This window comes from Dyella sedimenti, from assembly GCF_022760995.1.
In the GTDB taxonomy this organism is placed as follows: Bacteria; Pseudomonadota; Gammaproteobacteria; order Xanthomonadales; family Rhodanobacteraceae; genus Dyella; species Dyella sedimenti.
The window spans coordinates 1,027,458-1,083,335 of record NZ_JAKWJO010000001.1; the positions used below are offsets into that span (position 1 = coordinate 1,027,458).

The window sequence follows — 55,878 nt, forward strand, 5'->3', positions numbered from 1 at the left end:
TGCCATCGCCTTTTTCAGGCGGCCGATCTCGGCGCGCTGGTGGGCGATGAAGCCAGCCTCGTCGTCCAGTTCGATATCGATGAGGCCGCGATGGACCATCCGCCAGACCGGCCTGGACAGCAAGAGCTTCAGCGTAAGGCCCTGGCGCACGACCGCGCTGTGCTGCCCGCTGCGAAAGGCGTCCTGCAGGTGGCCCATCACACGAGTGGTCAGGTCGAACAGGAAGCCCGAACGGTGCCGCTTGCCGTAGAGCCGCTGGGCGAAGCGAAGGTGCTTGTAGCGCGCGCGGATGTACTTGTACTGGAGCCGCTCGTCGGCGCTGAGGCCCTCGTTGCGCAGCAGCTTTTCGACCAGTTGCATCAGCTCCTCGCGCGTCACGCCATCTTCCCAGAACTGCAGGCAGAGGGCGTAGCAGCGTCCGATCCACTCGTCGGGGCATCCCAGCACGATGGGGTCGGGCAGGGCGACGTGGGCGTCGACCACATCGTCGGTATCGACGGCGTCGAACAGTCGCCGGAGAATCTCCTTCGGGAATCGCGGCCAGCGCAGGCCACCCATGCCGTTCATGGCTTCGCTTCCTCGGGCGCGTAGAACGTGAGCGTGTGCCGATGGCGATAGGCGGCAACGGTCGGGATCAGCGAGAACAGCGCCTCGAGGCACTGGCCACCGAAATAGGCCGCCGCCGCGCCCATGATGCCAAAGGCATGGCTGAGCCCGATGAGCAGCCCCACGTACAGCACGGCCGCCAGGGCCTGGGCGACCAGCGCGGCGCGCTGGCGGCTGGCGATGTAGAGCAGCGATTCCAGCGGGAACCCGGCCATGGAGACAACCAGCGCGGCGCACATCACCTGCAGCAGGTCGTAGGCCTCCAGGTACTGCTTTCCGAAGACGGAGCCGATGAGGGGCTTGCCGACAGCGATGACCAGCAGGGCGACCAGTACCCCCAGGCCGCCAGCCAGCAGCGCGGCGCGCAGCCCCAGCTTCCATGGGCGGTCACTGGCCGGATCGAGCCGGCGGATCTCCGGGTAGAAACTCTTCTGCATCAGCGAGGCCGGGGTGCCGGCGGCGTCGAAGAAGGTCAGCGCGACCTTGAACACGCCGGCCGCGGCGGGGCCCAGCACGATGCCCACGAGCACGTTGCTGCCGGCGTTGCGCGCCGACCAGATGGAGTGGGCGAAATTGGTGGTCCAGACGAAATTCCAGGCGCCCTTGATGCGCCGGGCCGCGCTGACCAGCCGCGGCCGCAGCGCGTCGCCGATCGACTGCTGGCGCAGTTCGCGCGCGGCGAACCACCACAGTGCCGCGTCGCCCGCCAGGCTGGAGACGTACCAGGTGGCGATGAAGCCGGGAAAGCCGAGATGGCCGACATAGGCGATCACGCTGCCGATGGCGCGAAGGAACGGGGTGATCGCCTGTTGCACGGCGATCAGGTCGAAGCGATCGATCGCGCGCAGGATGCCGGTGGGCGTCGCGGCGGTCATCGTCGGGATCAGGGTGCAGTAGCCCAGCGCCCACCAGAAATCCGTGGGCGGGATGCCGACCGCATGCCCGAGCAGGGGCAGCAGGATCATGCCGCCGACCAGCGCGATGGCGCCGCTCGCCAGGTCGAGGCCGAAGGAAAAGCCGACGACGTCGCGGAAGCGGTTGAGGTCGTTGTGCGCCAGGGCGGGCGTGCCGAACTGGACCACGAATTGCCAGGTCTGGAACTTGGCGAAGTCGCTCACGCTCTTGGCGTAGGCCTGGACGACGACGAGTACGCCGAACAGGGCCGGATGCATGGCGCGGCCGGCGCAGGCGAGCGCCAGCAAACCGAGCAGCGCGCCGACCACGTTGCTCGAGCCGAGGTAAGAGGCGTTGCGCACGATGGCGCGGAATGCGCCATCGGAAAACCAGTGTTTCATCGTCGAAGAGCGGTGAGAGGCATGGCCATTACACCCTCGCGCCCGGCCAGCTGGCAAACGCCGCGCAAATGGCGTCGACCTGCTCCGGCGTGTGGGCGGCGCTGACGCTGCAGCGGAGCAGCGATTCGTTGCCCGGGGTGGCCGGTGGGACCATCACGTTCACATAGACGCCCTGCTTGAGCAGGTGATGCCAGAAACGCAGCGCTTCCACCTTCTCGCCCGCGAGCACGGCCACGACCGCGTTGGCCGGCGCGCCCAGGCGAAAGCCCAGCGCGGCCAGGCCGGCGTGCAGGCGTGCCGCGTTTTCGCGGATGCGCAGGCGCAGGTCGTCCGCCGCGGCGAGCTTGCGCAATGCCGTGCGGGTGGCGGCGATCGTCGCCGGTGGCAGCGAAGCCGTGAATACGTAGGGGCGGCTGGCGTAGCGCAGCACTTCCATCTCGTCCGAGTCGCCCACGCAGAAACCGCCGGTGTTGCCCAGGCTCTTGCTGAAGGTGCCGACGACGTAGTCGATGTCGCCGAGGACGCCCATCTCTTCGCAGAGGCCGCGGCCCTTCTCGCCGAGCACGCCCATGGAATGGGCTTCGTCCACGAGCAGCGTCGCGCCGAATGCCTTCTTGACCTCGACGAACTCGCGCAGTGGCGCGCGATCGCCGAGCATGCTGTAGACGCCTTCCACGACGATCAGGGCATGGGACGCCTCGGCACCGAGTCGGCCCATGCGCTTGGCCAGGTCGTTCGGGTCGTTGTGGCGGAAGCGAATGGTGTTCGCGCCGCTCAGGTTGCATCCGTCATAGATGCTCGCGTGGCTGTCGGCATCGATCATCACCGTGTCGCCGGGGCCGGCCAGGGCCGAGATCATGCCGAGGTTGGCCTGGTAGCCGGTGGAGAACACGATAGCGTCGCGTTTGCCGTAGAAGCGCGCCAGGTCCAGCTCCAGCTCGCGGTGCGCGGCATAGCTGCCGTTGGCCATGCGCGAGCCAGTGGTGCCCGTGCCCGCGCTTTCCAGCGCGTCCCGCGCCGCGGCGATGCAGTCGGGGTCGAAGGTCAGGCCGAGATAGTTGTTGGTGCCGGCCAGGATGGTCCGGCGGCCCTGGATCAGGCCTTCGGTCGGGGACAGGATCTCGTCGATCTGGATCCCGAAGGGATCGATGCCGAGCGTCGCCAGTTCCTGGCGTACCGCCCGTACCGCCAGGAGCCGGGGGTTCTCTTTCATGCGTCGTTGCCTACGTGTTTCTGGATCAGCGACGCGAGGTCGCCCACGGTCTTGATGTCGGCCAGGGTGTTCAGCGGTACCGAGATCTCGTAATGGTCCTCGACGTCCGTGATGAGATCCATCACCTTGAGCGAATCGAGCGCCAGTTCCCCCGTCAGCCCGGTATTCGCGGTGATGTGCGCCACGCGGCCTTCGGCGTAGGGCTCCACCAGCTTGATCAGTTGTGCAACGACGTCTTGGTGAGTCATAGGGGTATTCCGTTCAATGCGGCAGGGGTTTGCCGAGCGTCTGGGCCAGGCCTTCGCGGAAACCGAAGGCGGGCCGCCAGCCGGTGGCTTGTACGAAGGCCGTGTTGTCGGACACCCAGTCGGCATGCGTGATCTCGCGCACCTTGCCGGGGGTCAGCATCGGCGCATAGCCGAAGAGGCGCGCGCACAGCCGGTTCATGCCGGCCACCGCGCGCAACACGGGCACGGGAATCCGCAGGCGGCGGATGGGCGCGCCATTGCGCAGCACCTGGGCCGCCGTGGCCAGCACGGTATCCCAGTCGTAGCCCCGCGCATGGCCATCATCCAGCTCGTAGATCGCGCCGCTCCGGTCGCTGGCGCCGAGCCACGCGACGACGGCCGACGCCAGGTCGGCGACGTGGATGAGCGAGAAGCGACCGTTGCCCGAGCCCGGAATCGCCGCCACGCCGCGCGCCATGCCCTGGAAGAGCGGGAGCATCTCGCGGTCGCCCGGGCCGTACACGGCGGGTGGGCGTATCGCCGCCCACGTGAGCCGGCCCGCGCGCGCGGCCAGGGCGCGCTCGCCCAGGTGCTTGCTGCGCGAGTAGTCGGACAGCGCCGGCTCGCGCGCGGCCAGGGATGAGATCAACAGGAACCGCCGGCATGCGGGCTCGCGCAGCGCGGCATCGACGGTATGGATCACGCCTTGTTCGTTGACGCGGTCGAAGTCGGCGCGCGTCGCGCCACGAACGCTGCCGGCACAGTGGATGACGGCCTCGGCGCCCTGCATGACCGCGGCGAGCGCGGCCTGGTCGTCGAGATCGCCGGCGATCCACTGTAGGCCCGGCGCGCTCCGCATCACTCGCCCGCGCCGCGGCCGGTACAAGGCCTGGACGCGGTATCCCGCGCGCACGAGGTGCTCGCTGAGCGCGGCGCCGATGAAGCCGGTGGCGCCGGTCAACGCAACGACCGGCCTCCCGGCGTCCAGCCCGTCGCTCATCGCGAACCCGCGACCCGAAGGACCTGCTCCTGGGCCTGGCGTTCCAGGTAGCCCTTGCGCGTGGCCGAGCGGGAAAGCTTGCCCGAGGAGGTGCGCGGCAACGTATGGCGCGGCACCAGCTCGATCAGGCAGTCGACGCCGAGTTCCTCCAGCAGTTCGCGGCGGATGCGCTGGACCAGCGCGACGCGAACCGCTGTGTCGTCGGTATTGCACTGGACCACGACCACCGCGATTTCCGCGCCCGTGGGGCCGGGCACGCTGAACGCGGAGGCATCCTGCGAGCGCAGCTCGGGCTGCCGCTCGACGATGCGCTCGATTTCCTGCGGCCAGATGTTGCGGCCGTTGACGATGATCATGTCCTTGTGGCGGCCGGTGATCACGACCTCGCCATCGACGAGGTAACCGATATCGCCCGTGTCCAACCAGCCATCGCCGTCGAGGACGTCCGCGGTCAGCTCGGGCTGCTCGTAATAGCCCGACATCACGCTCGGTCCGCGCACGAGGATCTTGCCGATGCGGCGATCTGCCAGCACGTGGCCGGCATCGTCGCGGATCTGCAGTTCGTGTTCCGGGAGCACCGGGCCGCAGCGCACGAACGCCGTGCCCTGGCCCTCGGCCACCGGCGTCGCGCGCAGGTGGTCGGAAAGGTCCGCCGGATCGATCCAGTCGACCAGCATGCCCTTGCCCAGCGGCGAGAAGCTCACCGCCAGCGCCGCCTCGGCCATGCCGTACGACGGCACGAACGCCTTCGCGTCGAACCCGGCCGGCGCGAGCAGCTCGGCGAACTTGTTGGCCACGTCCGGGTGGATGGGCTCCGCGCCGATGCCGGCGATGCGCCAGTGCGAGAGGTCGTACGAAGCGATGTCGCCGGGGCGCACGCGGCGCGCGCACATGTCGTAGCCGAACGGCGGGCTGTAGGCGATGGTCGCCTTCGACTGGCTCATCAGTTCCAGCCAGCGGCGCGGACGCATCGCGAACTCGCGGGTGTCCAGGTAATCGATCGAGCGCTGGCCCCCCATCACGGTCAGCAGGCAACCGACCAGGCCCATGTCGTGATAGAACGGCAGCCACGAGACGAAGCGGTCGTCCTCGCGCAATACCAGGCCGTGGTTGATCGAGCCGCGCAGGTTGGCAAGCAGCGCGCGTTCGGTGATTACCGCCGCCTTCGGCGCGCCGGTGCTGCCCGAGGTGAACTGGAGGTAGGCGACCTCGTCAGGGCCGATCGGCTCCAACGGCGCGGATTGCGCGGGCAGCCCGTCGAACGCCGATGGCTCGCCCCACATCAGCACGCGCAGTCCGCGCACCGCTTCCTCGAGGAAGCCCTGGAACGATTCCGAGGCCACGGCCACGGCGGCATCGCATGCCTGCAGCATGCCGTGCAGCTTTTTCACGAACGCGTCATGCCCGCCCAGGTTAACTGCCGAGGGTATCGCCACGGGCACCAGGCCCATGTACTGGCATGCGAAGAAGAAGCGCAGGAAGTCGGGGCTGGTCTCCGCGACGATGGCAACGCGAGCGCCACGCGGCAGCTCCAGCGATGCCAGGCGCTGCGCGAGGTCGATGGCCTGCGTTCGCAAGGTTGCATAGGGCAGGGCGGTGACGAGCTTGCCGCCGGCGTAGAAATTTGCCCCGGTCGCACCCGTCGCCGCGTAGTCGAGCACTTCCGCCAAGGTGGCGAAGTCCGCGCGGCGCAAAGGTACGGTATTGATGGTGGGCGTGGGTGATCCAGTCCGAGAAATGCTTCCGTCTGCGCTCATTATTCTTACCGCTGTTTGACGCGAAGTTCGCGTCAGTGGGGGCAGCACCGTAGTGTTGCAAGGCCATTACTGAACCTAATGGTACCTTAATTAGCGGCTTTGTTAAGAATCTACTTAGATTTTCGTAAGCCTTCGCGCCTGAATTTGTAAATTTTCAGTTAAGCAAGCACGGGCTAGCAGTTACTTGCGGGCATGATCCTGGTTCCACTTCGCCATGTTCCTGAGGGGCTGCCTGACGTAAGGGCTGATTTGGATTAGTTTCAGAATCAAGCGGTTAAAGGCAGTCCCGAGTCGATCCGAGGGACGCTCGATATCGATGAACAGCACCGCGCGGAGTTCGTCCGTGTCGTTGTGAACTTCATGTTCATAGCTGTCGTCAAAAAGCACCACTTTGCCTTCACGCCAGTGAAGGATCTGGTCGTCGACCCGGATCCAGACGTTTTCCCAGTCCTGCGGCACCCGCAGGCCCAGGTGGGCACGAATCACGGCCTTGGTCGGTCCCTTGTGCGGATCAATGCGATAGCGCGGTTTCAGGATGGAAAACATGGCGCTGCGCATGCCGGGCAGGGTATCCAGCACGGCCGCGGTTTTCGGGCAGACCGCGCAGTTCTCATCCACCCGCTGGCCATAGACATAGAAACCGAAGGTCTTCCAGTTATCGCCCTTGGAAATACGCTTCTGGTCGGGCGAGATCTGATGGAACGCCGGGATGTCCTCCGGATGCTCGAGCAGGTGGTCGAGTTCCTGGCGGATCTCGGGCCAGGCGGCTTCGAGGCGCGGCACCCAATCGAACGTGTCGTTCGGGAGCACCGGCGTGGTGGCCACCATGGAGTGCTTCGCCTGGAAATGGCCGCTCCAGCGCAGGAAATGCTTGCCGGAGCGAATGAGCAAGCGACGCCACAGCGGCGCTTGGGGAGCGTTCGAAAGGGTTGTGTTCACGTCGCCTCGGATACCTGGGCTGGGTTTTCAAGGATGGATGCAAGGGCGGGCACCGCGGCCGCCACGGCGTGCAGCGCCTTCTCCAGTACGTCGGGGTACGGTGCGCGGGTATCCAGGTCGAACACCGGGGCGCCGTTGTAGCGAAGACGCGCCATCACCGCGATCTTGTCGCTCAGCTCCGCGCGGCTGTGGTCGGGCTTGCGCGCATGCGCCGTCGCCAGATCGATGTCGAGCTTGATGACGAGTGCCGGCCGGTAGCGCGCCATGCGCTTGTACAGACGCTGCTCGCGCTCCGCCAGCTTGCGCACCAGCCAATGGTTGCTGCGTTCGAGGCCCAGGCCCGGGCCGTCGTAGCGAAAGCCGTTGACCTCGGCCTGCGGGAAACGGTCGGTAATGACCAGCGTGCCGCTTTCGGCGAGCCGGCAAACCTTAAGCAGATGCGCTTCGCGCCACACCGAGAGGCCATACATGATGAGCGCGCCCCACATGCCGGGCGCCTTGTTGCGCATGTCCTGCGCGTGCGCGGCCTTGGCCGCCAGGCGCTTTTCAAGGCGCGGGCCGATCAACGGCAGTTCCTTGATCTTGGCGCCGCTCTCCCCGGAGACGAGCCCCAGGTAGCGGCGTTCCGTGGGCGTGTGTTTGCCCAGGATCCGCGCGAGGTCATGGGTGAGCGTGGATTTGCCGGTGCCGTCGCAACCCACGACGGCGATCAGGCCGGGGATCGGCGGAAGCGGGGCTTCGTCGTGTGCATCGATGCTCATGCCTTCACCGACTCCAGCGCCTGATGGATGGCGCGCAGCGATGCTTCCAGGACGGAGCCGGCATCGTCACGGCCATCGAGATCCACGATGCGGGCGCCGTTGAAGGTCAACAGCGGAATATTGGCGATCTTGGCGCGCAGCGACGAGAGCTTGTGATCGGGCTTGCGTACATGCGCGGTCGCCTCATCGACGTTGAGCCGTATCACGATCATCGGCACGCCCGAAGCCATCCATGCATAGAGCTTCTGCTCGCGGGCGCGCAACCAGCGGACCCACCATGAACCCCCTTGGGTCTTGGCCAGTTCCGGGCCATCGAACAGGAAGCCGGGGATTTCCGACTGAGGGTAGCGGTCGGTCACCACCAGCGTGCCCGCACGGCACAGCCGCAGCATGCGCCGGTACTTATGGGCCCGCCAACGGGAGAGCAGGTAGATCGCCAGCGCCGTGACACCACCGGGTGCCTGCTTGGGGCGATCGTGCACCTGGTCGGATTTCCGGGTCAGGTATCGCCCGAGGGGCGGCCCTATCAGGGGCAGGTCGCGTACCCAGTCGCCGATGCGTCCGGAGGACTGGCCGAGGTATAGCTGCTGGACGGAGCCCAGGTCGCGAAGCCGGGCGACAAGTGATTCGGCCAAGGTGGATTTGCCCGATCCATCGCAGCCGGTCAAGGCGATAACCGGCAGGAGCGGGAGGCGATTGGGATGTTCGGACACGTAGGAGCCCACCGGGCGCGGAGTTGCAGACAACTATTTATGGTATGCCCGCGCGGTCACATGCGTCTACGAGGCCTTGCCGGGACCGCGCCCGGCATGCGCTGCTATCCTTTTCGGCCGATGCTTCCCCTGGATACGGAAATTGCATGCCCGCCCAACCCAACACCCTGGCTCCCCTGATCGCGATCATCGGCACGGATGGCTCGGGCAAATCGACAGTGTGTGATCACGTCGCCAGTTGGATTACCCGCTACGGCCCCGCGGGCCGCGTGCATCTCGGCAAGCAGTCGGGCAACGTCGCGCGCGCCATGGCGCGTTGGCCGCTCATCGGCCCGCTGCTCGATCGCGCGATCAAGCGCAAGGTCGATGGCGTCAACGACCGCATCGAGGCCGACCTCCAGCCGAAGCTGTTCCCCGCGCTGGTGATGAGCGCGTTCACCCTGCGCCGCAAGCGTCGCTTCAAGCGTATGCTCGCGCTTCGCCGCCAGGGACTCATCGTCGTTACCGATCGCTACCCGCAGGTGGAAATTCCTGGCGCATACGATGGCCCCGGTTTTCCCGAGACCTCGCAGGGATCGCGGCTGGTGGTGCGCTTGGCGCGGTACGAGCACGCGGTGTTCGAGTGGATGGCCAGCCATCGTCCCGATCTGGTACTGCGCTTGAACGTCGATCTCGATACCGCATGCGCGCGCAAGCCCGATCATCGCCGCGAGGCGCTCGCCAGGAAGATCGCGGTGACGCCGCAGCTTCGCTATAGCGGCGCGCCGATCGTCGAGATCGACGCCAACCAGCCGCTTGATGTCGTGATCGCGAATGTCGAGGCGGCTGTCGCCAAGACCATGGCCGAGCGCGGATACACGCCGGTTGGCTCGTAGCGCTGGGGCGTGCGTGGCAACGCGATGTGGCGCTGGTGAAACGTCTCGCTCTCGGAGCCGCGCACGCGTACCAGGCACCGATCCAATCCCCGGAAACGACAAAGCCCGCATCGCTGCGGGCTTCGTCTACAATTGGTGCCCAGGAGAGGACTCGAACCTCCACGGTTTTACCCGCTAGTACCTGAAACTAGTGCGTCTACCAATTCCGCCACCTGGGCAGGTGTCACGCTGTGCTTTGTCGGCTGCGTGAGCCGCGTAGATTAGGCATGTGTCGGCGGATTGTCAACTATTCTTTCACCCCATCTTACGGACCGCGGCATCCGCGGTGCCGATCCGACGAAAAGGCAAGGAAGTGACCAAAACAAAAGAACCACGCAAGCGCCGACAGGACGCCAAGTCCGGGCCTGCCGCGCCGAAACCGGCGAAGGGCGCCGCCCGCGTCAAGCGCTCGGCGCTCGATCCATCGCGCGCCCCGGCGGGGCGGGTGGACGATCCGCATGCCGAGCGCGAGGCGCAACGCTATGAGCGGCCGATTCCGAGCCGAGAGGCGATCCTTGCCTTGCTTGAGCAACGCGGCGAGCTGCTGACCGAGGCGCGCATCGCCGAGGCGATGTCGCTCCATGACGAATACGAACTCAATGCTCTGCGCAAGCGCCTGGGTGCGATGGTGCGCGACGGCCAGTTGCTGCTGGGTCGTCGCGGCGGCTACGCGCCGGCCAGCAAGCTCGACCTGATCCCAGGCATCGTGCTGGCCAACGCCGAGGGCTATGGTTTTCTGCGGCCGGACGACGGCGGCGACGACCTCTACCTTTCCCCGCAGCAGATGCGCACGGTGCTGCACGGCGACCGCGTGCTGGCCAGCGTGGTCGGTATCGACCGGCGCGGCCGCAAGCAGGGCGCCATCGTCGAAGTGCTGCAGCGCCGCTCGCCGCGCCTGGTGGGACGCGTGGTGCTGGAGAATGGCGTGATGCTGGTGGCGCCGGACGACCGACGCCTGCACCAGGACGTGATGATCCTGCCGGGACACGACATGGGCGCGCGTTCCGGCCAGATCGTGGTGGCGGAAATCACCGACCCGCCGACGCCGCACCGTGGCCCTCTGGGCGCGATCCGCGCGGTGCTGGGCGAGCGCCTGCAACCCTCGCTGCTGGTGGAGATGGCGATCGCCAGCTACGACCTGCCGCACGAGTGGCCCGACGCGGTGACGCGCGAGGCCGCGCAGGTCGAGCCCCAGGTGACCGCCGCCGAGCGCGAGGGCCGGGTGGACCTGCGCGCGCTGCCGCTGGTGACCATCGACGGTGCCGACGCCCGCGACTTCGACGACGCCGTCTATGCCGAACCCCGGCGAGGCGGCGGCTACCGCCTGGTGGTGGCCATCGCCGACGTATCGCACTACGTGAAGGTGGGATCCGCGCTGGACAAGGAAGCCTACGAGCGCAGCACCTCCACCTATTTCCCCGGCTTCGTGGTGCCGATGCTGCCGGAGACGCTGTCCAACGGCATCTGCTCGCTCAATCCCAAGGTCGAGCGCCTGTGCATGGTCTGCGACATGACGGTCGACGCGCAGGGCGAGGTGACCCGCTCGAAGTTCTACGACGCGGTGATGCGTTCGCACGCGCGGCTCACCTACGACCGCGTGTGGCAGGCCATCGGCCTGAACGATGCCGACGCGCGGCACGAGCTGGCCGACGTGCTGCCACAGCTGGAGCACCTGCACGGGCTCTACAGGCTGATGGCGGCGCAGCGCAAGCGCCGTGGGGCGATCGACTTCGAGACGCCCGAGGTGAAGTTCCGCCTCGACCAGCGCGGCGAAGTGGAGTCGATGGGCGCCACCGAGCGCAACGACGCACACAAGCTGATCGAGGAATGCATGATCGCGGCCAACGTGCAGGCGGCGCTGTTCCTGGAAAAGAAGAAGATCCCCGCGCTGTTCCGTGCCCACGAGCCGCCGCCGGCCGAGAAATACGAGGACCTGCAGCAGTTCCTGCGCGAGTTCAAGCTGCGCATGCCGTCGGTGGAGGAAGTGAAGCCCGGCGACTTCGCCAAGGTGCTTAAGCAGGTGCAGGACCGGCCCGAGCGCGAGCTGATCCAGTCCGTGCTGCTGCGTTCACAGAGCATGGCTGCCTACCAGCCGGACAACCGCGGCCACTTCGGCCTGGCGCTGGAGGCCTACGCGCATTTCACCTCGCCGATCCGTCGCTACCCGGACCTGCTGGTGCATCGTGCGATCCGCTATGCGATCGCCGGCGGCAAGCCTTCCGCCTATACCTACAGCGCGGCCGAGATGGCGGCGATGGCCGTGCACTGCTCGCAGCGCGAGCGCCGTGCGGAAGAGGCCGAGCGCGACGTGGACGAGCGCTTCAAGTGCGCATGGATGTCCAAGCACGTCGGCAGCGAGTTCGACGGTACCGTCACCGGCGTCACCTCGTTCGGCCTGTTCGTGGAGCTGGACGAGTCGAAGGTCTCGGGCCTGGTGCACATCAGCCAGCTCTCCAACGACTACTACCATTTCGATCCGGTGCGGCACCTGCTCAAGGGCGAGCGCAGCGGCGCCCAGTTCCGCCTGGGCGACCATGTGCGGGTACAGGTGCTGCGCGCCTCGCTGGAGGACCGCAAGATCGATTTCCGCCTGGTGGCGCCGCGCAAGGAGAAGGCCGCCGAGCCGCCGCGCAGCGAACGCCGCTACGATTACGCCGCCTCGGGCGAACGCTATTCGCTGCCCGCGCACAAGGCGACGTCGCGCCCCGCGGCGGGCGATAATGCCGGCCCGGCGCCGTCGCGCAAGGCCGGCGGCGGCATGTTCGCCAAGGCCAAGGCGGCGGCCAAGGGCAAGTTCAAGGCGGCGAAGGCCGCCGTCTCCAAGGCAACCTCCAAGGCTCGCAAGGGCGGCAAGAAGAAAGGCTAGCAATGAGTGAGAGCTGGATCGTCGGGATCAACCCGGTCGAGGGCGCGCTGAGCAACGATGCGTCGCGCGTGCGCGAGGTGCTGGTGGAGCAGGGCCAGCGCAACGCACGCGTGCAGGAGTTGGCCACGCGCGCCAAGGCCCTGAACATCCCGGTGCATCACCGGCCACGCGAGCAACTGGACCGCCTGGCCGGCGAGGCGCGCCACCAGGGCGTGGCGGCACGCTACGAGGCGCCGCCGATGGGCGGCGAGAACGATCTCCCGGGCCTGCTCGAGAAGGCGGGGCAGGAGGCGCTGGTGCTGGTGCTCGACGGCGTCACCGATCCGCACAACCTGGGTGCCTGCCTGCGCAGCGCGGCGGCGGCCAGGGTCACCGCGGTGGTCGTGCCGAAGGACCGCGCGGTGGGTCTCACCCCGGTAGTGCGCCGCGCCTCGGCGGGCGGCGCCGACCGCGTGCCGCTGATCGCCGCCACCAACCTGGCGCGCGCCCTGCGTACGCTGAAGGATGCGGGCGTATGGATCACCGGCCTGGCCGGCGATACGGATACGAGCGTGTACGGCATCGACCTGCGCGGTCCGGTGGCGCTGGTGCTGGGCAGCGAGGGCGAGGGCATGCGCCGCCTCACCCGCGAGACCTGCGATTTCGTGGCCAAGATCCCGATGCCCGGCGCGATGGAGAGCCTCAACGTCTCCGTCGCCACCGGCATCGTCCTGTTCGAGGCCCTGCGGCAAAGGAGCGAAAAGCGATGACCTTCCAATGGCACGACTGGGCCGGCTACATCGGCGTGGCGCTGGTACTGCTGGCGTTCCTGCTGCTGCAGGCCCACAAGCTGCACGGCAACGGGCTGGTTTACCAGCTGATGAACGTGCTGGGCGCGCTGGGCGTGGCGTTGTCGCTGGTGTTCGGCGCGACGCAGATGAACTGGCCGGCTTTCCTGATGCAGCTCGCCTGGATCGTCATCGGCGTGTACGGCATCGCGCATTCGACCCGCGCGCGGCGCGAGGCGCGGGAGCTGGGCGGGAAGATCACGTCCTGAGGGTACGTGCGGCCAGGTGGCCTTGCCCGTGGACATGGGGGTGGGAGCGCACCTCGTGCGCGACTGCGGCGGCATATGGTCGCTGCGTCGTCAGGTTGTCGCGCACGGGGTGCGCTCCCACAGAAAAACCGGCTGCTTTGCTCAGTCCTTGTGGCCGAGCTTGGTTGGCTCCGGGTTGGAGGTGAAGTCGCGCTTGGCGCGTTGGGCGTTCAGCGGCTCGCCATTGACCTGGTACCACACGCTTTCGGCGATGTTGGTGGCGTGGTCGCCGATGCGCTCGATGTTCTTGGCCATGAACAGCAGGTGCGTGCATGGCGTGATGTTGCGCGGGTCTTCCATCATGTAGGTGAGCAGCTGGCGGAAGTAGCCGGTATAGGCCTCGTCCAGCTCGGCGTCGTCCTTCCATACCTGGTAGGCGCGCTCGGGGTCGCGGTCGCGGTAGGCGATCAGCACGTCGCGCATTTCCTGCGCCGCCAGCTCGGCCAGGTAGCCCAGGCCGCTGGTCGGGGCGATCGGCGCCACCATGGAAAGCGGGATCGAGCGCTTGGCCACGTTGGCGGCGTAGTCGCCAACGCGCTCGATGTCGGCGGCGATACGCAGCGCGGCGAACACGTTGCGCAGGTCGCTGGCGATGGGCGCGCGCAGCGCCAGCAGGCGCACCACGTCGTGGCTGATTTCCTGTTCGAGCTGGTCGATGGCGTCGTCGTTGTTGACCACATGCTGGGCAGCGCGCTCGTCGCGACGGTCGATCACGTCGATGGCCGCTTCCAGCTGGCCCACCGCGAGCTCGCCCATGCGGACGATCTCGCCGGTGAGGCGCGTCAGCTCGTCGTCGTAGCTCTTGATGATGTGTTCTTTGCTGCTGCCGGTCATAAGCGTTCTCGGGAATAGAGAATAGGGGATCGGGAACAGGTCTGGCGGCGGGTTTTGCTATTCCCGATTCACCATTCCCTATTCCCTGCTCGATCAGCCAAAGCGACCCGTGATGTAGTCCTCGGTCTGCTTCTTGCTCGGCTTGGTGAAGATCTGTTCGGTGCGGTCGAATTCGATCAGTTCGCCCAGGTACATGAAGGCGGTAAGGTCGGAACAGCGGGCCGCCTGCTGCATGTTGTGGGTGACGATGACGATGGTGTATTCGCTCTTGAGTTCTTCCACCAGTTGCTCGATGCGGCCGGTGGCGATCGGGTCCAGCGCCGAGGTGGGCTCGTCCAGCAGCAGTACTTCGGGCTTGAGGGCGATGCCGCGGGCGATGCACAGGCGCTGCTGCTGGCCGCCGGAGAGGCCGAGCGCGCTCTGCTTGAGCTTGTCCTTCACCTCGTCCCACAGGGCGGCGCTGCGCAGCGCCTGCTCCACGCGGATCTCCATGTCGGCGCGTGACAGCTTCTCGTGGTGGCGGATGCCGTAGGCCACGTTCTCGAAGATGGTCATCGGAAACGGCACCGGCTTCTGGAACACCATGCCCACCTTGCTGCGCAGGCGATTCATCGAGTAGCCGGGATCGAGGATGTTCTCGCCGTCCAGCACGATCTCGCCCTTGGCCTCCAGCTTCGGGTAGATTGCGTAGATGCGGTTGAAGATGCGCAACAGGGTGGACTTGCCGCAGCCGGAAGGGCCGATGATGGCTGTCACCTTCTTTTCCGGGATGTCCATGTTGATGCCTTTCAGCGCATGGTATCCGTTGTAGTAGAAGTGCAGGTCGCGCACCTTCAGCTTGGTCGGCGCGATCGGCGCGGGCGTGGCCGCGGATTGCGGATGGATGCCGGCGGCAGCGGACTCAGTCATGGGACACCTTGTTGCGGGAAAGGACCAGGCGAGAAGCGAGGCTCAGCAGCAGTACGAACATGGTGAGCACGAACGCACCCGCCCAGGCGATGGCATGCAGGCCCTCGCCGGGATCGTTGGCGTACTGGTAGATCACCTGGGGCAGGCTGGACATCTTGTCCATCGGGTTGAAGGTCAGGTAGTTGTTGCCGAACGCGGTGAACAGCAGCGGCGCGGTCTCGCCGCTGATGCGCGCCAGCGCCAGCAGCACGCCGGTGATGATGCCCGAGCGGGCGGCGCGGATCAGGATCTGCAGGGTGAGCTTCCACTGCGGGATGCCCAGCGACAGCGCCGCCTCGCGCAGGGTGGAGGGCACCAGGCGCAGCATTTCGTCGGAGGTGCGCACGATCACCGGCAGCGCGATCAGCGCCAGCGCCACGCCGCCGGCCCAGCCGGAGAAGGTGGTGGAACCGTTGGTGAGCGTGGTCGATGGCAGCACGACGATGGTGTAGACGAACAGGCCCAGCACGATCGACGGCGCCGACAGCAGGATGTCGTTGAGGAAGCGGATCGATTCGCCCAGCTTGGTGCCGCTGGCGTATTCGGCCAGCCAGGTGCCGGCCAGCACGCCGATCGGCGTGGCGATGACGATGCCGATCAGGTCGATGATGAAGCTGCCCACCATGGCGTTGAGCAGGCCGCCGTCCTCGCCATAGGCGGTGATCTTGGTGAACAGCTGCAGGTGCAGCGCACTGATGCCCTGGCGCAGCGTTTCCCACAGGATCCAGGCCAGGAACACCAGGCCGATCACGGTGGCCAGGGTGCTCATCGCCAGCGCGATGGCGTTGACGACGCGGCGGCGCGTATAGAGCAGCGAGTCGGCGGCCATCAGCGACCCTCCTTGTGGGCCATCTGGCGCAGCATCCAGCGGGCGATCAGCAGCACGATGAAGGTCACCACGAACAGCAGGAAGGCCAGGGCCATCAGCGTCGATTTCTGCAGGCCCGCGGCCTCGCTGAACTGGTTGGCGATGGTGGAGGCGATCGAGGCGCCCGGATCCAGGAGGGAGGGCGACAGCTTCATTGCGTTGCCCAGCACGAAGGTCACCGCCATCGTCTCGCCCAGCGCGCGGCCCAGGCCGAGGAAGATGCCGCCTATCACCGCCGATCGGGTGTAGGGCAGCACGATGTCCCAGGACACTTCCCAGGTGCTGGAGCCCAGCGCATAGGCCGACTCCTTCAGGCGCGAGGGAACGGTCTGGAACACCTCGCGCATCACCGAGGAGATGAATGGGACGATCATCACCGCCAGCACGATGCCCGCGGTGAGTATGCTGGCGCCGAACGGATAGTCGCTGCCGAACAGCTTGCCCACGAAGGGCACGTGCGCGGCCACCCACGACAGCTTGCCGTCGTCCGGCTTGTCGCCCAGGTAGCTGGTCAGCCAGGGCTTGATGTGGTCGGCGAAGAAGGGCGCGAAGATGAACAGGCCCCACATGCCGTAGATGATCGAGGGGATGCCGGCCAGCAGTTCGATGGCCGAGGCCACCGGCGTGCGCAGCCAGGCGGGTGCCACCTCGGAGAGGTAGATGGCGATGCCGAAGCTCACCGGCACGGCGATAATCAGCGCGATCAGCGAGGTGGCGATGGTGCCGTAGACGGGCACGAGGGCGCCGTAGGTATCGGTGCCGGGATCCCATTCGGCGCTGAACAGGAAATGCCAGCCGAAGGTGCCGAAGGCGTGGCGGCCGCCCCACAGGGTGGCGCCGGCGGCGCCCAGCAGGCAGGCCAGCACGAGCAGGGCGCAGCCCTTGAGCAGCCAGGAGAACAGGCGGTCCTGCCGTGCGTCGCGCTGCGCGCGTGCTTCCTGTGCCTGGGACGCGGCGGCGACGGCGCCTACATTCGCTTGCATGTGCGGAGGATTCCTCGGCAGTCAGGCGGACCCGGCCGGCGCGAAGGCCGTTCCGGTCCGTGGACGATGCGCCGGATCGCGGCGCCTTTCAACAACAGGCCGCCCGAGGTGAGTCGGGCGGCCGTTGTCGTGCGGTCAAGCGCTCAGGGTAAGTCTTGCCGGTTGCCGTTGCATGACCGGCGAGACGATGGCCTCAGTGCTTGTACTCGGTGCTCCAGTAAGCCTCGATCTTCTTGACCAGGCTGTCCGGCAAGGCGACGTAGTCGAGCGAGGCGGCGTCCTTCTGGCCGTTCTCGAGCGCCCACTTGAAGAACTCGAAGGCCACCTTGGTGTGCTCGGCATTCTTCGGGGACTTGTACATCACCACCCAGGTGGTGGCGGTGATCGGCCACGCCTGCGCGCCAGGGGCGTTGGTCATGATGACGTTGAAGTCCTTGGCGCTGCCCCAGTCGGCGGTGGCGGCGGCGGCGGCGAAGGCCTCGGCGCTCGGCGCGATGACCTGGCCGGCGGCGTTCTTCAGGTCCACCCAGCTGATCTTGTTCTTCACGGCATAGGCGTACTCGACGTAGCCGATCGAGCCGCTGATCTGCTTGACGTACTGCGACACGCCCTCGTTGCCCTTGCCGCCCACGCCGGTCGGCCAGTCGACGGCGGTGCCGAACTTCACCTTGGTCGCCCACTCGTTGCTGACCTTGGAGAGGTAGTTGGTGAAGTTGAACGAGGTGCCCGAGCCGTCCGAGCGGTGCACGACCGTGATCTTCTTGGCCGGCAGGTTCGCGCCGGCGTTGAGCGCGGCGATTTTCGGGTCGTTCCACTGGGTGATCTTGCCCAGGAAGATGTCGGCGAGGGTGGCGCCGTCAAGCTTGATCTGGCCGGCCTCGACGCCCGGGATGTTGACCACCGGCACGATGCCGCCCACCACGACCGGGAACTGGCCCAGGCCGAACTGCGCGAGGTCCTCGGCCTTCACCGGCGCGTCGGTGGCGCCGAAGTCGATGGTGCCTTCCTTGATCTGGGCCACGCCGGCGCCCGAGCCGACGGACTGGTAGTTGAGCTTGTTGCCGGTCTTTTCGGCGTAGCCCGCGGACCACTTCGAGAGCACCGGGTAGACGAAGCTCGAGCCGGCGCCGGTGATATCGGTGGCGTGCGCAGCCACGCCGAACAGCGATGCCGCGGCGAACACGGCGGTGGTGCCGATGCGGGACAGATACTTGGTTGAGGTCAACACGGTGGCTCCTTAAGCGTAGGGTCTCGGGGGATTCCCGCCCGCTGTTATTTCATGCGTGCCGTGTTGCAATGAAATGAGCCCAATGTTTCAGGCATATGACAATTCGCCATGTGCTGTCATAGAGCGCTGATAAAGAAGGGATTAAGCGAGGTGGCCGATCCGTGCCCAGGATGGCCCCGCGCCTTTACAGGGACTCAACGCCGAGCTGTTCGCGTTCGAGCACTTCGAGCCGGCGCCAGCGGTTGACGATGGTGCAGAACAGCTCGGCGGTGCGCTCGGCATCATAGATAGCGGAGTGCGCCTCGCGCGTGTCGAAGGGCAGGCCCGCCGCCTGCACGGCCTTGCTGAGCACCGTCTGGCCATAGGCCAGGCCGCTGAGCGTGGCGGTGTCGAAGCAGCTGAAGGGGTGGAACGGGTTGCGCTTGTGGCCCGTGCGCCGTACGGCGGCATTGAGAAAGCCCAGGTCGAATGCGGCATTGTGGCCGACCAGGATGGCACGCTGGCAATCCATGTCGCGCATCGCATCGCGGATCGGCTTGAACACGTGGTCCAGCGCCAGGCGTTCGTCCAGGGCGCCGCGCAGGGGGTTGTCGGGATCGATACCGGTGATTTCCAGCGCGCGCGGATCGATGTTGGCGCCCGGGAACGGCTGCACGTGGGCCGAGACGGCGGGCAGGGGCTGCAGGTAGCCCTCGGGCGTCATGGTCGGGATGACGGCGGCGATTTCCAGCAGCGCATCGCGCTCGGCGTCGAAACCGCCGGTTTCCACATCCACGATCACCGGCAGGAAGCCGCGGAAACGCTCGGCCATGCGGCCGGCCATGCTGTTGCAGAGGTTATCCATTCGCTAAGCATATCAGCCGTGGGCGGCGGCCCGGGACCGGCGCCGCGCATGTCGCCGATGAGACATGCGCGGCCGGATGTCTCCGTTTTGTCACATAACGTGCATGTAACGGTAAAGGGCGAAGCCCATTCTGCGCATCGATCGTGCTTGGACGGCCAGAGATCAATAGGGGATCAATGGGGGCCGTCCAGGTAGTTCTTACCTACATGCGGAGAAAATCCATGCGTTCCAAGTTGCTCGCGGTAGCCATTGCTGCCGGTTTGGGCGTTACCAGCTTCCACGTGGTCGCCGACCCGGCTCCGGCCCAGTCGACGAAGAGCAGCCAGGCCCAGGCGTCTGCTCAGGCCACCGAGATCGAAGCACTGAAGGCTCAGTTGCAGGCCCTGCAGGCCAAGGTGATCGAACTGGAACAGCGCACGGATGCGCAGTCTGACATCAACGTTTCCACCGGCCAGGCCGTGGAGCAGGTGCAGAAGCAGGTCGCCGCCACCGACGCGCAGGTGAAGAAGTCCTCCGACAAGTTGTCCTACAAGGGCGTGAACATCACCCTGGGCGGCTTCCTGGCGGCCGAATCGATTTATCGCTCGGCCCAGGAAGGCGCGGACATCGCCTCCAACTACAGCGCGATGCCGTACCGGAACGTGCAGACCGCGCACATGAACGAGTTCCGCATGACCGCTCGCCAGAGCCGTCTGTCGGCTCTCGTCCAGGGCGACGTGAACCCGGATACGCATCTGGCCGGCTACATCGAAATGGACTTCCTGGGCGGCGCCCAGACCGCGAACTCGAACGAGAGCAACTCGTTCAACCCGCGCATCCGCAACGTGTACCTGACCTCCGATTGGGACAACTCGGGCCTGCACTTGCTGGCCGGCCAGAACTGGTCGCTGCTGACGCTCAACAGCAAGGGCATCATGCCCCGCAACGAACTGACCCCGCCGCAGATCGATGCCCAATATATCCCGGGCTTCACCTGGGCCCGCCAGGCACAGATCCGCCTGGTCAAGGATTGGGACAAGAAGTACTGGCTGGGTATCTCGCTCGAGAACCCGCAGACCACCTTCTACTCCAGCCCGAACCAGGCCAAGGCGCCGGTCCAGCAGCAGGCCTACAACATCGCGGCCGGCTCGGGCTTCGATTCGGCCAACACGCTGTCGCTCAACCACATCCCCGACGTGGTGGTGAAGTTCGCCGCCGACCCGGGCTACGGCCACTATGAAGTGTTCGGCCTGGGCCGCGCCTTCTACAACCGCTACAACGGTTCCAACCACGACACCTGGGGCGGTGGCTGGGGCTTCGGCGCGATCCTGCCGCTGGTGGACAAGGTCCTCGACTGGCAGATCTCCGGCATGGAAGGCAAGGGCATCGGCCGCTACGGTAGCGCCCAGCTCTCCGACGTGACCTTCAGCCCGAACGGCGGCATCTCTCCGATCAAGGAGAACATGATACTGACCGGCCTGACCTGGCACGCCAACCCGGACCTGGACATCTACCTGTTCGGCGGCCGCGAGGCCGACAGCAAGAAGGACTTCGACTACAACGGCGTGGCCCTGGGTTACGGCAACCCGGCCTACAACAACAGCGGCTGCGACGTGGTCGGCGGCACCTGCGTGGGCAACGCCAAGAACATCTGGCAGGGCACCGCCGGCTTCTGGTGGAAGTTCTACCAGGGCAAGTTCGGCAAGATGCAGTTCGGCGCGCAGTACTCGCACACCGAGAAGGAAGCCTTCGCCGGCCAGGGCTTCGTCAACGGCGTGCTGGTCAACGGCGCGGCTTCGCCGAAGGCCAAGGAAGACATGTTCTTCACCTCCTTCCGCTACTACCCGTTCTAAGCGGTACGGCTATCGCAAGGGAGTTCCACCCAAGGATGGAGAGACGGCGGGCCTGGCCCGCCGTTTCTGTTTTTGCGCCATCGGCGATACCGGTTTGGACGGCTGAACGCCCATCGGCCAGGCTCATCGGCGCGCACGGAGACCTCGTTTCGTCAGAGCAGAGCACCCCTCCCCAACCCTCCCCTGCACGCAGGGGAGGGGCCGGTGTGTGCATGCTTTGGCTCCTCCCTCCTACGTGCAGGGAGGGCCAGTGCGTGCATGTTTTTGGCCTCCCCCTGCTTGCAGGGGGAGGTTGGGAGGGGGTAAATGCGAGGAGCTGGGTGTAGCCAAAGCGCCGCGTCAGCGGGCCTGGGGGCCATCGGCCGCCGCCATGTCGGCGGCAGGCAGCTGGGAGGCATCCCAGCCGCCGCCCAGGGCGCGGATCAGGTCCACGCTGGCCTGCAGGCGGCGGGTGCGCACCTGCTCGGCGCTGCGCTCGGCCTGCAGGGCGGCGGTCTGCGCGCTGACCACGTCGAGGTAGTTCACCGCGCCCTCGCGGTAACGGTTGGTGGCGATGGTCTGCGAATCGCGCGCCGCGCTGGCGGCATCGTCTTCCTGGTGCGCTTCCATACCCAACTGTTGCAGCAGGGTGAGGTTGTCCTCCACCTGCTGGAACGCGCCGAGCACGATGCCGCGGTACTGGCCGGAGGCCGCATCGAGGTTGGCCTGCGCCTCCTGCACCTTGGAGCGTCGCAACCCGCCGTCGAACAGCGGCATCGTCAGGTCCGGTCCCAGCGCCCAGTAGCGGTTGCCGACCGAGAGCAGGTTGCCCATGCCGGTGTCCTGCCAGCCGAGCAGGGCCGACAGGCTCAGTCGCGGGAAGAAGGCCGCGCGCGCCACGCCGATCTGTGCGTTGGCGGCGAACACGCGCCGCTCGGCGGCGGCGATGTCGGGCCGCCGTTCCAGTAGCAGTGACGGTACGCCGAGCGGAATCGCCGGCACGTCGATCGCCTTGGTGTCCGGCGGCAGCGTGAAGCGGGAAGCCGGCACGCCCACCAGGCTGGCGATAGCGTGCTCGGTGAGCGTGCGCTGCGCCTCCACCTCCGATACCTGCGCCTGCGCGTCGGATAGCTGGGTCTTGGCGCGCGACACGTCCAGGCCGGAGGCGATGCCGCCCTCGAAGCGGCGCTCGGTCAGCGCCAGGCCCTGCTGGTAGGCATCCAGCGTGTCCTTGAGGATGCGGTCCTGCACGTCGTAGCCGCGCAGGCGGATATAGAGGTCGGCCAACTGCGCCTCCAGGCTCAACCGCACCGAAGCCAGGTCGCCCGCCGCGGCCGCGGCCTCGGCCTTGCCGGCGGCCACCTCGTTGCGCACGCGGCCCCACAGGTCCAGCTCGTAGCTGGCGCCGAAGCCCGCGGTCTCGGCGCTGTATTCGTTGGGCTGGCCGGAACCGCGCAGCGGCCGGTTGTTCGACTGCCGGTTGCGCGAGTCGGCCAGTTCGACGCCGAGCTGCGGGTAGTAGTCCGAGCGCAGCTGGCCGACGATCGCCCGCGCGGCGTCATAGCGCGCCAGCGCGACGGCCAGCGAGGGATTGGCCGTGTCCAGCTGTTTTTCCAGGCGATCGAGCGCGTCGTCGCCGTACACCGACCACCAGGAGCCGCGCGTGGCGGTATCGGCTGGATGGGCCGGCGACCACATGCCGTCGGCGGTCTGTCCCGCATAGGCCGCGGGCAGCGGACCCACGTCGGGCTTGTGGTAGGCGGGCGCCAGCGAGCAGGCCGGCAGCGCGGCGGCCAGGGCCAGCGGCAGCAAGCGGCGCAGAGGGGAGAGCGGACGGGCCATGGGTCACTCCTTCTTTGGCTGGCCGTCGCCGGCGCTGGCCTTGGCCACCTGCACGCGATCGTCCTGCATCAGCGAATCCGGCGGGTGGTCGATGATGCGGTCGCCGGGCTTGAGTCCCTGGTCGATCAGCAGGCGGTCGCCGAGATCCATCGCGATATGCACGTCGCGCAGCTCGGCCTTGTCGCCCGGACCCAGCACCGCCACCTGCGGTCCCTGCGCGCGGAAGATCAGCACGGTGGCGGGCACCGTCATGGTGTGGCTGTTGGCCGACAGGGGCAGGTGCACCTCGGCATAGGCGCCGGGCAGCAGGTCGCCCTTGGGGTTGCCCACCTCGAACTGGGCCAGCAGCGCGCCGGAGGCCTGGTTGACCGCGCCGGAGCTGCCGATCAGGTGGCCGTTGAACTGCTCGCCGGGATGATCGGGCACGTCCAGCTTCACCGTCATGCCGGGGCGGATCGCATCGGCATAGCCCTGTGGCACTTCCACGTACAGGCGCATGCGGTTGGTGTCGGAGACGGTGAACAGCGGCCGGTCGCCGTCGTTGTTGGCGCTGATCAGGTCGCCGATGTCGGTGTTGCGCGCGGTCACCGTGCCGCTGAACGGCGCGGTGACGTGCTTGAACGCCTCCAGCGCGGCGATGCGGTCCACGTTGGCCTGCGCGGCCAGCACGTTGGCCTGCGCGGCCTCGGCCTCGCCGGCTTTCTCATCCGCCTCCTGCTTGGATACGGAGTTGGAGGCGAGCAGATTGCGCCAGCGCTTGTCGGTCAGCGCGGCCAGCTTGGCGGTGGCCTTGGCGCGCACCAGGTCGGCCTTGGCCTGCTCGAACTGCTGGTCCAGCTCCGGCGTGTCGATCTCCGCCAGCGTGTCGCCAGCGCGGACCTTGGCGCCGATGTCGGTGTTCCAGGTCTTCAGGTAGCCGCCGACGCGGGCGTGGATGGGCGCGCTGATCCAGGCGTCCAGGTGGCCGGGCAGGGTCATCGCCTGCTGGGCCGCGCCGGTGGTGGGCGTCACCAGTTGCACGCTGGGAACGACCTGCGCATCGGTCCACTTCACGACGCGGTGGTAATCGTAGGCGCGTACCGAAAGGCCGGCGATGGTGGCGAGTACGGCTACCGCCAGCCCGATGCGCACCGCGCGGCCCAGCCTGGGCGGCTGCTGCGGCGTGGCGATGGTGGCCTCATGCGACATGGACAGGTTCTCCAGCAAGGGAATCGGAATACGGTTGGGGCTGCTCGCGGCCATGCACGATGCTGAAGATCACCGGCACGAACAGCAGCGTGGCGCAGGTGGCGAACATCAGGCCGCCGATCACGGCGCGGCCCAGCGGCGAGTTCTGTTCCTGGCTGAGCGCCATCGGCAGCATGCCGATGACCATCGCCAGCGCGGTCATGCAGACCGGGCGGAAGCGGGTGAAGCCGGCTTCCAGCGCGGCCTTCATCGCGTCGCCGTGCTCGGCCAGCCGCTCGCGGCAGAAGCTCACCACCAGGATCGAGTTGGCGGTGGCCACGCCCATGCACATGATGGCGCCGGTCAGCGCGGGCACTGACAGCGTGGTGTGCGTGAGGAACAGCATCCACACGATGCCGGCCAGCGCGGCGGGCAGCGCGGTGATGATCACGAACGGGTCCAGCCACGACTGGAAGTTCACCACGATCAGCAGGTAGATCAGCACGATCGCGCCGACCAGGCCGAACAGCAGGCCGCCGAAGGCATCGTTCATGGTGCCGACCTGGCCATGCAGGCTGACCTGCGTGCCGCGCGGGCGCTGGGCGGCGAACTGGTCGAGCACCTTCCGCACGTCGCCGGCCACCGCGCTCAGGTCGCGGTCCTGCACCGAGGCGTAGATGTCGAACGAGGGCATGATGTTGTAGTGCGACACCACCGCGGGACTGGGCACGCGCGCGAAGGTGGCCAGACCGCCGAGCACCTGGTTGGCACCCTTGCCGGCGGGCGTCACCGGCAGGCTGGCGATGTCGGCCATGCTGTCCATCTTGTACTGCGGGGTGGCCGCCACGATCGGGTAGGACACGCCGTTCCTGGGATTGAGCCAGAACGTCGGCGCCACCTGCGAGCTGCCGGCCAGCGAGGCGACCATGCTGTTGGTCACGTCGCGCTCGGTCACGCCCAGCTCGTCGGCGCGCGTGCGGTTGACGTCGACGTTGAGCTGCGGGTAGCTGGTGCTCTGCTGCAGGCGCACGTCGGCGATGCCGGGCACCTCGCGCAGGCGTTTCATGATCTGCGCGGCGTAGGCCTCGTTGGCCTTCAGGTCGCGGCCGGCGACGGTCACGTCCAGCGGCGCGGGCGCGCCGAAGTTGAGGATCTGCGAGCTCATGTCCGCCGGCAGGAAGGCGAACTGCGTGCCCGGGAACTGGCGCGGCAGCAGGGCGCGCAGCTGGCGCACGTAGTCCGCGGTCGGCGCGTGGCCTTCCTTCAGCACTACCTGGATGTCGCCGTCCTGCGGACCGATGGTGCCGCTGGCGTTGTAGACCATGTTCACGCCGGACAGCGGCAGGCCGATGTTGTCGATCACGGTATCCAGCTCGTCCGGCGGGATCGCGCGGCGGATGGCTGCCTCGATGCGATCGAACTCGGCGGCGGTTTCCTCCACGCGGGTGCCCATCGGTGCGCGCACGTGCAGGGCGATCGCGCCGGCATCGACGTCGGGGAAGAAGTCGCGCCCGAGGAAGGGCAGCAGCGCGAACGACACCAGCACGAAGCCGAGAAAGCCCACGATGAAACGGCGACGATGGGTGAGGGCGACTTCCAGCGTGGCGTGGTAGACGTCGCGTATCTGCGAGAAGCGCTGCTCGAAACGCTGCTGGAAGCCCACCATTGCGGCCACCAGCGCGCTGCGCCGGCGCGGCGGATGCTGGTCGCCCTCGTGGTGGTTGAGGTACTCGTCCTCCGGGTGGTCGCCCACGCCGGGTTCGAGGTGGTGCGGCTTGAGCAGGTACATCGCCATGGTCGGCACCAGCGTGCGCGACAGCAGGAACGAGGACGTCATCGCGAAGATCACCGCCAGCGCCATCGGCCGGAACAGGAAGCCGGCGATGCCGTTGAGCATGAACATCGGCACGAACACGATGCAGATGCACAGCAGCGAAACGAAGGCCGGCGTCACGATCTGCCTGGCGCCGTCCATGATGGCGGTCATCACGTCCTTGCCCTGCTCCAGGTGCCAGTTGATGTTCTCGATGGTCACCGTGGCATCGTCCACCAGGATGCCCACCGCCAGCGCCAGGCCGCCCAGCGTCATCACGTTGAGCGTCTGGCCGGTGGCCGAGAGCAGGGCGATGGCCGAGAGGATGGCCAGCGGGATCGACACCGCGATGATCACGGTGGAACGCCAGCTGCCCAGGAACACCAGGATCATCACCGAGGTGAGCAGCGCCGCGATGATGCCCTCGCGCGCCACCGAGGTGATCGCCGACTTGACGAAGGTGGACTGGTCGCTGAGCAGCGAGACCTTCAGCGTATCGGGCACGGATTCCTTCACCAGCGGCATCAGCCGCCTGATGCCCGCGACCACCGCGAGGGTGGAGGCGTCGCCCACCTTCAGCGCGGGCATCAGCACCGCGCGATGGCCGTCCACGCGCACGATGTTGGTTTGCGGCGCGGCGCCATCGCGCACGTGGGCCACGTCGCCGAGCGTGATGGTGGCGCCGCGCACGGTCTTTACCGGCAACTGGTTGAGCGCATCGATCGCGTCGGGGCTGTTGTTGAGCTGGACGTGGTACTCGTAGGTGCCGATCTTGGCCGTGCCCACCGGGATGATCTGATTCTGCGCGGCCAGCGCGTTGCTCACGTCCTGCGCCGACAGGCCGTTGGCGGCCAGCGCGCGCGGGTCGAGGTCCAGCATCACCTGGCGCGCGGCGCCTCCGTAGGGCGTGGGCACCGCCACGCCGGGCACCGAGGTCAGCATCGGGCGCATGATGTTCAGGCCCAGGTCCAGGATCTTCGACTCCGGCAGCTCCTTGCTGGACAGCGCCATCTGCAGGATCGGCACGGTCGAGGCGTTGTAGTTGAGGATCAGCGGCGGGGTGATGCCCGGCGGCATCTGCTTGAGCACCGTCTGCGAGATCGAGGTGACCTGCGCGGTGGCGGTGCGGATGTCCACGCCGGGCTGGAAGAAGATCTTCACGATGCCCATGCCCGGCAGCGACTGCGACTCGATGTGCTCGATGTTGTTGACCGAGGTGCTGAGCTGGCGCTCGTAGTAGTACACCACGCGGCCGGACATCTGGTCGGGCGGCAGGCCGTTGTAGGTCCACGCCACGCTGATCACCGGGATGCCGATGTTCGGGAAGATGTCGGTGGGCGTGCGCAGCGCCGCCAGCGGGCCGGCGATCAGGATGAGCACCGCCAGCACGATGAACGTGAGCGGTCGCGACAGGGCAATGCGGACTAGGCCAAGCATGGGGGATTCCAGCGGTACGTCGGCGCGTGCGGCGCCGCGGCGTGGCGCCGTGGGCGTCATCTCGGTGAAGCAAGCGAGGCGTGGTTCAGCGAGGCGGTCCGGAACCCGGTGTGCGGCGGCAGATCGTCATGGTCGACTCGATGCAGGGCACAGGCCCGATGCCCGCATCTTCGCAAGTCAATCTTGTGGGAACCTTTTGGATGGCTGAAAGAAGGCTGGCTGCCCGCCCCTGGACGCCCTTCAGCGAAGGTAGTGAGGACCGAGGCGCAAGGCGGTCGCGCACAGGGTGCGCTCCTACAGGAGGGCGGCGACGGTTATGCCGGCTCCGCCGCCATCCGGATGCGCACCAGCAGGCCACGCCCCAGCGGCGATTCCAGCAGCTCGATCGAGGCATCGTGCAGCTCGATCGCGCGCTGCACGATGCTCAAGCCCAGGCCGTAGCCGCGCGTGGCGCTTTCCACCTCGCGATGGAAGCGCTGGAACACCGCCTGGCGGCGCGCCTCGGGGATGCCCGGCCCGTTGTCGCAGATGTCGACCACCGCTTGCGCGCCTGCGTGCCGCATGGTCACCTCGACCTGGCCTTCCGGCTCGGTGTAGCGCAGCGCGTTCTCGATCAGATTGCGGAACATCGCGGCGAGCGCCACTTCGTGGCCGAGCACGGCCAGCGGCGCATCGTCGTGGCTGAGACTGACCGCGATGTCCTTCTCGGCGATCAGCGGGGCCAGTTCCTCGATCACTTCGGTAGCGATGCGCGCCAGATCCAATCGCGTGCGCTGCTGCGACGCCGCGCCGGCCTCCAGCCGCGCCATGGCCAGGATCTGCTCGATGCGTCGCGCCAGCCGCGCCATGCTCTGCTGCGCATGGCGCACGGTGAAGGTCACCTCGGCGGGATCGTCGGCGATCATCGCGCTTTCCAGATGGATCATGGTGGCTGCGAGCGGTGTGCGCAGCTCGTGCGCCACGTCGGTGGCGAAACGATGCTCGCGGTCCAGCGCGTCCTCCAGCCGTTCCAACTGCTGGTTGAGTGCCACGATCAGCGGCTTGATCTCGCTGGGGGCGACGTCGGCCGGCATCGGCGTGCGGCTGCCGGGCGTGCGGCGGTCCAGCATCTGGGTCAGCACCGCGACGGGGCGCAGGCCCCGCTTCACCGCCAGGCTCACCAGCAGGGCCAGCAGCGGCAGGCCGATCAGCAGCGGCAGCGTGTGCTCGATCACCAGGCCGCGCGCGATGTCCTCGCGGTTGTCCGAGCGCTCGCCGATGCGGATCACCAGGTTGGCGCGGTTCTGCAGGGTGAAGGTGCGCCATTGCCGCCCTTCCCGCCGGATGTCGCGGAAGCCGCGCTCGTCGCTGGTGGGGGCAGGCAGGTCGGCGAGGTTGGCGGTGGCGGCGATCAGTTCGCCCTGCGGGTCGTAGGCCTGGAAGCCCACCTCCGGTTCGTAGTTGCGCGGATGCACCGAGACCACCACGCCGTGGTGGCGGACCTCGCCGTTCTGCGCGATGTCCGGCAGGTCCGCGTCGCGCATGGGCAGTTCGCCGTGGGCGATCAGCGTGCCCAGGGTGCGACCGGCCTGGGCCAGGCGGCCGTCCAGCAATTCGTTCATCTCGCGCAGCTCGCGGCGGTAGCTGATCCAGCCCAACGGGATCAGCACGACCACCATCACCGCGATGATCAGCCAGGTCAGGCGGGTGCGCAGGCTGGCGGGATGGACGTCCGTCCCCATGGCTCGTCGTGCGCTCATCGTGGCTCGCGGGGAACCATGTAGCCGATACCGCGCACCGTATGGATCACCTCGGGGCTGAGCTTGCGGCGCAGCCAATGCACCTGCACCTCGATGGCGTTGCGTTCCACCGGCATGTCCAGGCCGTATACCGAGTTTTCCAGCGCCTCGCGCCGCACGATGCGGCCGGCGCGTTCCATCAGCACGCGCAGCACGGCGAACTCGCGGCGGGTCAGGCTGACCTTCTCGCCGCGGAACTCCACCTCGGCCGTGGCCAGGTTCAGGCGCAGGCCGCCCACCTCGACCAGGTTGTCGGCCAGGCCCTGGGTACGGCGGGTCAGCGAGCGGATGCGCGCGGCCAGTTCACCCAGGTGGAACGGCTTGACCAGGTAGTCGTCGGCGCCCAGGTCCAGGCCGCGGATGCGCATTTCCAGCGCGTCGCGCGCGGTCATCACCAGCACCGGGGTCTTCACGCCGGTGCGCCGCGCCTCGGCCAGCACTTCCATGCCGTCCTTGCCGGGCAGGCCCAGGTCCAGCAGCACCAGGTCCACCGGGTCGCCGCGCAGGGCCTCGGTGGCTTCCCGCCCGTCGCGCAGCCAGGTCACCGCGTAGGACTGGTGCTCCAGCGCGTGCCTGATCGCCGCGCCCAGTTCGGCATCGTCTTCGACCAGCAGGATATGCATGCCATGGCACCCGTTTCGTTCTCGGGAAGGCCGTGGCCATGCCACCGCCCGGCGCCATGATCCCTGGCCATCCTTTTGTGGATCTTTTGCCGGCGCCGTGCATGCCGGAGGACACCACGTTGGCGCGTGGGGAGAGTGCCGTCAACCGCCCGCGCAAACAAGGACGGCGAGCCGTGGCTCGCTGTCCTGTTTGTTCCCTGTACCGGGCGCCAAGGACTGGCGCCGAAACGCGCCGTATCCGCTCAAGGCACCTTGGCCAGGGCCGCCGAGACGATCGCCTGGCGCAACTGTTCCTGGTTCAGGGCGAGGCTCTTGGACTGGTCGATCGCCACGGCCTTGATCGACTGCGGCTTGAGCATGAGATGGCGTTGCATTTCCCAGGTGTTCGCCTGGCGCTGGGCGAGGGCGAACTCCTCGGGCGTACTGCCGACGAAACCGACGACGGCGTAGCCGTTGAGATTGACCTGGTAGGTTTCGATGGCGGCATGGGCCTGGCCGTGGAGGCAGGCAAGGCCGAGCGCGGCGACGGCGGGAAGGATCAGGCGTTTCATGGTGGTGGCCTCCTGACGGGGAGCATCCGGGGGAGGCTGGACTCTAGCCGTGCGGAGGTCGGCAGGCTTGATGAAGTCGCGCGGAACGCCGAGGGAATCGTGAGGCTTTCGTGCCGTTTGCGCGCCGCCAGGCTTTTAGGCGGGTGTTTTGTGCTTGTAGCGGCAGAGGTCGCGGATGACACACCGGGGACAGTCGGGCTTGCGCGCCTTGCATACGTAGCGGCCATGCAGGATCAGCCAGTGGTGGGCATCCTGCTTGAACTCCGTCGGCACCACCTTCTCCAGCTTGTCCTCCACCGCGCGCACGTCCTTGCCCGGCGCCAGCCCGGTGCGATTGGCCACGCGGAAGATATGCGTGTCCACCGCGATGGTGGGATGGCCGAAGGCGGTGTTGAGCACCACGTTGGCGGTCTTGCGGCCCACGCCGGGCAGGGCTTCCAGTTCCTCGCGCGTGCGCGGCACCTCGCCGTGGTACCGCTCGACCAGGATGCGGCATAGTGCGATCACGTTCTTGGCCTTGGCGTTGTAGAGGCCGATGGTGCTGATGTAGCGCTTGAGCCCTTCCTCGCCCAGGGCGAGGATGGCCTGCGGCGTGTTGGCGACGGGGTAGAGCTTTTTGGTCGCCTTGTTCACGCCCACGTCGGTGGCCTGGGCCGACAGCACTACCGCCACCAGCAGCTCGAACGGCGTGGTGTAGTCGAGTTCCGTGGTCGGATGCGGATCGAGTTCGCGCAGGCGGGTGAACAGCTCGACGACGTCGGCTTTCTTCACGTGGGCTTTCCTTGTTTCGCGCGTGCCCTCGCCAGGGCCGCGAGCACGGGGTTGGTCTGCGTGGCGGCGGCCACCTCGGCCTTGCGCGCCGCCAGTTCGGCCTCGCGCCGGGCCTGCTCGCGCGCCAGCCGCGCCTCGCGGCGCTGGAAATGGGCGCGGGCGGCATCGGCATGGGCCGGGTCGTTCACCTGCGCCAGCGGCATGGGTTCGAGCACGATGCAATCGACCGGGCAGGCCGGCACGCACAGTTCGCAGCCGGTGCAGTCGTCGGCGATCACCGTATGCATCAGCTTGGCCGCGCCCACGATGGCGTCCACCGGGCAGGCCTGGATGCACTTGGTGCAGCCGATGCAGTCGACCTCCACGATGCGTGCCAGCGTGCGCGGCTTTTCCACGCCATGCGCGGGATCGAGCGGCGGCGCCGGCACGTCCAGCAGCGCGGCGAGCCGGGCGATGCCGGCGGCACCGCCCGGCGGGCATTGGTTGATATTCGCCTCACCGCGTGCGATCGCCTCCGCATAAGGCCGGCAGCCGTGGTAGCCGCACTGCTCGCATTGCGTCTGCGGCAGCAGCGCGTCGATGCGGTCGGCCAGCGTCATGGGGCGCGTAGGCTCAGCGGACGGTGGCGCCTGGCTTGGCGCCCTGGTCCGCATCGAGCAGGAACAGGTCGCTGCCGCCGTCGCCGGCGGAGAGGATCATGCCCTCGGAGACACCGAAGCGCATCTTGCGTGGCGCCAGGTTGGCGATGAACACCACGTTGCGACCCACCAGCTTCTCCGGCTCGCCGTAGGCGGCGCGGATGCCGGAGAAGATCTGGCGCGTGCCCAGCGGGCCGGCGTCCAGCTCGAAGCGCAGCAGCTTGTCCGAGCCGTCCACGAACTCGCACGCGGTCACCTTGCCCACGCGCAGGTCGAGCTTGGCGAAATCGTCGATGCCGATCACGGCGGGGGCGTCGGTGGCGGCTGGGGTGGCGCTGGCTTCGCTCATGGGCTTGCTGGCTTCTTTGGTTTTCTTGGGGGCGGGCTTGGTTTCGGCGGGCGCGAGGGAATCCTTGGAGGCTTCCACCATCGCCACCACCTGCTTGGGATCGATGCGGCCGAGCAGCGGCTCGAAGGCGTTGACGGTGTGGCCGTGCAGTTCGGCGAGGGCGTCGTCGAAGCCGTTGATGGGCGCGGCCAGGAACCGCTCGGCTGCCTCTACCGTGGCCGGCAGCATGGGTTTAAGTAGGCCGGCCAGCAGGCGGAAGGCGGCCAGCGCGAACGAGCATATCTGGTGCAATTCGTCGTAGCGTGACTCGTCCTTGGCCATGGACCACGGTGCTTCATCGGCGATCTGGCCGTTGACCAGATCCGCCATCAGCACAAACGTGCGCGTTACCTCAGCGAACTCGCCCGTGTCGTATAGCTTAGGCACGTTGTCGTAGTGCGACAGCAGCACGCGCCACAGTTCCTGCTGCTCCGCGCTGAAGGTGGCGGCCAGGCGGCCGTCGAAATACTTGTGCACGAAGCCGGCGGTGCGGCTGGCGATGTTCACCCACTTGCCGACCAGGTGCGAGTTGACGCGCTCCTCGAAGGCCTTCAGGTCCAGGTCCACGTCCACCGGCGTGTCGCTCAGCATGCTGGCGAAGTAGTAGCGCAGGAATTCCGGGTTGAGCCCCGCATCCAGGTAGGTGCGGGCCTGGATGAAGGTGCCGCGCGACTTGGACATCTTCGCGCCGTTCACCGTCAGGTAGCCGTTGACGTGCAGCGCGGTGGGCGTGCGGAAATCCGCGCCGTGCAGCATCGCCGGCCAGAACAGGCCGTGGAAGTTGATGATGTCCTTGCCGATGAAGTGGTGCAGCTCGGCGCGGCTGTCGGGCGCGAGGAAATCCTCGAACGTCAGGTCCGTGCGCTCGCACAGCGCCTTGAAGCTGGCCAGGTAGCCTACCGGCGCGTCCAGCCACACGTAGAAGAACTTGCCCGGCGCGCCGGGGATGGGAAAGCCGAAGTAGGGCGCGTCGCGCGAGATGTCCCAATCCTTCAGGCCGCCGTCCAGCCACTCGCGCAGCTTGGCCACCACGCCGGCATTGGCCACCGGCCGGCCGCCGGTGAGCTTACCGGCGAACCAGTCGCGCAGCAGCGGCTCGAACTTGCCCAGCTCGAAGAAATAGTGCTCCGAGTCGCGCAGCACCGGCGTGGCGCCGGACATCACCGAATAGGGGTTGATGAGGTCGGTGGGCGCGTAGGTGGCGCCGCAGTGCTCGCAGTTGTCGCCGTACTGGTCGGGCGTGCCGCAGTTGGGGCAGGTGCCCTTGATGTAGCGGTCCGGCAGGAACATCTGCTTGTCCGGGTCGAACAGCTGCTGGATGTCGCGGCGGGCGATGTAGCCGCCGTCGCGCAGGCGCGTGTAGATCAGCGAGGCCAGCGCGCGGTTCTCCTCCGAATGGGTGGAGTGGTAGTGGTCGAAAGCCACGCCGAACGCGGCGAAGTCCGCCTCGTGGCCGACGCGGATGCCCTCGATATAGCGCTCCGGCGACAGGCCGGCCTTCTCGGCGGCCAGCATGATCGGCGTGCCGTGGGCATCGTCCGCGCAGACATAGACCGCCTCGTTACCCTGCATGCGTTGCGCGCGCACCCAGATATCGGCCTGGATGTAGCCCACCAGGTGGCCCAGGTGCAGAGGGCCATTGGCGTAGGGCAGCGCGTTGGTGACGAGGAGGCGTCGGCTCATGGGCGGCGATGGCGGCGTATGGGGTCGGCCATTATGGCATGGAGGGGCATGCCCACGGCCGTGGGATGGCTATCGATGGCGCTCCCTGTTCCGTCATCCCGACGAAGGCCGGACAAGCGCGAAGCGCGTAGAACGCCCGTAGGGCGGCCCCGAAGGGGCGAGCGCAGCGAGTCATCCAGCCGCTTTTCCCTCGCGTCCTAGCTGTTGTTTGCATGTTTTTGCACGTTTGTATACATTTGTGCCCGTTGAATCCCGCCAAGGAATCCTCCGTGGAACCTACTCCCGAGGCCGCCGCCATCGGCGGCCCGCCTCCCGCGCTGGCCGCCGCGCGGCGTTCGACGCGGCTGATCTTCCTGGTGTCGGGCATCGGCATGTCGGCCTGGGCGCCGATGGTGCCGTATGCCAAGGCCCGTCTCGGGCTGGACGACGCGCGGCTGGGCTTGGCCCTGCTGGTGTTCGGTGGCGCCTCGATGTTGTCGATGCCGTTTGTCGGCTGGCTGGCGCACCGGCTGGGCAGCCGCCTGCTGATCGTGGGTTCCGGCCTGCTGATGTGCCTGGCGCTACCGGTGCTGGCCCATGTCGGCAGCCTGGCGGGGCTGGTCGCCGCGCTGTTCTATTTCGGCATGATGCTCGGCGCCGTCAACGTGGCGATGAACGCGCACGCGGTGGACGTGGAGCGGCTGGATGGCGGCCGCCTGATGTCCGGCTTCCATGGCTTGTTCAGCGTGGGCGGCCTGGCCGGCGCGGCGCTGATGAGCGGCCTGCTGGCGCTGGGGGTGCCGCTGGTCGCCGCCGCCGGCCTGGTCGCGGTGTTGCTGGTCACCCTGGTGCTGGGGCTGCGCGGCGGCCTGCTGGACGACGAGGTCCCCGCGGCGGCCGGTGCGCAGCGGTCCGCCCTGGCCATGCCGCATACGCTGGTGTGGCTGCTGGGCGTGCTGTGCTTCGTCAGTTTCCTGGCCGAAGGCGCGATGCTCGACTGGAGCGCGGTGTTCCTGCGCGACTTCCGTGGCGTGGCCGAGGCCTCGGCAGGCTTCGGCTATGCCTGCTTCTCGGTGGCCATGGCGGTGGGGCGGCTGGCGGGCGATCGCCTGGTGGGGCGCCATGGGCCGGCCTGGGCCGTGCGCCTCGGCGCCGCGCTGGCCGCGGCGGGTTTCGTGGTGGTGGCCAGCGTGTCCAGCGCGATGGTGGCGCTGGCCGGCTTCGTGCTGATCGGGCTGGGCGCCTCCAACGTGGTGCCGGTGCTGTTCAGCGCGGCCGGACGCCTGCCGGGCACGCCGCCGGCCATCGCCATCGCCACGGCCACTACGCTGGGCTACCTGGGTCTGCTGATCGGCCCGGCCCTGATCGGCTTCGTGGCGCATGCCAGCAGCCTGCCGGTGGCCTTCGGCGGCGTGGCCGTGCTGCTGGTGCTGGTGGGCCTGTCGGCGAAGGTGGTGCAGCGATGAACCCGGCCATCACCACCGTCGTGTTCGACCTGGGCAACGTGCTGATCGGCTGGGACCCGCGCCGGCTGTACCGCCAGCTGATCGACGACGAGGCGCGCATGGAATGGTTCCTGCGCGAGGTGTGCAACAACGCGTGGAACGAGCAGCAGGATGCGGGACGCTCCTGGGCCGAGGCCACCGAGGTCCTGCGCCGGCAATTCCCCGAGCACGCGCCGCTGATCGACGCCTATCACCTGCGCTGGGAAGAAACCCTGGTGGGCCCCATCGAGGGCAGCGTGGCGCTGCTGGCCGCGCTGAAGGCGCGCGGCGTGCGCCTGCTGGCGCTCACCAACTGGTCGCGGGAGACTTTTCCGGTCGCCTTGCGACGCTACGATTTCCTGGGCTGGTTCGAGGGCATCGTGGTGTCCGGCGAGGAACGCCTGGTCAAGCCTGATCCGCGCATCTACCAACGACTGCTGGAACGCTACGCGGTGGACCCGCGCACGGCGCTCTATATCGACGATGCCGAGCGCAACGTGGCCGCCGCGCGGGCGTTGGGCATGCATGGCTGGTGGTTCCAGGGCGCGGACGGCCTGCATGGCGAACTGGCGCGGCTCGGCCTGCTGCCGGATGGCGAGGCGACGCATGGCTAAGGCGGCGGCAAACGAGAGCGGCGCGCTGCCGCAGGAACGCCAGCAGCGCATCCTGGCGCGCCTGCGCGGCGAGGGGCGGGTGGTCGCGGCCGAGCTGGCGCTGGCCTTCGAGGTGTCGGAGGATTCCATCCGCCGCGACCTGCGCGAGCTGGCGGCGCAGGGGCTGTGCAAGCGCGTCTATGGTGGCGCCTTGCTGCCCGCCGCCATGCATACCCCGCTCAAGCAGCGCCGCGCGGAGCATTCCGCGCGCAAGCAGGCCCTGGCCCGCAAGGCCGCCGGGCTGGTGCAGGCAGGACAGACCCTGCTGATCGATGCGGGCACCACCAACGCCGCCATCGCCTCGGCGCTGCCGCGCGAGGCGGGGTTGACCGTCATCACCAATGCGCCGCATATCGCGCAACTGCTGCTGGATCGCGAGGGCTTCGAGGTGCTGCTGATCGGCGGGCGCATCGATCTGGCCATCGGCGGCACCGTGGGCGCGCAGGCGGTGGAGCAGGTACGCCGGCTGCGCGCGGACCTGTGCTTTCCCGGCGCCTGCGCTATCGATGCGGCGCATGGCCTGTGGGGCTTCGACAGCGAGGAATCGCTGTTCAAGCGCGCGATGATCGAGGCCAGCGACGAAACCGTGGTGGTGGCCACTGACGACAAGCTCGGCGCGGTGGCCGCGCACCAGGTGGCCGAGCTGTCGCGCGTGCAGCACCTGGTGGTGGAGCACTCGGCCGATCGCGCCACCCGCGCGGCCTTCGGCAACCGTGGCGTGGCGGTGCACCGCGCCGTGGCGGTGCAGGAAGCCTAGGCTTGCCTTCCCATTCCCGGGTTACTGCTGGCGTTCCCACACCTGGGTGCGCCCGATCAGCGAAAAGCCGATATAGCCGCGCACGGTGAGCTTGGTGCCGTTGTCGGAGGGCTGCAGCTTCACCTTGTAGACCTTGCCGCTCTTGGGATCGAGGATCTTGCCGCCGTCCCACACGTCGCCGTCCTGGCGCACGCCCCACATGATGTTCATGCCCTCGATGGGCTGGTTCTTGCGCTCGCCGTCGCAGTAGTGGCAGATCGGGTGCGGGCCCTCGTCGGACTGCAGTACCTGCAGCACCGTGCCCTTCAGCTCGCCGTTGCTCTCGGTGATCTGCACGATGGACTTGGGCTTGCCGGTATCGTCATCGATGGTCTTCCAGGTGCCTACCGGCGTGTTCTCGGCGGCGAACACGGCGCCGGCGCCGAGCAGCAGGGCGGTGGCGGCGGCAATGCGCAGCAATGACTTCATGGGCGATCCTCCCGTACGAAAGCGTATGGACTGAGCCTGACCGAGCCCCTGCGGGGCCGTCAAGCTGCATTGCGAAAGCCGCCTTGGGCGGCCAGGGCGCCCCGGCTGGCATAATGGGCAACCCCCACGACAACGCATGATCGATATGACGCAGGCGAGCGAAGCCCTGGTCCGCCGCATCCTCGGCGAGCTGCAAGACCCCCACACCGGCGCCCCGCTGGCCGAGGCCGTGCGCGCGGTGGGCGTGGACGGCGGCCGGGTGTCGGTGGACATCCAGCTCGGCTACCCCGCCGCCGGCGTGCTGGGCGAGCTCACCGCCCGCGCCAGGCAAGCGCTGGAAGCGGACCCGTCCATCGATGCGGCCTCGGTATCGGTCGGCAGCCGCATCTACGCCCACAAGGTGCAGGGCGCGCTGGCCCCCCTGCCGGGGGTGAAGAACATCATCGCGGTGGCCTCCGGCAAGGGTGGGGTGGGCAAGTCCACCGTGTCGGCCAACCTCGCGCTGGCGCTGGCCGCCGAAGGCGCCCGGGTCGGCGTGCTGGACGCGGACATCTACGGCCCCAGCCAGCCGCGCATGCTCGGCATTTCCGGCCGGCCGGAGTCGCCGGACGGCAAGAGCATCATCCCGATGCAGGCGCACGGCCTGCAGGCCATGTCCATCGGTTTCCTGGTGGACGAGGAAACCCCGATGATCTGGCGCGGCCCGATGGTCACCCAGGCCATGATGCAACTGCTCAACGACAGCCGCTGGGAACAGCTCGACTATCTCATCGTCGACCTTCCGCCCGGCACCGGCGACATCCAGCTCACGCTGGCGCAGAAAGTGCCGGTGGCCGGCGCGGTGATCGTCACCACGCCCCAGGACATCGCCCTGCTGGACGCCCGCAAGGCCCTGAAGATGTTCGAGAAGGTCGAGGTCCCCGTGCTCGGCGTGGTGGAGAACATGGCCACCCACGTGTGCTCGGCCTGCGGCCACGAGGAGCACATCTTCGGCGAAGGCGGCGGCATGCGCATGGCCGGGCAATACGGCGTGGCCTACCTCGGCTCGCTGCCGTTGGACATCCGCATCCGCGAACAGGCCGACGGCGGCATGCCCACGGTGGCGGCCATGCCCGATTCCGACCTGGCGGCGCGCTATCGCGGGATCGCCCGGAATGCGGCGGGACGGCTGTCGCGGCTGCCGCGGAACAAGTCGCTGGGGCTGGGGAAGATCATGGTGCAGGGGACACCGTAGGGGCGCTATCAAAAGCGGCACGCTGGTCCCGCGACTGGCGGCCCGACCGCCATTTCCGTTATTTTCCCCGTCTTTACGCCATCTGGCGCGACAGGCCAGCCCTCCGGGAGCACGAGTGAGCATCAAATCCGACAAGTGGATCCGCCGCATGGCCGAGCAGCACGGCATGATCGAGCCGTTCGAGCCGGGGCAGATCAAGCAGCGTGGAGGGGACAAGCTGGTGTCCTACGGCACCTCCAGCTATGGCTACGACGTGCGCTGCGCGCGCGAGTTCAAGATCTTCACCAACATCAACTCCACCATCGTGGACCCCAAGGCGTTCGACCCCACCAGCTTCGTGGACGTGGAAGCGGATGTGTGCATCATCCCGCCCAATTCCTTCGCGCTGGCGCGCACGGTCGAGTACTTCCGCATCCCGCGCAGCGTACTCACCATCTGCCTGGGCAAGAGCACCTACGCGCGCTGCGGCATCATCGTCAACGTGACGCCGCTGGAGCCGGAGTGGGAGGGCCACGTGACGCTGGAGTTCTCCAACACCACGCCGCTGCCCGCCAAGATCTATGCCAACGAGGGCGTGGCGCAGATGCTCTTCCTCGAATCCGACGAGGAATGCGAGACCAGCTACAAGGATCGCGGCGGCAAGTACCAGGGCCAGCAGGGCGTGACCCTGCCGCGCACGTGAGTGCCCAGCCTTCCGCGGCGTGCGAACGCGGTCACGGGAGGCACCTGAATGGCGGCCGTCCAGGCCCGGTGCGCTGGCCCGGCGCGGCGCTACACTTCGATTGTTCCTACCGATGCATTGCAGGAGATCCCGCATGACCCGTTTTTCCACGCTGCTGGCCCGCGCGGCCGCGGCCATCCTGCTGGGCAGCATGCTGGTGCTGGCCGGTTGCCATCGCGGCAGCACCAAGGACCAGGTGCGCACCGCGGACATGAAGAACCAGTTCGACACGGTGCTGCAGGCCTACAAGAACGGCCAGTTCATCGTCGATGGCGCCGTGCTGTCGGCGCTGGATACCGGCAGCCACTTCGCCTACCTCAAGGACCAGGGCCGCCTGCCCAAGACCGTGCTGCTGGAACGCAGCGACGATTCGAAGATCCGCAAGCAGCACCTGCAGTACATGGCACGTCTGCAGCTGGACTACGGATTCACCGTGTACTACGACGACGGCGGCACCTTGAAGAAGATCAGCGTGGTCGATACCAAGGCGCGCGACCTGGAAGACTACAAGGCGACGCCGAAGGCCGAGGCGCCCCCGCCGCAACAGCATTACTGATTGCTGCATGCGAAGAAGCCCGCGGAGCGATCCGCGGGCTTCTTTCATTCGGGCGAGTGTCTCAAGGCGATAGCGCGGATTGCAGCCGTTCCAGCATCCGCGCCAGGACGTCGGCTTCATAGGGTGTGGCCGTGCCGCTGCCCCAGACCGGTCCCGGCCATGCCGCGTCGCCCTCGCGCCGTGCCACCACGTGCACGTGCAGCTGGCGCACGATATTGCCCAGCGCGCCGAGGTTGAGCTTGTCGAACGGCGCCAGCGCACGCAGCGCCTGCGCCGCGCGGTTCGCTTCCTGCCACAACACGGCCTGCTGCGCTGGCGGCAAGTCGTAGATCTCCACCAGGCCGGGCAGGCGCGGCACCAGCACCAGCCAGGGAAAGCGCGCGTCGTCCATCAGCCGCACCTCGCACAGCGCCAGCATGGCGACGTGGCGGGTGTCGTTGGCCAGGCGCGGGTCCAGCGCGAATCCGGGCTGGCTCATGCGCCCTGCGCCAGGTGCTTGTCGAAGAAGGCCAGCGTACGCTGGCAGGCGAGCCTGGCGCTGGCCTCGTCGTACTGCGGGCCGACGTCGCGATTGAAGGCATGGTCGGCCGGATAGGTATAGACGTCCATCTGCGGCAGCATCTGGCGATGCTTTTCCACCACGTCAGGCGTGATGTGCTTGTCCTTCTCGCCGAAGTGGAACATCACCGGCGCCTTGGGCGTCTCGCCGAGGAACGGCACGTTGCGCGCGCCGTAGTAGCTCACCGAGGGCAGGCCCAGGCGCAGTGCCGCCAGCAGCGCCACGGTGCCGCCCCAGCAATAGCCGACGGTGCCGATGCGGCCGGCGGAGGCGATCGCCTCGGCGGCGCTGGCCACGTCCTCCACCGCGCGGTCCAGCCCCAGTTCGGTTACCAGGTCGCGGCCGCGCTGGTAGCCGGCTTCGTCGTAGCCCAGTTCCACGCCGGTTTCCAGGTGATCGAAGAAGCAGGGCGCGATGGCGGTGTAGCCGGCTTCGGCGAAGCCGTCGGTGACGCGACGCATGTGCTCGTTGACGCCGAAGATCTCCTGGATCACCACGATGCCGCCCTTGGGCTTGCCCGCCGGCTGGGCGAGGTAGGCGCCGATGCATTGCATGCGCGTGGTGTTGAGGCTGATGGTCTGGCCCATGGCGGGGACTCCCATAGTGGCGAAGAGGGCATTCTAGTCATTCGGGAACAGGCACTAAGCTATAATGGTCCGTTTTCCGCATAGTTACGGTCGTGTCCATGTCGCAGGTTTCGCCCAAGATCGGTTTCGTCAGCCTGGGATGCCCCAAGGCCCTGGTCGATTCCGAGCGCATCCTCACCCAGCTGAAAGTGGAGGGCTACGAGATCGTGCCCAGCTACGGCGCGGCCGATGCGGTGGTGGTCAACACCTGCGGCTTCATCGACGCGGCCGTGCAGGAGTCGCTGGACGCCATCGGCGAGGCGTTGCACGAGAACGGCAAGGTGATCGTCACCGGCTGCCTGGGCAAGCGCTCCGAGCTGATCCGCGAGGCCTACCCGGACGTGCTGGCCATCACCGGCCCGCAGGACTACGCCAGCGTGATGGGGGCGGTGCACTCGGCGCTGCCACCCAGGCGCAACCCGCTGCTGGACATCATCCCGGACACGGGCATCAAGCTCACGCCCAAGCACTACGCGTACCTGAAGATTTCCGAGGGGTGCAATCATCGCTGCAGCTTCTGCATCATTCCCTCGATGCGCGGCGATCTTGTCTCGCGCCCCGTCGACGAGGTGTTGAAGGAGGCCGAACGCCTGGTGAAGGGCGGCGTGAAGGAACTGCTGGTGATCTCGCAGGACACCAGCGCCTACGGCGTGGACGTGAAGTACGCCGAGCGCCCCTGGCGCGACAGGAGCTATCGCACGCGCATGACCGAGCTGTGCGAGGGCCTGTCCGAACTGGGCGTGTGGACGCGCCTGCACTACGTCTACCCGTATCCGCATGTGGACGAGGTGATGCCGCTGATGGCGGAGGGCAAGATCCTTCCGTACCTCGACATTCCGTTCCAGCACGCCAGCCCGCGCATCCTCAAGCTGATGAAGCGCCCTGGCAACATCGACAAGACGCTGGAACGCATCCAGGCCTGGCGCAGGCAGGTGCCCGACATCACCCTGCGCAGCACCTTCATCGTCGGCTTTCCCGGCGAGACGGACGCGGAGTTCGAGGAACTGCTGGACTTTCTGCGAGAGGCGGAGCTGGATCGCGTCGGCGCGTTCGCCTATTCGCCGGTGGACGGCGCCAAGGCCAACGAGCTGCCCAACCCGGTCTCCGAGGAGTTGAAGGAAGACCGCCTCGAGCAATTCATGGCGGTGCAGGCGGAGATCTCCGCCGCCAAGCTGCAGCGCAAGATCGGCCGCACCATCCAGGTGCTGGTGGACGAGGCCGGCACCGAGGGCGCCGTCGCGCGCTCCGCCGCCGATGCGCCGGAGATCGACGGCGTGGTGCGCATCGCCGACGGCCAGCGCCTGAAGCCGGGCCAGTTCGTCGAGGTGGTGGTGGAAGCCGCCGACGAGCACGACCTGCATGCGCGCCTGGCGGGCTGAGCCGCGCGCGGGGGGAACGTGATGCGCTACGTCGCGCCCGCCCGCGCCGCGGTCGATCCCGGGGTGTTCGCGCGCGAGCCACTGCGGAGCTGGCGCGCGCCCGCCGCCTGGCTGGAAGGCGCGAGCTGGCCCGTCATCGACGAACTCAACGCCGCGCGCCCGCCGGACATGCGCGAGCGCTTCGTGGCGCAGACGCCGGCGCTGCTGGCCGATGGGCTGCACTACGAGCAGCGCATCGCCGGACGTGGGGAGATCGCCACCCGCCCCGGGAACTGGCACGACCTGTTCAATGCACTGGTATGGCTGCGCCACGCGCCGGTCAAGCGCGCGCTGAATGCGCAGCAGGTGGCCGAGATCGCCACCATGGGCACCAAGCGCCGCTCGCGCCCGCAGTGCGCGATGACCCATTTCGACGAGGCCGGCGTGCTGGTGGTGCTGCGCGATCCTCGCCTGCTGGCGCTGTGGGACGCGCACGACTGGCACGGCCTGTTCTGGCGCGAGCGCGAGGCCTGGCGCGACGGGCGCATCGAGGTCCAGGTGTTCGGCCATGCCCTGCTGGAACATGCGCTGACCCCGGGCAAGCTGCTGGTGGGCAAGGCGCTGGTGTTCCTGGCCGGCGAGGGCGGCGTGGGGGTCGGCGCCCGCTGCGCCGGGGCGATCGCCTCGGGGCGGCTGCTGCGCGATCCGCTGGAGCTGCGGCCGCTGCCGCTGCCGGGCATTCCCGGCTGGCATCCGGACGGCGACAGGGAGGCCTTCCACCGGCATGCGGCGTGCTACCAGCCGCGGCGCGAGGGCCGGGTCTATCCGCCGCCGTTGGCGTGAGGGTTCGCGTCTCGCCCGGATGAAATTGCGGTGGCGCCGCGATCGCGCTAAAACCGTCCGCAGCGGAGCGCTGGGGGAAGGGCATGGACCGGGCTTGGCGGGTGCGCTTGGGCATGGAATGGACGAGGCCGCTCCTGGCCGGGCTGCTGGCTGGCCTGCTGGCGCTGGCGCCGACGTCCCGGGCGGCCGATGACGCGGCGGGCGACAACCCGCTCCCCATCCGCTTCGGCATCCTGCCCATCGGCAGCGCCGCCGAATCGCGCGAGCAATGGCGGCCGCTGCTGGACGACCTGGAAAAGCGCCTGGGCCATCCGGTGACCACGGTGTCGGTGAGCAGCTATGCCGGGCTCTCCGGCGCCATCGGCGACCAGCGCGTGGATATCGCTTTCCTGTCCGGGCGGCTGGCGATCCAGGCCGTGCAGCGCCAGCACATGAGCGTGGTGGCGCAATTCGTGCGCAACGACGGGGCCAAGGGCAACGTGGCCATGCTGATCGTGCGAGCCGATGGTCCCGTCCATACCCTCAAGGACCTGCTGGCCCGGCCGGGCCAGCTGCGCTATGCGCGCGGCGAGTCGCTGTCGGTGACCGGCTACGTGGCGCCCGAGGCCGAGGTGTTCGCGCCGCGCGGCCTCAACTCGGACACCTTCTTCGCCAGCGTGCGGGTCGGCAACCACCAGAACAACGCGCTGGCGGTGGCCAATGGCGAGGTGGACGTGGCCAGCGGCAACAATCCCGACCTGGACCTGTTCCGGCGCCATTTTCCCGGCGAGGCGGCGCAGATCCGGGTGATCTGGCGCTCCACCCTGATTCCCTCCGGCGTGCTGGTGGTCCGCGACGGCCTGGCCGAGCCGTTGCGCGGCCAACTGGTCGCCTTCATGCGCGGCTACGGCCAGGCGCCGGGCGCGGCCGGCGAGCGCGAACGTGCCAACCTCGCCCGCATCCCCGACCTGGCTGGTTTCGCGGCGGCGGACAACGGCGTGCTCAGGCCCTTCATCGATCTGGAATTCAAGCTGATGCGGGAACAGGCGGCGCATGGACGCTGGGTCGACGAGCAGGCGCGCGATGCGCGGCTGGCGCAGATCGACGCCGACTACCAGCAGGCCGTGCGCCAGTTGCAGCGGCACTGAGGGTCGCCGCAACGGGGGCGGCCGCGCCCTAGGCTAGGATTCAAGCGGCAGATGCTAGGGTGCGCCGTTGGCCACTCATGGAGACCCTCGCATGCCCGTTTCAGATCGCATCCGCCGCGCCTGCCGCCTGGTCCTGCTGGCGCTGGCGTTCGCCGCACCGCTCGCCCACGCCCAGCTGACGCCGGCCGGCCTGCCGGATGCCGACAAGCAGCAGATCAAGAAGTACACGCTCAACGACGACGTGTTCGAGCGCCTCGCCGCCGCCACCCGCGAGGCGCGCGCCACCGGCATTCCGCCCCAGGCCGCGCCGGATCCGGCCAGGGTCCGCAGCCTCGACGACCTGACCGCGCAGGCGATGGCCAGCGACCCGCGCATTCCCGCGCTGGTGAAGAAGTACGGCTTTACCCCACGCGAGTTCATGCTGGCCAATATCGCGCTGATGAACGCGGTGATGGCGGTGCAGGCGCGCAACGATCCGGCGATGGCCGGCAACCTCAACCAGGTCTGGATCAATCCCGACAACCTGCGCTTCGTCGACTCGCACCAGGCGCAAGTCGATGCGCTGCTGCAGGGACACTGAAGCCGGCGCTCAGTAATCCACCGAGACGATCACGAAGCGCGTGCGGCCGCCGGGAAGGTCGACCTCGAACTCGTCGTCCACGCGCTTCTTCAACACCGCGCGCGCCAGCGGGGAATCGATGCTGATCCAACCCCGGCGCGCATCGGTCTCGTCGGGCCCGACGATGCGATAGCACACGCTTTCGCCGGTGTCGGCGTGCTCCAGCGTGATGCTGGCGCCGAAGAACACCGCCTCGCGGTCGGCCGGCGCGCCCTCGGCCACCTTCAGCGAGGGAATGCGCTTGCTCAGGTAGCGCACGCGCCGGTCGATCTCACCCAACTGCTTCTTGCGGTAGGTGTATTCGGCGTTTTCCGAGCGGTCGCCTTCCGCCGCGGCGGCGGCCAGTGCCTTCACCACCTCCGGGCGCAGCGTGTGCCACAGGTGGTCCAGTTCGGCCTTGAGTTTCTCGAAGCCCTCGCGCGTGATGATGGCGGTGGAACTGGGGGAAGGCGGGCGCCATCGGCTCATGCGGGAAACATCCGTTGCACGTCGTCGTCAATGGATGATTCTATCGTCAGGCCGCGCCGGGCTGCTGCCGCAGGCGTCGCGCCTGCGCCTCGATCTCCGCGCGCAGCGGATGCTCGGGCCAGGCGGCGGCGAGCTTGCCCAGCAGCACGCCGGCCTCGGCGCGCTGGCCCAGCTCCTCGCCCAGCAGCCGCGCGGCGAGCAGGCCGATCCGCGGCGCCTCGGGCGAGCGCGGCCAGCTGGCGAGGTAGCCGCGGCAGAGCTTCAGAGCCAGCCGGGCCATGCCGGTGCGCGCCGCCTGCCCGGCCAGGGCGTCGGTGTTGCCCGGGTCGTCGGGCACGAAGCCGGCATCGAGTTCCAGGCATTCCTGTGCGAGGCCGAGCGCGCGGCGCGGCTCGCCCTCGGCCATCAGCGCGGCGATCCAGATCTGCCCGTGTTCCAGCAGGCCCTCGCGCAAGCCTTCCGCGCGCAGCAGTTCGCGATAGGCCTGGTGCAGCGAGGCCGGCGAACTGCGCCGCTGCATGCGGTCCACCAGCAGGGCGATGGCGGCGCGGCGGTCGGCCGAGGCCACCATGTGTACCCGCGCCAGCAGGCGGTCGTCGTCGCCTTGCCCGCCGGCCCGCGCCAGTGCCTCGGCTTCCGGCTGCAGGCCGAACTGCTCGTGGCGCTGGTGGATCATCACGCCCATCAGGTGCAGGTTGAGCACGATCAGGTAGGTATAGGCGAAACCGAACAGCGGCTGCGCCAGCAGCGGCGGTAGCTGCGCGGTGGCCACCGAGGCCAGCACGATCATGCCGCCGGTGGCCAGGTTCAGCAGCACGGGAATCGCATAGGCCGCGCCGAAGCGATGGATCACCTGCCACCAGGTGACCGGGCTCAGCGCCAGCTCCAGGTTGCCGTCGAAGGCCAGCGACATGTCGATGGCCGGCAGCATCAGCGCGAACAGCACCATCAGCGGCCACAGCGCCGGCGGATAGAACACCGCGCTGAGCACGCACAGCGCCATGGCGAACAGGTGGATGGCCATCATGCCATTGCCGGCGTTGGGGTCGTCCTCCAGGGCCGCGTCGGGCGGGTTGGCATAGCCGTTGGCGGTATGCAGCAGGCAGCTCGCGCCGTAGCGCCAGGTGGCGGCCCACAGCGCCAGGCTGGCGAAGAAGCCCAGGTAGGAGGGCAGCAGGCTGGCCAGGCACTGCAGCGCCGCCAGCGCCAGGCACGAGACCAGCCCCGCGCCGCGCAGCGGATAGCCCAGGCCGCCAAGGAAGCGTTGGTGGAAGGGGACTCGGGCGTCGGCGACTTCGATGCGGGGCATGGCGTCCTTTTCTTCCTCATCTCCCGGGTGGATGGCCGGTGCGGGGGGGCGTTTTCCGCGGCTCAGCGCTTGCCGCCGAAGATGCCGCCCAGCACGCCACGCACGATCTGCTGGCCCAGGCGCGAGCCCACCGCGCGGCTGGCGGACTTGGCCATCGCCTCGATCATGCCCTGGCGGCGGCCGGTGCCGAGCAACGCGTCGCGCACGGCGTCGGTCCAGCCCGGGCCGTCCTTGGCGGGCGCGTCGCCAGGCGCCGGCCGCGTGATCGCCTCCGGCGTGGCGGCTTTTTCCGCGGCGCGCCGGGCCAGCATCTCCGCGGCCGATTCGCGATTGACCGGCGTGTCGTACTTGCCGCCCACCGGCGAGCGCTGGCGTACCGTGGCGCGCTCGGCCTCGCTGATGGCGCCGATGCGCGCGGTGGGCGTGGTCACCAACACGCGTTCCACCGGCGAGGGCACGCCGCCTTCGCGCAGGGTGGAGGCCAGCGCCTCGCCCACGGCGAGTTGGGTGATCGCCTCGGCCACGTCGATGGCCGGGTTGGCCGCGAAGGTCTCCGCCGCGGCTTTCACCGCCTTCTGGTCGCGCGGGGTAAAGGCGCGCAGCGCATGCTGCACGCGGTTGCCGAGCTGGCCGAGGATGTTGCCCGGCACGTCGTCCGGGTTCTGCGAGCAGAAGTACACGCCCACGCCCTTGGAGCGGATCAGCCGCACCACCTGCTCCACCCGCTGCAGCAGCGCCGGCGGCGCATCGTCGAACAGCAGGTGGGCCTCGTCGAAGAAGAACACCAGCCTGGGCTGGTCCAGGTCGCCCACTTCCGGCAACTGCTCGAACAGTTCCGACAACAGCCACAGCAGGAAGGTCGAATACAGGCGCGGCTTGAGGATCAGCTGGTCGGCCGCGAGCACGTTGATGACGCCGCGCCCGTTCATGTCCTGGCGCATCAGGTCAGCCAGCTCCAGCGCCGGTTCGCCGAAGAACGCGTCGGCGCCGTCCTGGTCCAGCCTGAGCACGGCGCGTTGGATCGCGGCGATGCTCGATGTGCCGACCAGGCCGTAGTGAGCGGAGATGTCCTTGGCGTTTTCGCTGGCGAAGCCGAGCAGGGCGCGCAGGTCGGCGAGGTCCAGCAGCAGCCAGCCCTGGTCGTCGGCCACCTTGAAGATCACCTCCAGCACGCCGGCCTGGGTGTCGTTGAGTTCCAGCATGCGGCCCAGCAGGGTAGGGCCCATCTCGCTGATGGTGGCGCGCACCGGGTGGCCGAGCCTGCCGTAGATGTCCCAGAAGATCACCGGGTTCGCCTGTGGCTTCCAGTCGGCCAGCTTGAGCTTTTGCAGGCGCACCTTGAGCTTGTCGCCCGGTTCGGCGGCCGGCATCGAGAGGCCGGCGAGGTCGCCCTTGGCATCGGCCAGGAAGCAGGGCACGCCGAGCCGGGAGAAGCCCTCGGCCAGCACCATCAGTGACACCGATTTGCCGGTGCCGGTGGCGCCGGCGATCATGCCGTGACGGTTGCCATAGCGCGGGTCCAGGCTCACGCCGGCGTGGTCGTTGCGTCCTATCAGAATCTCGCTCATGGCATCCGTCCCTAGGGTTGCCCGGTGATTGTAGCGACGGCGCGGGCGCGCATCGTGAAGCGGCGTGCGCCGGTTGAGTCGCCGGGGCCGGGCGCAGTAATGTCGTCCTTTCGATCCGGCTGTGACGTCGTCCATGGTGTTCCCCGTTTTTTCCCGCGCGATGCGCATGGCGCCCTTGGCTGGCGCGATCCTGCTGGCCGCCTGCGCGAGCGGCGGCGGCGCGCACCCCGGCGCCACGCCCCAGGCCAACCAGCTGTATGCGCAACTGGACCAGGCCAGCAAAGGCTATGAAACCGCCCTGCAGCAGGCCCGCGAGGGTCGGGCCCAGGCCTCGCAGCAGACCCTGGACGCCGCGCTCAACCAGCTCAAGGATGCCGCCGCGCATTGCCCCGGCACGGCCGGTTGCGACCCACAGCGCTTCTTCTCGGTGTTCGACCACCTGCTGCGCCTGAAGGACGGCAACTTCGACGTGGGCGACGATTTCGCCAGCGTGGGCGGCGACGTGCCCGAGGGCAGCGACAGCGGCAAGACCGGCGCGGCCAGCCTGCCCGAGGCGCAGCGCAGCGTCACCCTGCTGCGCGGCCAGCAGCTCTCGCAGCTGATCGCCATGAACGGCCCGGTCAAGGCCGCGCTGGAGATGTGGCTGACGCAATGGCGCGGCAACCTGATGGATGCCTACATCAACTACCAGTTCCTGCGCTACCAGATGTGGCCCGAGTACCAGAAGCAGGACCTGCCCGAGGCCCTGCTGTTCGGCATCCTGGCCAAGGAGTCGGGCGGCAAGGTGCATGCGGTGTCGCGCTCAGGCGCGGCCGGGCCGCTGCAGTTCATGTACGCCACCGGCCTGCGCTTCGGCCTCAACACCGAGGACGGTTTCGACTCGCGCTTCGATCCCGCTGAGTCCGCCCGCGCCAACGCCGCGTACATGGACGAGCAGCTCAAGGCCTTCAACAACAACCTGGAACTGACCCTGGCGGCCTACAACGGCGGCGAGGGGCGCATGCGCCGGCTGGTCGGCGACAACACCGCGGCAAGCCTGTACGACCCGGCCATCTACAACCAGCTGTCGCAGGAAACGCGCGACTACGTGCCAGCGGTGCTCGCCGCGGCATGGCTGTTCCTGCATCCGGAAAGCTACAACCTGCGCTTCCCGCGGGTGGACGGCGCGCCCGGCAGCATCGTGCTCAAGCGCCCGGCCTCGCTGACCGAGCTGACCGTCTGCCTCGGCTCCGCCGCGGGCATGAGCGATGGCTGGTTCCGCACCCTGCGCAACCTCAACCCGCGCCTGGACCCGCAGGTATCGCAGCCGGCGGGTGTGCGCATCCTGGTGCCCAAGGTGCTGGAGAAGCCCTACGAGGCGCGCTGCACCGACGGCCCCTGGCCGATCCTCGCCAACGACCTGCACACGGCCGTGCTGCCGGTGGTGCCGCCCGCACCGGCCCCGGCGCCCGCTTCGGTCTCGCGTTCCCCTGGCACCACCGGCCGGACCCGCGGCTACGTGGTCCGGCGTGGCGACACGCTGACCAGCATCGCCAACAAGGTGGGCTGCACCTCGGTGCAGGAGGTGGCCGAGCTGAATGGCCTCAACCACCAGCACATCAAGCCCGGCCAGACCCTGCGCGTGCCGGTCTGCCGGTAGGGCCGGCCTTGCCGTCGTCCTCTCCCTTGTGGGAGCGCACCCTGTGCGCGACTTGGGGGAGGCGAGGGACGAGGGATGAGTCGCGGGGCGCCAAATCCGACCACCAGGAGCTGTTTTCCAGAGGACGACAGAGGCGCGGGCTTGCAGCACCCTCTCTACGTGTCCTTTGCCCTCAGTCGCGCACAGGGTGCGCTCCCACAAGCAAGCATTTAGAAAGAAGAACGCCGCGCTCCAGCGGAGCGCGGCGTCTTCGTTCCACGGGCAAGTGGCGGAAAGCTAGGCGGCGGCCGGCGTATGCAACCAGTCCTGTACGTCGTCGGTGCGATGGGCTTCCTTGAGTTCGCGCAGCAGCCGCATCAGGTCGCGATGGTGGGGCTGCAGGCTGGCGTGCGGGGTGTCCTTGGTCTCGTGGTAGGCCACCGCCAGCCATAGCGCGATGCCGCGCATGGCGACCTCGGGATTGTCCGAGCGCGAGCGCGCGAAACCGATATCGGTGCCCTGGCCCCAGGGCAGGTAGCGCTCCTGTGGAGGCGTGCCGTACAGGTGTGGGAAATCGCAACGCGACGCTTGGCCGATCTCGCGCAGGGCCAGGGTGCCCAGGCGGGCACGGTTGCGCTTGGGCAGGGCGCGGATACTGCGTTCGATCTCGCGCAGCTGTCGGCCGAGCTGGCGGCCGCGGTTGAACGCAATGAGCTGGGTGACGATACGCATGGGTGTCCTCGGTATGTGCCCTGGGATGGCGCCCGCGCCCGGCGGCACCGGACGGGGAGCTTAGCCCCGCCGATCCGGGCAGTGCGCCGAAAAGGTCACAAAACGACGAAAAACGTCACTCGTGCGTCAAAGTATTGACGGATCGCCGGTCAGGCACCGGGCTGCACACCGAGCCGCTGGCCCACTTGCACATGCTGCTGCGGCGCCAGTTCGTCCAGCGTCACCGCGCCTTCGGGGAACAGCAGGATCACCGTCGAGCCCATGTTGAAGCGCGCCATCTCGGCGAAGCGTTCCAGCGTGATGCCCTGGCCGGCGAAGGACTTGCGGCGGATCGCGGGGGCGTAGGGCGGGATTACCAGGCCATCCCACACGGTGGCCACGCTGGAGACCAGGATGGCGCCCACCATCACCAGCACGAACGGGCCGTGCTCGCCCTCGAAATGGCAGACCAGTCGTTCATTGCGGGCGAACAGGCGCGGAATCGCCTCCACCGCGAACGGCGCCACGCTGAAGATGCGGCCCGGTACGTGGACGGTCTCGCGCAGCGTGCCTTTCAGTGGCATGTGCACGCGGTGGTAGTCGCGCGGCGAGAGGTAGATGGTGACAAAGCGCCCGTCGCGGTAGGGCGCGGCGTCGGCCTCGCCGCCCAGCAGCTCGGCGGCGGTGTACTCCTGGCCCTTGGCCTGGAAGATGCGGCCGGCCACGATGCGGCCGGCCTGGCTGATTCTGCCGTCCGCAGGCGAGAGCAGGGCGGTGGCGTCGGCGTCCGCGCGACGGGCGTCCTGCCGCAGCTTGCGGGTGAAGAAGGCATTGAAGTGCTGGTAGGCCAGCGGATCGGACTGCGCGGCCTCGGCCATATTGACCTGGTACTTGCGCACGATGGTGCCGATCAGGAAGTTCTTCCACGGCTTGAAGGTCCAGCGCGTGGCCCAGTAGACCACCCGTGACAGGGCGCGGTGGGGCAGCAGGTATTGCAGGAGAACGTTGAAGGTCATCCCGCAAGTATGAACGATTTGCGTCAGGGGGAACGGCCCGGCTGCGGCTATACTTCGCGATCCCCTGACGCCCGGACGCCCGCCGTGACCGACGAACTCGCCTCCATCATCGATTTCATCCGCTATGGCGCCAGCCGCTTCTCGGCGGCCGGGCTCACCTTCGGGCACAGCCACGACAATCCGATCGACGAGGCCACCCACCTGGTGCTGGCCAGCCTGCACCTGCCGCCGGACATCCCGCCCGCCTACGGCGCCGGCCGGCTGACCCGCGAGGAGCGCGAGCGTGTGCTGGCGCTGATCGAGCGCCGCGTCACCGAGCGCCTGCCGGTGGCCTATCTGGTCGGCGAGACCTGGTTCGCCGGGCTCAAGTTCAAGAGCGACCGCCGCGCCCTGGTGCCGCGCTCGCCGATCGCCGAGCTGATCGAGTCCGGCTTCACCCCGTGGCTGGACCATCGCCACGTCGAGCGTGCGCTGGACCTGTGCACCGGCTCGGGTTGCATCGGCATCGCCATGGCCGAGTACAACCCCGACTGGCAGGTCGACATCGTGGACATCAGCGACGAGGCCTTGTCGCTGGCGCGCGAGAACATCGCGTTCCAGCACGTGGAAGGCCGCGTCGAGGCGATCCGGTCCGACCTGTTCAGCGGTCTCGACGGTCGCCGCTACGACCTGATCGTCTCCAACCCGCCCTATGTCACCGAGAACGAATACGCCGCACTGCCGGGCGAATACAGCCACGAACCCAAGCTCGGCCTCACCTCCGGCGAGGATGGCCTGGACCTTTGCGTGCGCATGCTCGACGAGGCCGCCGACCACCTCACCGAGGACGGCCTGCTGATCGTGGAAGTGGGCGAAAGCGAGCACGCGCTGGTGCAGCTGTTGCCGGAGGTGCCGTTCGTGTGGATCGAGTTCAAGGTGGGGGCGATGGGAGTGTTCGCGCTGGAGCGCCGGGATCTGCTGGCGCATGCCGAGGCGATTCGCAAGGTGGCGCTGGCGCGGCGCGGGTAGCGCCAGCGCGGGACCCTTGGGAGGCTGGGAGGGCAGCTGTCGGCCAGGGCCGTTCGATCTCGCCTGGCTGACATCTTCGTGGGCATGCCTTCCTGGTGCCTCCTCCGCTACAGGGGGAGGCCGGGAGGGGTTTCAGCCGTTCGGCACCACCGGCAGGCTGATGAAGCTCGCGTTCCCCGGCGCATGCCACACGCGCTGCGTGGCCTTGCGGTAGTCGGCGGGCCGGGCGTCGAAGATGTTCGGCACGAAGGTCTGCGGGTTGCGGTCGTACAGCGGGAACAGGCTGGACTGCACCTGCACCATGATGCGGTGCCCCGGCTGGAACACGTGGTTGGCGGTGGGCAGGCCGAAGGCGTACAGCAGCGGCTGGTTCGGCACGAGCGCCTGCGGGTGCTCGAAGCTGGTGCGGTAGCGGCCGCGGAAGATGTCCAGCGAGATCGGCAGCTCGTAGCCGCCCATGGCAGGGTTGGAGGGCACCGTGTCCGGATAGACGTCGATCAGCTTCACCACCCAGTCGCTGTCCGTGCCGCTGGTGGAGGCCACCAGGTTCACCTGCGGCGCGCCGCCGATGTGCAGCGGCGCGGTGAGCGGCTCGCTGACGTAGGTAAGGACGTCCGGACGGCCATCCGCGAAGCGCTGGTCGTTGAGCAGCCAGTGCGTCCAGGCGTCGTGGTCGGCGAAATGCACCGGGCGCGGCTGGTAGGGCACCGGCTTGGCAGGATCGGAGACGTACTCGTCGTACTTGGCCGCGTCCGCGCCCGGCGCGTTGAACGACAGCGTGCCGTTGGCGCCCAGGTACAGCGCCCTGGGCCGGTTGGCGCAGCCCTGGTCGCAGCTGAGCGGCCAGGCCTTGTAGCGGTCCCAGTGGTTCTCGCCGGTGTTGTAGATCAGCACCGGCGGCGTGTTCGCCTTGGGCGCGCCGTCCACCAGGTACTGGTCGAAGAACGGCTTGAGCACGTCGCGGCGGAACTGCAGGGCGGTGTCGCCGTCCCACTGCATCGGGCCGAGCGTGCTGCCGTCGTAGTTCACCTGGCTGTGCCGCCATGGGCCCATCACCAGGAAGTTCTTGTCGTTGGCGGTGTCCTTGGGCTCCATCGCCTCGTAGCTGTGGATGGCGCCCCACATGTCCTCCTGGTCCCACAGGCCCTGCAGCCACAGGGTGGGCACGGCGAGCGGCTGCTGCGCCATGATCCTGTCCAGCGCCTGGCCCTGCCAGAACGCGTCGTAGGCCGGGTGCTCGTGCAGCTTGCGCCAGAACGGCAGCTGCTCGAGGCCCCAGGTGCGCGCGTAGTCGCCGGCCGAGCCGGCCGCGAGGAAATTGCTGTAGTCGTCGTAGCCCACGCGCGGCACCGGGCCGCCCTTGCCGTGCTGTATGGTCTGCCCGTAGATGTAGTCGAAGTTGGTCTGGCGGAAGGCGCCGTAGTGGAACCAGTCGTCGCCCATCCAGCCGTCCACCATCGGGCTTTCCGGCGCGGCCACCTTCAGCGCCGGGTGCGGATGGATCAGCGCCATCACCACCGTGAAGCCCTCGTAGGAGGAGCCGAGCATGCCGACCTTGCCGTTGGACTCGGGCAGGTTCTTCACCAGCCAGTCGATGGTGTCGTAGGCGTCGGTGGAGTGGTCGACCTCGCTGCCGTTGAGCGGCCCGCGCAGCGGGCGCGTCATCACGTAGTCGCCCTCCGAGCCGTATTTGCCGCGCACGTCCTGGAATACGCGGATGTAGCCCGCGTGCACGAACACCTCGTCGCCCTGCGGCAGGGTGGCGTCCATGCGCGGCGACACGTAGCGCTCGGCGCGGCCGCTGGCGTCGTAGGGCGTGCGCGTGAGCAGGATCGGCGCGTGCTGCGCGCCCTTGGGGATCACGATCACCGTATGCAGCTTCACGCCGTCGCGCATCGGGATCATTACCTCGCGCTTGACGTAGTCGTAGCCGGCGCGGGTGGGCTCGAAGGTCTTGGGCACGTCCGGGGTCAGCGGCGCGGTCTGGGCCTGGGCGAGCGCGGCGGCGAAGGCGGCGAGGGTGGCGGCGGCGAGCAGGGTACGGCGGACGCGCATGGGAAGGAGCCTCCACGCGGGCGGCCGATGCGGCGGCCGGCCCGGTCGGGTGAATGGATGGGACGATCACGCCCGACTGTAAGCGAGCCGTCATCCTTCTCCCAGCATGACTTCCTGCCTATGCGCGGCCACAGGCGCCCCTCCCCAGCCCTCCCTTGCGACCGTAGGGAGTCCCTTTTCGGGGCACGCAGCCTGCTCCTACAGAGGGGACCGATTAGCGTCGGCGGGGAGGGGAGTTGGGATGACACCGAGATTTTGAACAAGCTCTCAGGAGTGACGGTCGCCTTCCACCGCGCGGGGCCAGCTGCGCCGCATGCGGGTCTCCAACTGCTCGTCCAGGCGCGCCCGGTTGCGCCCGGCGAGCTTGGCGCGGTACATGGCCTGGTCGGCGCGCGCCACCAGGGTTTCCACCGTGTCGTCCGGCGCGCGCATGGCGATGCCGATGCTGACGCTGAGCACCAGCCCGCCATCGTTCACCGGGATGTCCAGCCGGTGCACGCGCCGGCACAGCCGCGTGGCCACCTGCATGGCGGTGGCCTGCTCGACGCCGTAGAGCATGGCGACGAATTCCTCGCCGCCATAGCGGCCCAGCAGGTCGTGCGGGCGCAGCTCGTGGCGCAGGGCATCGGCCACCGCCACCAGCGCGCGGTCGCCGGCGGCATGGCCCTGGCGATCGTTGAGCGCCTTGAAGTGGTCCAGGTCGAGGAACAGCAGGGCCACCGGCTGGCCGCCGCCACTGGCCAGCACCTTGGCCACGCTCTCGCTCCAGGCGCGCCGGTTGAGCACGTTGGTGAGGGCGTCGGTGTCGGCCAGTTCCTGCACCAGGCTGTGGTCGCGCCGCATGATCAGCGCGCGGTCGGCCAGGCCCAGCGACAGCAGGGCGGCCTCGAACGCGCCCGCCGCCAGGCAGGCGTCGCTGAGCCAGCCGACGTCGGCCAGCATGCCGTTCATCTGGCTGTTCAGCAGCGTCGTCAGGGTGAGCAGGGGCGTCCAGCCGGCCAGGAAGAACCAGGCCGGCCGCGCGCCGCGCGCCGCTGCCGCCACGGCGGCCACCAGCAGCAACAGCGTGCCGAGGATAAGCAGCGGGCTGAGCAGCACCTGGGCGGTCTGCTGCAGCACGGGGATCTGGCAGATGCGCAGCAACACCACCAGCGGCATGCCCACCGCGAGTGCCAGCGTCGGCGTATGCAGCAGCGGGGCGTAGCGGGGCAGCTCGCAGAAGCGCGCCAGGAACATCGCCGCGAAGGCCAGCGACAGCGCCATGGCCGAGGCCGTCACCGAGGGTGCCGTGCCGGCCAGCCAGGTCAGTTCCAGCGGGTGGAACAGGTAGCCGGTCTGCATGCCCTGGATCACCGCGTAGCAGAGCACGTAGCCGGCGTACCAGGCGAAGGTGCCGTCGCGCAGCATCGCAGCCAGGCACAGCGCCATCAGGGACATCACCAGCATTACCGCGAAGCAGGCGCTGGCGAAGGCCAGCCAGTGCGCGTCGTCCTGCAGGTACTCGTTCCAGGGTTGCAGCCGGAAGCCCGCCGGCATGGTGCGCGCAGGCGCCGGGTCGAAGCGCAGCA

General features: G+C 68.2%; 51 protein-coding genes and 1 tRNA gene (2 of these 52 running past the window's edge). 17 read left to right on the forward strand and 35 right to left on the reverse strand.

What is annotated here, in order from left to right; translation table 11 throughout:
• The 9 genes from MJ605_RS04640 to MJ605_RS04680 form a co-directional block, all read right to left on the reverse strand.
• On the reverse strand, positions 1-567 hold the 5' portion of the coding sequence (locus MJ605_RS04640) for a hypothetical protein (protein WP_243039870.1). 273 nt of this gene lie to the left of the window's left edge; 567 of the gene's 840 nt are visible here — the first part of the coding sequence; it begins with the start codon at positions 565-567; the stop codon falls past the left edge of the window.
• Positions 564-1,901 (reverse strand): lipopolysaccharide biosynthesis protein, encoded by a 1,338-nt coding sequence (locus MJ605_RS04645; protein ID WP_243039871.1) that lies wholly within the window; start codon positions 1,899-1,901, stop codon positions 564-566. The genes MJ605_RS04640 and MJ605_RS04645 overlap by 4 nt, the downstream gene beginning before the upstream one ends.
• A 28-nt stretch (positions 1,902-1,929) precedes the next feature.
• Positions 1,930-3,114 (reverse strand): serine palmitoyltransferase, encoded by a 1,185-nt coding sequence (gene spt, locus MJ605_RS04650; RefSeq protein WP_243039872.1) that lies wholly within the window; start codon positions 3,112-3,114, stop codon positions 1,930-1,932.
• Positions 3,111-3,362: an acyl carrier protein gene (locus MJ605_RS04655; RefSeq protein ID WP_243039873.1), complete on the reverse strand. Its 252-nt coding sequence runs from the start codon at positions 3,360-3,362 to the stop codon at positions 3,111-3,113. Before MJ605_RS04655 ends, spt begins: the two co-directional genes overlap by 4 nt.
• Positions 3,363-3,375: 13 nt before the next feature.
• Entirely contained in the window at positions 3,376-4,341 is a 966-nt protein-coding gene (locus MJ605_RS04660) for an NAD-dependent epimerase/dehydratase family protein (protein ID WP_243039874.1), read from the reverse strand.
• Complete coding sequence (locus tag MJ605_RS04665) at positions 4,338-6,098, reverse strand: fatty acyl-AMP ligase (protein ID WP_279237370.1); 1,761 nt, start codon at positions 6,096-6,098, stop codon at positions 4,338-4,340. Before MJ605_RS04665 ends, MJ605_RS04660 begins: the two co-directional genes overlap by 4 nt.
• A 180-nt stretch (positions 6,099-6,278) precedes the next feature.
• Positions 6,279-7,037, reverse strand: a complete 759-nt coding sequence (locus tag MJ605_RS04670; protein WP_243039875.1) for an aspartyl/asparaginyl beta-hydroxylase domain-containing protein — start codon at positions 7,035-7,037, stop codon at positions 6,279-6,281.
• Positions 7,034-7,798 carry a nucleoside/nucleotide kinase family protein gene (locus tag MJ605_RS04675; protein WP_243039876.1) on the reverse strand — a complete coding sequence of 255 codons (765 nt, stop codon included), beginning with the start codon at positions 7,796-7,798 and terminating at the stop codon, positions 7,034-7,036. The genes MJ605_RS04670 and MJ605_RS04675 overlap by 4 nt, the downstream gene beginning before the upstream one ends.
• The gene (locus tag MJ605_RS04680) at positions 7,795-8,511 is read right to left on the reverse strand and encodes a nucleoside/nucleotide kinase family protein (RefSeq protein WP_243039877.1); all 717 of its coding nucleotides are present in this window, start codon (positions 8,509-8,511) and stop codon (positions 7,795-7,797) included. Before MJ605_RS04680 ends, MJ605_RS04675 begins: the two co-directional genes overlap by 4 nt.
• A 146-nt stretch (positions 8,512-8,657) precedes the next feature.
• On the opposite strand from MJ605_RS04680, the gene MJ605_RS04685 reads away from it, so the two are divergent.
• A complete protein-coding gene (locus MJ605_RS04685) occupies positions 8,658-9,386 on the forward strand; it encodes a nucleoside/nucleotide kinase family protein (RefSeq protein ID WP_243039878.1) in 729 nt (242 codons plus the stop codon).
• A gap of 133 nt (positions 9,387-9,519) precedes the next feature.
• On the opposite strand, the gene MJ605_RS04690 is transcribed toward MJ605_RS04685, so the two are convergent.
• Positions 9,520-9,604, reverse strand: a tRNA-Leu gene (locus MJ605_RS04690).
• Between the two features lie 134 nt (positions 9,605-9,738).
• Between MJ605_RS04690 and rnr the strand changes: the two genes are divergently transcribed.
• Genes rnr through MJ605_RS04705 form a run of 3 tightly spaced genes read left to right on the forward strand, consistent with a single transcriptional unit; the run spans position 9,739 to position 13,327 of the window.
• The gene (gene rnr / locus MJ605_RS04695; protein ID WP_425600965.1) at positions 9,739-12,291 is read left to right on the forward strand and encodes a ribonuclease R; all 2,553 of its coding nucleotides are present in this window, start codon (positions 9,739-9,741) and stop codon (positions 12,289-12,291) included.
• Positions 12,292-12,293: 2 nt separating this feature from the next.
• The gene (gene rlmB, locus MJ605_RS04700; RefSeq protein ID WP_243039879.1) at positions 12,294-13,040 is read left to right on the forward strand and encodes a 23S rRNA (guanosine(2251)-2'-O)-methyltransferase RlmB; all 747 of its coding nucleotides are present in this window, start codon (positions 12,294-12,296) and stop codon (positions 13,038-13,040) included.
• A complete protein-coding gene (locus MJ605_RS04705) occupies positions 13,037-13,327 on the forward strand; it encodes a CBU_0592 family membrane protein (protein WP_243039880.1) in 291 nt (96 codons plus the stop codon). The genes rlmB and MJ605_RS04705 overlap by 4 nt, the downstream gene beginning before the upstream one ends.
• 141 nt (positions 13,328-13,468) lie before the next feature.
• Here MJ605_RS04705 and phoU read toward each other — a convergent pair whose 3' ends face one another.
• From phoU to rnt, 6 genes are all read right to left on the reverse strand, one after another.
• Positions 13,469-14,200 (reverse strand): phosphate signaling complex protein PhoU, encoded by a 732-nt coding sequence (gene phoU / locus MJ605_RS04710; protein WP_243039881.1) that lies wholly within the window; start codon positions 14,198-14,200, stop codon positions 13,469-13,471.
• A 93-nt stretch (positions 14,201-14,293) separates the two neighbouring features.
• A complete protein-coding gene (pstB, locus tag MJ605_RS04715) occupies positions 14,294-15,109 on the reverse strand; it encodes a phosphate ABC transporter ATP-binding protein PstB (protein ID WP_243039882.1) in 816 nt (271 codons plus the stop codon).
• Positions 15,102-15,977, reverse strand: a complete 876-nt coding sequence (gene pstA / locus MJ605_RS04720; RefSeq protein ID WP_243039883.1) for a phosphate ABC transporter permease PstA — start codon at positions 15,975-15,977, stop codon at positions 15,102-15,104. The genes pstB and pstA overlap by 8 nt, the downstream gene beginning before the upstream one ends.
• Positions 15,977-16,999, reverse strand: a complete 1,023-nt coding sequence (gene pstC, locus MJ605_RS04725) for a phosphate ABC transporter permease subunit PstC (protein WP_243039884.1) — start codon at positions 16,997-16,999, stop codon at positions 15,977-15,979. The genes pstA and pstC overlap by 1 nt, the downstream gene beginning before the upstream one ends.
• Positions 17,000-17,192: 193 nt before the next feature.
• Positions 17,193-18,224: a phosphate ABC transporter substrate-binding protein PstS gene (pstS, locus tag MJ605_RS04730; protein WP_279237434.1), complete on the reverse strand. Its 1,032-nt coding sequence runs from the start codon at positions 18,222-18,224 to the stop codon at positions 17,193-17,195.
• 187 nt (positions 18,225-18,411) lie between these two features.
• Positions 18,412-19,071, reverse strand: a complete 660-nt coding sequence (gene rnt / locus MJ605_RS04735) for a ribonuclease T (protein ID WP_243039886.1) — start codon at positions 19,069-19,071, stop codon at positions 18,412-18,414.
• Between the two features lie 221 nt (positions 19,072-19,292).
• Here rnt and MJ605_RS04740 point away from each other — a divergent pair, with 221 nt between their 5' ends.
• Positions 19,293-20,903, forward strand: a complete 1,611-nt coding sequence (locus MJ605_RS04740; protein ID WP_243039887.1) for a hypothetical protein — start codon at positions 19,293-19,295, stop codon at positions 20,901-20,903.
• 339 nt (positions 20,904-21,242) lie between these two features.
• On the opposite strand, the gene MJ605_RS04745 is transcribed toward MJ605_RS04740, so the two are convergent.
• The 9 genes from MJ605_RS04745 to metG form a co-directional block, all read right to left on the reverse strand.
• The gene (locus MJ605_RS04745) at positions 21,243-22,724 is read right to left on the reverse strand and encodes an efflux transporter outer membrane subunit (RefSeq protein ID WP_243039888.1); all 1,482 of its coding nucleotides are present in this window, start codon (positions 22,722-22,724) and stop codon (positions 21,243-21,245) included.
• A gap of 3 nt (positions 22,725-22,727) precedes the next feature.
• Positions 22,728-23,912, reverse strand: coding sequence for an efflux RND transporter periplasmic adaptor subunit (locus tag MJ605_RS04750; protein ID WP_243039889.1), 1,185 nt, complete (start codon positions 23,910-23,912; stop codon positions 22,728-22,730).
• A complete protein-coding gene (locus MJ605_RS04755; RefSeq protein ID WP_243039890.1) occupies positions 23,902-27,141 on the reverse strand; it encodes an efflux RND transporter permease subunit in 3,240 nt (1,079 codons plus the stop codon). Before MJ605_RS04755 ends, MJ605_RS04750 begins: the two co-directional genes overlap by 11 nt.
• A 314-nt stretch (positions 27,142-27,455) precedes the next feature.
• Positions 27,456-28,880, reverse strand: a complete 1,425-nt coding sequence (locus MJ605_RS04760) for a sensor histidine kinase (protein ID WP_243039891.1) — start codon at positions 28,878-28,880, stop codon at positions 27,456-27,458.
• A complete protein-coding gene (locus tag MJ605_RS04765) occupies positions 28,877-29,542 on the reverse strand; it encodes a response regulator (RefSeq protein WP_243039892.1) in 666 nt (221 codons plus the stop codon). Before MJ605_RS04765 ends, MJ605_RS04760 begins: the two co-directional genes overlap by 4 nt.
• Before the next feature lie 242 nt (positions 29,543-29,784).
• Entirely contained in the window at positions 29,785-30,093 is a 309-nt protein-coding gene (locus MJ605_RS04770; RefSeq protein WP_243039893.1) for a hypothetical protein, read from the reverse strand.
• A 135-nt stretch (positions 30,094-30,228) separates the two neighbouring features.
• Positions 30,229-30,864 carry an endonuclease III gene (gene nth, locus MJ605_RS04775; protein WP_243039894.1) on the reverse strand — a complete coding sequence of 212 codons (636 nt, stop codon included), beginning with the start codon at positions 30,862-30,864 and terminating at the stop codon, positions 30,229-30,231.
• Positions 30,861-31,463 (reverse strand): RnfABCDGE type electron transport complex subunit B, encoded by a 603-nt coding sequence (locus tag MJ605_RS04780; protein WP_243039895.1) that lies wholly within the window; start codon positions 31,461-31,463, stop codon positions 30,861-30,863. Before MJ605_RS04780 ends, nth begins: the two co-directional genes overlap by 4 nt.
• Positions 31,464-31,476: 13 nt before the next feature.
• Complete coding sequence (metG, locus tag MJ605_RS04785) at positions 31,477-33,573, reverse strand: methionine--tRNA ligase (protein WP_243039896.1); 2,097 nt, start codon at positions 33,571-33,573, stop codon at positions 31,477-31,479.
• 269 nt (positions 33,574-33,842) lie between these two features.
• On the opposite strand from metG, the gene MJ605_RS04790 reads away from it, so the two are divergent.
• Genes MJ605_RS04790 through MJ605_RS04800 form a run of 3 tightly spaced genes read left to right on the forward strand, consistent with a single transcriptional unit; the run spans position 33,843 to position 36,446 of the window.
• Positions 33,843-35,018 carry an MFS transporter gene (locus MJ605_RS04790; RefSeq protein ID WP_243039897.1) on the forward strand — a complete coding sequence of 392 codons (1,176 nt, stop codon included), beginning with the start codon at positions 33,843-33,845 and terminating at the stop codon, positions 35,016-35,018.
• The gene (locus MJ605_RS04795) at positions 35,015-35,650 is read left to right on the forward strand and encodes an HAD family hydrolase (RefSeq protein WP_243039898.1); all 636 of its coding nucleotides are present in this window, start codon (positions 35,015-35,017) and stop codon (positions 35,648-35,650) included. The genes MJ605_RS04790 and MJ605_RS04795 overlap by 4 nt, the downstream gene beginning before the upstream one ends.
• On the forward strand, positions 35,643-36,446 hold the full coding sequence (locus MJ605_RS04800; protein ID WP_243039899.1) for a DeoR/GlpR family DNA-binding transcription regulator: 804 nt from the start codon (positions 35,643-35,645) through the stop codon (positions 36,444-36,446). Before MJ605_RS04795 ends, MJ605_RS04800 begins: the two co-directional genes overlap by 8 nt.
• Before the next feature lie 21 nt (positions 36,447-36,467).
• On the opposite strand, the gene MJ605_RS04805 is transcribed toward MJ605_RS04800, so the two are convergent.
• On the reverse strand, positions 36,468-36,914 hold the full coding sequence (locus tag MJ605_RS04805) for a DUF2147 domain-containing protein (RefSeq protein WP_243039900.1): 447 nt from the start codon (positions 36,912-36,914) through the stop codon (positions 36,468-36,470).
• Between the two features lie 145 nt (positions 36,915-37,059).
• On the opposite strand from MJ605_RS04805, the gene apbC reads away from it, so the two are divergent.
• The 3 genes from apbC to MJ605_RS04820 all read left to right on the forward strand — a co-directional run bounded on the left by apbC (position 37,060) and on the right by MJ605_RS04820 (position 39,425).
• Positions 37,060-38,148 (forward strand): iron-sulfur cluster carrier protein ApbC, encoded by a 1,089-nt coding sequence (apbC, locus tag MJ605_RS04810; protein WP_243040024.1) that lies wholly within the window; start codon positions 37,060-37,062, stop codon positions 38,146-38,148.
• 115 nt (positions 38,149-38,263) lie between these two features.
• Complete coding sequence (gene dcd / locus MJ605_RS04815) at positions 38,264-38,830, forward strand: dCTP deaminase (protein ID WP_243039901.1); 567 nt, start codon at positions 38,264-38,266, stop codon at positions 38,828-38,830.
• Positions 38,831-38,963: 133 nt separating this feature from the next.
• The gene (locus MJ605_RS04820; protein WP_243039902.1) at positions 38,964-39,425 is read left to right on the forward strand and encodes a hypothetical protein; all 462 of its coding nucleotides are present in this window, start codon (positions 38,964-38,966) and stop codon (positions 39,423-39,425) included.
• A 61-nt stretch (positions 39,426-39,486) separates the two neighbouring features.
• Here MJ605_RS04820 and MJ605_RS04825 read toward each other — a convergent pair whose 3' ends face one another.
• Both MJ605_RS04825 and MJ605_RS04830 read right to left on the reverse strand, forming a co-directional pair.
• Positions 39,487-39,903, reverse strand: coding sequence for an HIT domain-containing protein (locus tag MJ605_RS04825; RefSeq protein WP_243039903.1), 417 nt, complete (start codon positions 39,901-39,903; stop codon positions 39,487-39,489).
• Positions 39,900-40,571 carry a dienelactone hydrolase family protein gene (locus MJ605_RS04830; protein WP_243039904.1) on the reverse strand — a complete coding sequence of 224 codons (672 nt, stop codon included), beginning with the start codon at positions 40,569-40,571 and terminating at the stop codon, positions 39,900-39,902. The genes MJ605_RS04825 and MJ605_RS04830 overlap by 4 nt, the downstream gene beginning before the upstream one ends.
• A gap of 98 nt (positions 40,572-40,669) precedes the next feature.
• Here MJ605_RS04830 and rimO point away from each other — a divergent pair, with 98 nt between their 5' ends.
• From rimO to MJ605_RS04850, 4 genes are all read left to right on the forward strand, one after another.
• Positions 40,670-41,989, forward strand: coding sequence for a 30S ribosomal protein S12 methylthiotransferase RimO (rimO, locus tag MJ605_RS04835; RefSeq protein WP_243039905.1), 1,320 nt, complete (start codon positions 40,670-40,672; stop codon positions 41,987-41,989).
• Positions 41,990-42,010: 21 nt separating this feature from the next.
• A complete protein-coding gene (locus MJ605_RS04840) occupies positions 42,011-42,811 on the forward strand; it encodes a DUF3025 domain-containing protein (protein ID WP_243039906.1) in 801 nt (266 codons plus the stop codon).
• Positions 42,812-42,924: 113 nt separating this feature from the next.
• Positions 42,925-43,938 (forward strand): phosphate/phosphite/phosphonate ABC transporter substrate-binding protein, encoded by a 1,014-nt coding sequence (phnD, locus tag MJ605_RS04845; protein WP_243039907.1) that lies wholly within the window; start codon positions 42,925-42,927, stop codon positions 43,936-43,938.
• A 91-nt stretch (positions 43,939-44,029) separates the two neighbouring features.
• Positions 44,030-44,518: a hypothetical protein gene (locus MJ605_RS04850; RefSeq protein ID WP_243039908.1), complete on the forward strand. Its 489-nt coding sequence runs from the start codon at positions 44,030-44,032 to the stop codon at positions 44,516-44,518.
• Between the two features lie 9 nt (positions 44,519-44,527).
• Here the strand turns inward: MJ605_RS04850 and greB are convergent, their stop codons facing one another.
• From greB to MJ605_RS04865, 3 genes are all read right to left on the reverse strand, one after another.
• Entirely contained in the window at positions 44,528-45,025 is a 498-nt protein-coding gene (gene greB, locus MJ605_RS04855; RefSeq protein WP_243039909.1) for a transcription elongation factor GreB, read from the reverse strand.
• Between the two features lie 46 nt (positions 45,026-45,071).
• Positions 45,072-46,334 (reverse strand): tetratricopeptide repeat protein, encoded by a 1,263-nt coding sequence (locus MJ605_RS04860; protein WP_243039910.1) that lies wholly within the window; start codon positions 46,332-46,334, stop codon positions 45,072-45,074.
• A gap of 62 nt (positions 46,335-46,396) precedes the next feature.
• Positions 46,397-47,902, reverse strand: a complete 1,506-nt coding sequence (locus MJ605_RS04865; RefSeq protein ID WP_243039911.1) for a helicase HerA-like domain-containing protein — start codon at positions 47,900-47,902, stop codon at positions 46,397-46,399.
• Between the two features lie 133 nt (positions 47,903-48,035).
• Here MJ605_RS04865 and MJ605_RS04870 point away from each other — a divergent pair, with 133 nt between their 5' ends.
• Positions 48,036-49,541: a transglycosylase SLT domain-containing protein gene (locus MJ605_RS04870; protein WP_243039912.1), complete on the forward strand. Its 1,506-nt coding sequence runs from the start codon at positions 48,036-48,038 to the stop codon at positions 49,539-49,541.
• Between the two features lie 276 nt (positions 49,542-49,817).
• Here the strand turns inward: MJ605_RS04870 and MJ605_RS04875 are convergent, their stop codons facing one another.
• The gene (locus MJ605_RS04875; RefSeq protein ID WP_243039913.1) at positions 49,818-50,252 is read right to left on the reverse strand and encodes a hypothetical protein; all 435 of its coding nucleotides are present in this window, start codon (positions 50,250-50,252) and stop codon (positions 49,818-49,820) included.
• Between the two features lie 149 nt (positions 50,253-50,401).
• Positions 50,402-51,247, reverse strand: a complete 846-nt coding sequence (asd, locus tag MJ605_RS04880; protein ID WP_243039914.1) for an archaetidylserine decarboxylase — start codon at positions 51,245-51,247, stop codon at positions 50,402-50,404.
• An 84-nt stretch (positions 51,248-51,331) separates the two neighbouring features.
• On the opposite strand from asd, the gene prmB reads away from it, so the two are divergent.
• Entirely contained in the window at positions 51,332-52,255 is a 924-nt protein-coding gene (gene prmB / locus MJ605_RS04885; RefSeq protein ID WP_243039915.1) for a 50S ribosomal protein L3 N(5)-glutamine methyltransferase, read from the forward strand.
• Positions 52,256-52,387: 132 nt separating this feature from the next.
• Here prmB and MJ605_RS04890 read toward each other — a convergent pair whose 3' ends face one another.
• The gene (locus MJ605_RS04890) at positions 52,388-54,310 is read right to left on the reverse strand and encodes a CocE/NonD family hydrolase (RefSeq protein ID WP_243039916.1); all 1,923 of its coding nucleotides are present in this window, start codon (positions 54,308-54,310) and stop codon (positions 52,388-52,390) included.
• Between the two features lie 267 nt (positions 54,311-54,577).
• Positions 54,578-55,878: the 3' portion of a GGDEF domain-containing protein gene (locus tag MJ605_RS04895; RefSeq protein WP_243039917.1), read on the reverse strand. Its footprint extends 424 nt past the window's final position; the window shows 1,301 of its 1,725 coding nt (coding positions 425-1,725); the start codon falls outside the window, past its right edge; its stop codon occupies positions 54,578-54,580.

Coding starts and splice junctions, on each gene's coding strand:
- pstA (WP_243039883.1), bottom strand. CDS start 15,977: ATGGCCGCCGACTCGCTGCTCTATACGCGCCGCCGCGTCGTCAACGCC.
- MJ605_RS04865 (WP_243039911.1), bottom strand. CDS start 47,902: ATGAGCGAGATTCTGATAGGACGCAACGACCACGCCGGCGTGAGCCTG.
- greB (WP_243039909.1), bottom strand. CDS start 45,025: ATGAGCCGATGGCGCCCGCCTTCCCCCAGTTCCACCGCCATCATCACG.
- MJ605_RS04685 (WP_243039878.1), top strand. CDS start 8,658: ATGCCCGCCCAACCCAACACCCTGGCTCCCCTGATCGCGATCATCGGC.
- MJ605_RS04675 (WP_243039876.1), bottom strand. CDS start 7,798: ATGAGCATCGATGCACACGACGAAGCCCCGCTTCCGCCGATCCCCGGC.
- MJ605_RS04840 (WP_243039906.1), top strand. CDS start 42,011: ATGCGCTACGTCGCGCCCGCCCGCGCCGCGGTCGATCCCGGGGTGTTC.
- MJ605_RS04780 (WP_243039895.1), bottom strand. CDS start 31,463: ATGACGCTGGCCGACCGCATCGACGCGCTGCTGCCGCAGACGCAATGC.
- MJ605_RS04770 (WP_243039893.1), bottom strand. CDS start 30,093: ATGAAACGCCTGATCCTTCCCGCCGTCGCCGCGCTCGGCCTTGCCTGC.
- MJ605_RS04765 (WP_243039892.1), bottom strand. CDS start 29,542: ATGCATATCCTGCTGGTCGAAGACGATGCCGAACTGGGCGCGGCGATC.
- MJ605_RS04870 (WP_243039912.1), top strand. CDS start 48,036: ATGGTGTTCCCCGTTTTTTCCCGCGCGATGCGCATGGCGCCCTTGGCT.
- metG (WP_243039896.1), bottom strand. CDS start 33,573: ATGAGCCGACGCCTCCTCGTCACCAACGCGCTGCCCTACGCCAATGGC.
- MJ605_RS04755 (WP_243039890.1), bottom strand. CDS start 27,141: ATGCTTGGCCTAGTCCGCATTGCCCTGTCGCGACCGCTCACGTTCATC.
- spt (WP_243039872.1), bottom strand. CDS start 3,114: ATGAAAGAGAACCCCCGGCTCCTGGCGGTACGGGCGGTACGCCAGGAA.
- MJ605_RS04860 (WP_243039910.1), bottom strand. CDS start 46,334: ATGCCCCGCATCGAAGTCGCCGACGCCCGAGTCCCCTTCCACCAACGC.
- MJ605_RS04850 (WP_243039908.1), top strand. CDS start 44,030: ATGCCCGTTTCAGATCGCATCCGCCGCGCCTGCCGCCTGGTCCTGCTG.
- MJ605_RS04660 (WP_243039874.1), bottom strand. CDS start 4,341: ATGAGCGACGGGCTGGACGCCGGGAGGCCGGTCGTTGCGTTGACCGGC.
- MJ605_RS04805 (WP_243039900.1), bottom strand. CDS start 36,914: ATGAAGTCATTGCTGCGCATTGCCGCCGCCACCGCCCTGCTGCTCGGC.
- MJ605_RS04760 (WP_243039891.1), bottom strand. CDS start 28,880: ATGAGCGCACGACGAGCCATGGGGACGGACGTCCATCCCGCCAGCCTG.
- MJ605_RS04745 (WP_243039888.1), bottom strand. CDS start 22,724: ATGGCCCGTCCGCTCTCCCCTCTGCGCCGCTTGCTGCCGCTGGCCCTG.
- MJ605_RS04740 (WP_243039887.1), top strand. CDS start 19,293: ATGCGTTCCAAGTTGCTCGCGGTAGCCATTGCTGCCGGTTTGGGCGTT.
- MJ605_RS04820 (WP_243039902.1), top strand. CDS start 38,964: ATGACCCGTTTTTCCACGCTGCTGGCCCGCGCGGCCGCGGCCATCCTG.
- asd (WP_243039914.1), bottom strand. CDS start 51,247: ATGACCTTCAACGTTCTCCTGCAATACCTGCTGCCCCACCGCGCCCTG.
- MJ605_RS04890 (WP_243039916.1), bottom strand. CDS start 54,310: ATGCGCGTCCGCCGTACCCTGCTCGCCGCCGCCACCCTCGCCGCCTTC.
- MJ605_RS04795 (WP_243039898.1), top strand. CDS start 35,015: ATGAACCCGGCCATCACCACCGTCGTGTTCGACCTGGGCAACGTGCTG.
- MJ605_RS04800 (WP_243039899.1), top strand. CDS start 35,643: ATGGCTAAGGCGGCGGCAAACGAGAGCGGCGCGCTGCCGCAGGAACGC.
- apbC (WP_243040024.1), top strand. CDS start 37,060: ATGACGCAGGCGAGCGAAGCCCTGGTCCGCCGCATCCTCGGCGAGCTG.
- phoU (WP_243039881.1), bottom strand. CDS start 14,200: ATGACCGGCAGCAGCAAAGAACACATCATCAAGAGCTACGACGACGAG.
- rnt (WP_243039886.1), bottom strand. CDS start 19,071: ATGGATAACCTCTGCAACAGCATGGCCGGCCGCATGGCCGAGCGTTTC.
- MJ605_RS04705 (WP_243039880.1), top strand. CDS start 13,037: ATGACCTTCCAATGGCACGACTGGGCCGGCTACATCGGCGTGGCGCTG.
- MJ605_RS04655 (WP_243039873.1), bottom strand. CDS start 3,362: ATGACTCACCAAGACGTCGTTGCACAACTGATCAAGCTGGTGGAGCCC.
- MJ605_RS04830 (WP_243039904.1), bottom strand. CDS start 40,571: ATGGGCCAGACCATCAGCCTCAACACCACGCGCATGCAATGCATCGGC.
- pstB (WP_243039882.1), bottom strand. CDS start 15,109: ATGACTGAGTCCGCTGCCGCCGGCATCCATCCGCAATCCGCGGCCACG.
- pstC (WP_243039884.1), bottom strand. CDS start 16,999: ATGCAAGCGAATGTAGGCGCCGTCGCCGCCGCGTCCCAGGCACAGGAA.
- MJ605_RS04825 (WP_243039903.1), bottom strand. CDS start 39,903: ATGAGCCAGCCCGGATTCGCGCTGGACCCGCGCCTGGCCAACGACACC.
- MJ605_RS04645 (WP_243039871.1), bottom strand. CDS start 1,901: ATGAAACACTGGTTTTCCGATGGCGCATTCCGCGCCATCGTGCGCAAC.
- MJ605_RS04875 (WP_243039913.1), bottom strand. CDS start 50,252: ATGCGTATCGTCACCCAGCTCATTGCGTTCAACCGCGGCCGCCAGCTC.
- rimO (WP_243039905.1), top strand. CDS start 40,670: ATGTCGCAGGTTTCGCCCAAGATCGGTTTCGTCAGCCTGGGATGCCCC.
- rlmB (WP_243039879.1), top strand. CDS start 12,294: ATGAGTGAGAGCTGGATCGTCGGGATCAACCCGGTCGAGGGCGCGCTG.
- phnD (WP_243039907.1), top strand. CDS start 42,925: ATGGAATGGACGAGGCCGCTCCTGGCCGGGCTGCTGGCTGGCCTGCTG.
- MJ605_RS04750 (WP_243039889.1), bottom strand. CDS start 23,912: ATGTCGCATGAGGCCACCATCGCCACGCCGCAGCAGCCGCCCAGGCTG.
- MJ605_RS04665 (WP_279237370.1), bottom strand. CDS start 6,098: ATGAGCGCAGACGGAAGCATTTCTCGGACTGGATCACCCACGCCCACC.